Below are 54,598 nucleotides of genomic sequence, written 5' to 3'. Positions count from 1 at the left end.
CCGCCAGCAGGGATAGCACGACGGCCGCACAATAGGTTTCGAGCGAACGCTCGCCGCAACGAATTGCGCCCTTCAGGCCGCCCCTGCCAAATCTCTGCCAATTCGGCGGCACGTACCTCGCCACGACGACCGCGATCGCCAGGAAATGCAGGAGCCGCAGCGGGTCCAGATCCGTCTTGTCGATCGGATAGATCACCCGCGCAATGTAGCTCGGGATCGCGGCCGCCAATGGCTCGATCTCCCAGCTCAATGTGATCACGAGGCTAAGGCCGAGGTACGCTATCGCAGTTACAACGACGGGCCACGACACGATTTCCCGCCCGAACATCCGGTAGCCCCGAATCGCCCACCACGCCCCAAGAACGACGGGGAACTGCCAGGCAAGCGGGTTGAAGTACCACTGATTGACCGGCCACTCCGGCAAGTTCCAGTCGTACGATTGGACCAGCGCATAGATGAAGGCGGAGATCAGCAGGGACGCATTCGGAAACTTCAATATTCCCCAGAGAACAGGTGCAAACGATAGGTGAAACAGCACGAAGGTCGGCAGCACATCCGTATTCACGGGGCGATACATCAGGATGGCGGCATGGGCCAGCGCTGCACCCGGCTTTTGCAGCAGGATCTTCACGTTGGCTTGGTCCGCCATTTGGTCGCTACCCGAGCCATACACGACCACGGCAAGCGTTACGGTCAGGATGAGGAAGGCCGCGTAGATCTCCCAGCTTCGCAGCAGCGTATGCGCGAAGACTGAAGCCCACCCATCACGACGGCGGACATCGCTGTAGCTCAGCGCACAGGTCACGCCGGACACGAACATGAAGACTTCGGTCGCATCGCTGAAGCCATAGTGGCGCAGCGTCAACCAGCTGAAGACATTATTGGGAATGTGATCGAGAAAGATGCACCAGAGAGCAAGACCTCGACACACGTCGAGCCGGAGATCGCGGTCCAAGGGCACGCTGTCGTCTTTCCCCGGATGAACCGTCAGGAATGCGGGGTTCCGGTGAACATTCCGGCCGTTCAGGCGGCCGGTCGAACAATCAGAAAGCATGGACCGTTACCAACTGTCGGCGGCTTGCCCAACTCGGTTGAGCATATCAGCGCAATTACACGACCGTCCGGTTGATAAGGATCAACACACGTTGTTCCTTCCAGGAGCTAGTTGAGTCGTATCAGCTCATGTCGGAGGATCTACGCGTGCGCGTACGGGAAATCATGTCACGGAACGTCATCACAATCGATGCCGATGCATCGGTGATCGATGCCATCAAGACGATGCTATCCCATCACATCAGTGGCCTTCCTGTCGTCGATCGGGATGGAGCGCTTGTCGGAATCCTGTCGGACGGCGATTTCATCCGCCGCGTGGAAGTGGGAACGGAGAAGCGCCGCGGCCGCTGGCTTGCGATGCTCGCAGGCACGAGCCAGGTCGCACTCGACTTCACCCGTCAGTACGGCCGTAAGGTCAATCAGATCATGTCGCCCAACCCGATCACTATCGAGGAGGACACCCCGCTCGAGCAGGTCGTTCAACTCATGGAATCGCACGGCTTCACGCGATTTCCGGTCATGCGCGATGAAAAGCTGGTCGGGATGGTCACACGTACGGATTTCATGACCGCCATCGCAAACCTTCGCCTCGACCTATCCTCCTCTTCCGGCAACGATGACCAGATTTGCGCATCCGTCATTGCGGCACTGGCGCATGCGCCCTGGCGACCCGCTGCGCTGAACGTGAGTGTGCGTGACGGCGTCGTCAGCTTACGCGGCAACATCCGGAACGACAATGCGCGCAAGGCCACGACCGTTGCGGTGGAGAACGTTGCGGGCGTGAAGCGGGTTGACGACCAATTGGTGAAGATCACCTACCCGCCGCCGGAGGAGGACTATGGCGGTGGCGACTTTGTCTCGTTGGAGGAAGAGCCTTCGACCGAAGACGATCAGCCCTTGTAGGCTTGCGAGAGGCCCGACGATCGTGCCAATGGCGCTTGGGCGTCCCAGTTTAGGCGCCGGCTCAGTCTTCAGGCAGGATAGATCGCCTCCCGGTGAATTTCCTCGCCCGACTCGTCGATGACCACCACGTGACGATCGACGTCGCCAGAGGGATTCTCGCGGCGAATCCTGCCCGCCATTTGCTTGCCGTGCGTGATCGCGGCAGCGGCGTTCGCGAATTCAAGTCCGATGCGATCCCGGACCGGGACACCATCCTTCGTGTCGAAATAGTAAGTTCTCATCAGGATCTACAGGTCTCCGATCGAACAGCGCCCCCCAAAGAAGCTGCCAGCTTGCGCCAGTCGACAGCTTCAGTGGACTGCTGTGCGCAGTTGGGGGATCTGCACGGCCCAAGCAAAGCGGATTGCTGAGGCGTCGGACTTGATCTGCATCAATCCGGATTACGATCTTCGGTCGTGCCGCGCCCATGATCGTGACACGGACCTTACTCTGCGGCCTTTGGGCTTGGGTGTTGCTTGCGCCACTCGGCTAGCTTGGCTTCTTCCTCTGCCAGCAGCTTATGAAGCATTTCGATCTTCCGTGCGTCAGTCTCTGTGGCCAGCAGCTCCTTGTAGTGCGCGATGTTCGCCCTGAAAATGAAATCAGCCATGGCTCATTCCCCTTACATAGGAGCCAAGAAACGATTTTGTCGAACTGACGCGGGCATAACAACGTACGTTATTGTATATACCGTGGAACTACGGTGTTCCCTATCAAATTCGCTGTCGGCCAAGCGTCAGCAAATCCACCCTACCGAGACCGCCCTCCCAAACAGCTCAAGCCATTGCGGTCGGAAACAGGCCAGCAACAACAAGCCGCTCCGGGATCGTCAAGCCGCGAGCGGCGCCGTCAGACCTCGGCTTCGCCTCCATGGAATCGGGAGTTTCAATGCCTAACCAGTGGATTGCTGGCAATGGGTCTTAGCCGGGGCGGCTTGAGCCACGTCAACCCCGGACCGAAGCGGCCGCACTAGGTTTCGTTGCCAATCCTTCCAGCAGCGCGAGACTCTCATGCCGCCCAAGCCGTCTGCGTATGGCCCAGCCATTGAAGCGTTCTGGCGCGAGCCAACCAGTTCGCTCTTGCGTAGTCTCGACACTCAACGGTGCGGTTTGCGCCAACGGGAGGCCGAGAAGCGGCTCGCCCGGTTCGGCCCGAACCTCGCAGAGCCATCGCAAACGCGATCGATCCTGCAGAAGATCGTACATCGTCTGGTCAACCCGCTGATCGCCATCCTGATCGCGGCGGCGGCGGTGTCGGGGTTCAGCGGCGACCTCGCGAGCTTTGTGATCATTACGCTTGTGGTAGGCCTGTCGCTGACGCTGGACATCCTGCAGGAACATCGCGCGGAACTCGCCGCCGATGCCTTGCGGCGCTCGGTCGCGATTCAGGCAGATGTCATTCGCGATGGCGCAATCGTCGCGCTGCCGGTGAGCGAGCTCGTGCCTGGAGACGTCGTGGAGCTGCGGATCGGCGACCTCGTGCCGGCCGACGGGGTCGCGCTAACGGCCCGCGATTTTCAGCTAAACGAGGCCCTCATGACCGGGGAACCGTTTCCGGCCGCCAAGACGACCGAGCCATGCGCCACCAGTCTGCCCGCGGAAGCGAGCAATGCCCTGTTCGCCGGCACCAGCGTCGTCGGCGGCAGCGGGGTCATGCTTGTCGTCGAGACCGGGCGTCGTACGCGCTTCGGCATGATCAGCGCCGACCTGCTAGCGAACGATCCCCCAAGCGCCCTCGAGCAAGGCGTCCAGAAGCTTGGCCTACTCATTCTCAAGCTGACGCTTTTTTTGACGCTGTTCGTGCTACTCGCCCATCTCATGGCACATCGGCCAGCCATGGAATCGTTCCTTTTTGCCGTCGCGCTGGCTGTCGGCCTGACACCCGAGCTCTTGCCGATGGTGATGACGGTGACATTGGCGCGCGGAGCGCAGCGGATGGCGAAGCGCCAGGTGATCGTCAAGAGGCTGTCCGCAATCCACGATCTCGGTGCGATGGACACGCTCTGCGTCGACAAGACCGGTACGCTGACGGAAGCCAAGATCACGCTCGCGGCACATCTCGATCCTGCGGGACGCCCCAGCAATCGGGTGCTCGAGCTGGCCCGATTGAACAGCGCTTTCCAAACCGGCATCCACAGCCCGCTCGATGAGGCGTTACTTGCCGCAGACAGCCCGCCGGGAAGCAGCGCCTGGACCCGGCTCGCCGAGATTCCCTTTGACTACGAGCGGCGCTGCCTCTCGGTCCTTGCGGCGCGAGACAACGACCGATTTCTGATCGTCAAGGGCGCGCCGGAAGCGATCATGGCCCGCGCGGTCGCGGTCGAGGTCGATGGCTTGGCCCGACCGCTGGATGATAGCCACCGTGCTCAGCTCGTTCGTCTGGAGGATGACCATGCCCGGCAGGGCTTTCGGCTGCTCGGCGTCGCTATCCGAAACATGGCGCCGGACCGGGTCAATGTCACGACCGAGGATGAATCTGTCCTAACGGTGGTCGGTTTCTGCGCTTTCGCGGACCCTCCCAAGCGCGATGCGGCCGACTCGGTCCGGGATCTGAAGGCACGCGGCGTCGGCATCAAGGTGCTCTCCGGAGACCACGCTGCGGTGGTCGCGCATGTCGCGGATGCCGTCGGTCTCCCCTCCGGTCGCATCCTGACCGGCGGCGAGATTGCCGATTTGAGCGATCAGGCGCTCGCCGCGCAGATCGAGGATGTCGACCTGTTTGCCAGGATCGATCCCGAGCAGAAGAGACGGATTATCCGGGCCTTGCGTCAACGCGGTCACGTCGTCGGCTTCATGGGCGACGGCGTCAACGACGCTCCGGCGATTCACGCCGCCCATGTCGGAATTTCCGTCGCCGGCGCGACTGAAGTGGCACGCGCCGCCGCGGACATGATCCTGCTGGCCCCTGACCTCTCGGTGCTGGGTGCGGGCGTGATCGAGGGACGGCGAACGTTCGCAAACATCTCCAAATATGTCCGCATGGGAACCAGCTCGAATTTCGGCAACATGCTATCGATGGCACTGGCATCCATTGCCCTGCCGTTCCTGCCGCTGTTGCCGCTGCAGATCCTCCTGAACAACCTGCTCTACGATCTCTCCGAGATCGGCATTCCATTCGATGAAATCGACGAGGAGGATGCCGAGAGACCCCAATCATGGAATATGGCGGATATCGTGCGGTTCACCTTCGTCATGGGCTCGATTTCATCGCTGTTCGACGTTGCGACTTTCACCATTCTCCTGAAGGTCTTCCACACCGATGCGGCCGCATTCCAAACCGGCTGGTTCCTGGAATCCATTGCTACCCAGATCCTCGTGATTTTTCTGATCCGCACGCGGCGGCCGCCATGGCGCGCCAGCCGACCGCATCGCATCCTGGCGTTGGGCTCGCTGGGCGCGCTTGCTTCAGGCATTTTCCTGGCGCTGGGACCGGCTGGTTCCTTGTTCGGTTTCGCCGGCCTGCCGCCTATGCTGCTAGGTGCGATAACTTTGATAACGATCAGCTACCTCGCCATGGCCGAGGCCGGAAAGCATCTTGCTCTCCCAGTCGCTGCACGTGAGCGAAATCGCGATGCGCTACGGCCACAGCATCCTGCTAGCGATGCCGCAGTGAATGGATGACCCGCAGACGCCACACATTAGCGGGACCGCGTGACCGGAGTTGATCCGCATCAAGGCCTTTCTTCCCCCGAATGCGATCATTGTGCTGGCAGGATGCATGGCTTTGACCACAAATGGATCGATCACGGCAACGGAACGAGCAGAGACTTGACGACGCGAGCGATAGCGATGCTCGCGCCGTCGCAACCTCGGCGCCGACGCCAACACTCGATCAGCCGAAGCGACGCCGGCATCTTCGGAACGGTCCGACCGTCTCATGGTATGGCCGTCTGATGATCGTTGGCACATTGCTGGTTGCCGCCGGCTGGGAGATCTTCCGGCTGCTTCTAACCATCATCACTCTCGACTGAAGGTTCGTTGAACGGATTTCGGATTCAGCGTGACGTTGGGGGCGCGTCCTGCACCCAACTCGACCGAACGATACGCGTCGGGGTTCGATTTTCGGAAGTACACCGAGCCGTCTCCCGGAACGCTCACGCAATGGTGCTTCCTGGCAAATTGTGCGGCCTTGGCGGCAGCGACCTCGTTGATCCCAAACAACCGCTCATAATCATGATCGGAGATTCTTAAAACAGCGCCAGCGCCGAGACGATCGAGTCGCGATCGCAACTCGGCAAGGGTCAGGTCTTTATTCATACGCTATCTCTAGACCGAGCTGGACTTCTGCCGAGTGTTGATTCCCAGCAACGTGTAGAGCGGACAGTACGAGAAGAATGCTGTCGCGATCAGAACGAATCCGAGCGTCCCGGCGACCAGCCATCCTGCTCCAAGCGAGCCGTCCTTGAGCGTATATGCGATCACAGCCAGGCCGATGATGATCCGGGCGTACTGATCAATGAGTCCAACGTTGCGTGTCATGGCAATGTGCCTCCTTTGATGCAGCTTCATTTTGAACGCATTCCGGCTCACGGCCCTTGATCGTGATCAATTCACACGGTGCAGACCACCAACCAGCGCCGGACCGGGCGGACACAGCCGATCTAATGCGACATCAGCAGGCAGATTGGAGCGTGCTGCAGCAAGCCGCGCGTCATGCCGCCGAACATCCATTCACCGAGCCGGCTATGCCCATAGCCTCCGGTGACGATGAGGTCGGCGCCTTCGTGCCTTGCCAGCCTGACTAGGTACTCTGCATCCGGCTCGGCCGTGTGGACGCGAACGTCGAACTGGCAATTGACGCTGTGCCGTTCGAGATAGCTCGCGACATCTCGCAAGCGGCGGTTCGCTGCGTCCTGCTCGTCAGACGTGCAGATTTCGGCGACAGTCACCTTCGAAGCCCGGGCCAGGAAGGGCAATGCGTCGCGGACCGCCAGACGGGCCTCGCGGGTGTCCTTCCAGCCGACGACAATGCGATCGGCCGACAAGCCGGTCACGCCTTCCGGCACCGACAGGGTGGGACGTCCCATCCGCAGGATGGCCTCGGCCGAGTCGAGGTAATGGAAATTGTCCGATTGGGCTTTCCGGCGCTTGAAGACAACCAGATCTGCCATCCTGGCCTGCTCCGCCAGGAACGCAGTCGGGGATTCCAGCGCCCATCGCCATTCCACCTTATGGCGCTCCCGCCCGGCGATCTTCCTGAACCACTCGCCCTTCGCCGCGAGATCGGCCCGCATCCGCTTGATATCATCCTCGGTGGTCTGCTCGATGATCACGCCTTCGGCGACAAAGGGCGGATCGATGGCGGACGCTGAAACGCCGATCATCGATGCATGAAACTTGTCCGCAATACCTTCGGCGACACGAACCTGTCCCTCGTCCTGCTGCTGAGGGTCAACGTAAACCATGACATTGGCCAAATACATGTGCCTGCTCCACCAAAGTGAAATGATCGTCTATTGTTGAGCACGGCGGCGCTGCCAACGTTGAGCCAGGTCAAGCTTGCCTCGATCCCCTGAACTCTTCGTCGCTCGCCTGCCTAATCCGGATCCCGCCCGACGCTGCGAGCCGAGCGCGCGAGCGCCTCATATCCGGCCGCAATCTTCATGAAGTGATCGCGAGTCGCCTGGTCCTGATGTCGTGCAGCCTGGCGCTTCGTCCGTTCGGCGCGGGACGTCCAGTATGAAGCGTCGTCCTGAGGCTTTCCGGCACGCGGCTTCTTCTGCGCGACATCAACGGCATTCTTCGCCGCCTGACGTGGCGGCTGCGCTTCGGTCCCGTGTTGCTGCGACGGCCGCTGCTTGGCATATTCAGAGCACATCATACAAATCTCCCAGCCATCGAAGCACGACAGCTCCGGTCTCTTCCGGTCGTTCGCCAACCGCCTCGTGGCGCGCGGCGTCGATCGGATCAATCCATCGCCGGCTCGGCAACCACCGCGCGCTCCTGAAACTGGTCGTAAGCCCCGAGCGCTTCAGCGGCGTACATCAATGACGGTCCACCGCCCATGTAGACCGCCATCGCGAGCGCCTCCTCGACCTCCTTGCGGCCGACCCCAAGCTTGACCAGGGTCTCGGCGTGGAAGCCGATGCAGCCGTCGCAGTGAGCGGCAACGCCCAATGCAAGCGCAATCAATTCCTTGGTCCGGGCATCAAGCGCGCCATTTCTGGTTGCCGCCTGCGCCATCGCCGAGAACGCGCGCATAGTCTCCGGAATGCCCTTGCGCAGTTGGTCCAGATTGCTGGAAATGTGCTTGCAGACGTCGGCATAGTCCTTTTGCATGCGACCCTCGATCTTCGATATTGGAACGGTCCAGGGGAAGGGCGGCTCACCGACGGGGATGCACCGGCGAACGCCGTCCTTCATCCAACGCACCCCGGCAACACGATCTGGCCTCTCTGAAGGACGTGCGTGTTCGGCCTGCAAGGACCCGCACTTTGTAACGCAGCGATCCCGCGTGACATTGCGCCAGATCAAACCGCGCGCAGTTTGTCGCTTGCGTCAGATCAACACATCCCACGTGTCCAGCGCTAGGCTCGACATCAAGTTCCAGAACGATGGGAGATATTCGGATGTACGCGCACCAGATCATGGCCCGCAAGGTGCTTTCGACAACGCCGGACAGCACCATCCTCGACGCGGCAAACATCATGCTTCAGCACCGTGTCAGCGGGCTTCCCGTGGTCGATCGCGACGGCACGCTCGTCGGCATTATCACCGAAGGCGATTTCCTTCATCGCAGCGAGATCGGCACCGAAAGGAAACGCAACTGGTTGGCGACTTTCGTACTCGGACCGGGAAAATGGGCCGAGGACTACGTATTCGAGCATGGACGCAAGGTATCGGAGATCATGACACGCGCGCCGGTCACCGTGCCTGAAGATGCATCGCTGACAACGGTTGTCGAACTGATGGAGAAGAACAACGTCAAGCGGCTGCCGGTGGTTTGCGGCGGCAAGCTTGTCGGCATCATCACCCGCAGCAACTTGCTGCGAACGGTAGCGAGCCTTGCACGCGACGTACCCGCTCCGACGGAAAACGACGACCAGATCCGGCGGCGCATTCTGGACGAAATTGAGCGAAACGCCTGGTGTCCGTTAGGACTCACCGTCATCGTCAGAAACGGAATCGTCCACTTGAGCGGCGTGATTACCGAAAGCAGATTTCGCAAGGCTGCGATCGTCGCGGCCGAGAACGTTCCCGGAGTCGTCGAGGTGCACGATCACCTCTGCTGGGGTGATAGTTTATCGGGCTACTATCTGAAATCTCCTGAAGATCAGGAGCTCGAGGAGAAACAGGCTCACTAAAGGGGGCTCGGCGAGGAACATCTCATGTGCTTTGGGAACGCTGATGATGGCGGGCGCGGACAACTCTAAAAATCGCACGTCGCCTTGTTGATCCAGAGCAACAACGCTGCGATCGCGCTCAACTCCAGACCACCGCGCATTCGGAGCTTCTGCAATGACCAGTGAAACGGCAAAAGCGATTTTGATGATCTTCCTGTTCGGCTCGCTATCGATCGCGATCCAGCTGTCGGGACGCAGCGCGACGAAGCGACTGAGAGCATTGGCGCTGCAGGCACTACGCCGCGCGCACCCTCGATAGCATGATATTCCATACAGTGCATCAAATGCCTTGCTGATCCCGACGTCGCCTATCGGCAGCAGCCGACCATATTGGCCGACGTCGCAATCTCGCATTGTCGAAGTCACCGTGGCGGGCATCGGGGCGCTGTTCTGGTTCCGTGGCGAACGCCGTTGCAGCCGGTTGAGCCAGGTCAAAGCAGGGAGCCGGAAAGCCCCTATTTTGATTCGACAGGTTCATTGGAGGCATACATGCGCGCCCACCAGATCATGACCAGGAATGTCGTCACCGTTACGCCTCGGACCTCGATCGAGGATGCCGCCAACATCATGCTTCAAAACCATGTCAGCGGCCTGCCGGTCGTCGACAACGGCAAGTTGACGGGAATCGTCTCGGAAAGCGACTTTATGCGCCGCGGCGAAATCGGAACCGGGCGCAAGCGTTCGGCTTTTCTCCAGTTCCTGGTCGGACCTGGCCGCGCAGCCGCCGACTTCGTCCACGAGCGCGGTCGCAAGGTCGAGGACGTGATGACGCTGGATCCGGTCACGGTCGAAGAACAAACGCCGCTCGAGGAGTTGGTGCACTTGATGGAGAAAAGGGGCATCAAGCGCCTGCCCGTGGTGCGCGGCAAGGACCTTGTCGGCATCGTGACCCGGTCAAATCTGCTCCAGGCCGTGGCCAGTCTGGCGCACGAGATTCCGGATCCGACCGCAGACGACGATCATATCCGCGATCGTATCCTCCGGCAGGTCGACGCCGTGAGCTGGCGCCCTATCGGGTTCGAGGTGACCGTCCGCAACGGCGTTGTCCATCTGCATGGCATCGTCACCAGTGACCATGCGCGCGAAGCAACCATCGTGGCCGCGGAGAGCACCGCCGGCGTCAAGAAGGTGCATGATCACCTCTGCTTCGTGGATACCTATACCGGCTTCTACGTCGAATCTCCCGAGGACATGAAGGCGGCGAGCTGAAACGACCGGATCGGGCTCGCCTTCGCAGGCCGTCTACAAATCAAACACGTCGCCCAGACGCGGCAGCTCAACCCGCTGTCCCTCGAAATGCGCAGCGAGCGCCTGCATTGCGGGCTCTTCGCCATGAACCAGGAACGTTGCCTCGCATCCCTCGATCGCGCGTCGCCATGCGAGCAGCTCCTGCTGGTCCGCATGAGCTGAAAATCCGTTGATCGTGTAAATCGTGCTGCGAACCGCAATGTCTTCGCCGAACAGCCGCACGGACTTGGCCCCATCGATGATCTGCCGCGCGATCGTTCCCGAGGCGGCGTATCCGACGAATACGACCGCCGATTCCTTGCGCCAGATATTATGCCGAAGATGATGGCGAATTCTGCCGCCGGTGCACATCCCGGACCCGGCCATGATGACGGCACCGCCGGTTATCCTGTTGATGGCAACCGAATCGGCACTCTCGCGGACCAGACGCAGGTTTGCCGGACGCAGTGGATCCCGTCCTTCACGAAACATGGAAGCGGCCTCCGAGCTGAGACATTCGGAATGCCGCTTGAATATCTCGGTCGCCGAGATCGCCATCGGCGAGTCCAGGAAGATTTGCATGGCCGGCGGCAACCTGCTGCGCTCCCCCCCCTGGCGCAGCACATAGAGGATCTCCTGGGCGCGCTCGAGCGCGAAGGTCGGGATGATGACGTTACCGCCGCGCGCCAGCGTACTGCCGATCGCGCCGTAAAGCTCCTCGATGGAGTCTTTCAGCGATCGATGGCGTCTGTCGCCATACGTCGATTCCATGACGACAATGTCGGCGCGAGCGGGCGGACTCGGGAGACGCAGCAGCGGACGACCGGCGTTGCCGAGATCACCTGAGAACAGGACCGAACGCGTGCGGCCGTGCTCGGCGACCTCGATCAGGATGCTCGCAGAGCCCAGGATATGGCCGGCATCGAAGAAGGTTGCGCGAAGTCCCTCTGCGAGCTGTAACGGTTGCCCGTATTCAGCCGTCCTTCCAAACCGATCGAAGCAATCGAGCGCATCGAGGACGGTATAGAGCGGCGACGACGCTTCTTCTTTCCCCCGTCTGCGCCACTGGCGGGCCCTCCGCTGTGCGTCCTCCTCCTGAAGGTGCGCGGCATCGACCAGTACGAGGCGGGTCAGCTCACGACTGGCCGCAGTCGTGATCACCTCACCCCTGAACCCTCGCTTGGCGAGCAAGGGAATCCTGCCGCAGTGATCGAGATGGGCATGGGTCAGCAGAACATAGTCGATGGTCGCGGGATCGAACCCGAAGGCGGCGACGTTCTCTTCTACCAGGTCGCGGCTTCCCTGAAAAAGACCGCAATCGATCAGAATGCGTCGGTTCAGGCATTCGACCAGGTGACAGGACCCGGTCACCGCCCGGTCGGCGCCATGAAAGGATAACTTCACGATCCGACCTCTTGACTGATCGACTTGCCGCGTGAGGCGTCATCTCCAACCGGAAGAAGCGGCCGGCCGGCCGCCTCGTACCACCGCAGAATGCCTTGCCAGGCTTCCTCGGCGGACTCTGCAAACCAAAACAGGTTCCTGTCTTCCGGATCGATGACACCCTCCTCGACAAGGAAGTCCGGATCAAACGCGCGACGCCAATACGACTCGCCAACCAGCACGACCGGCACCGGCGCAATCTTTCGGGTTTGCGCCAACGACAGCACTTCGAACAACTCGTCCATCGTGCCAAAGCCACCCGGGAATGCCACCAGCGCCCGCGCGCGCATCAGGAGATGCAACTTTCGCATCGCAAAATAGTGAAACCTGAAGCAGAGCTCTGGCGTGACATATGGGTTAGGGTCCTGCTCCTTTGGAAGGCTGATGTTCAGCCCGATCGACTGGGACCCGACGTCGTGCGCACCCCTGTTGGCTGCTTCCATGATGCCTGGGCCGCCGCCGGTCATGATCATGAGGCGGCCGCCGATGGCCTTTTCGCTTGCGGCACCGACGATCTGTCCGAACTCGCGCGCGATTCTGTAGTATTTGCTGTTCGCCGCAATACGCCGTGCCGCCTTGAGACGGCGCTGCAAACCGTCGTCGTCGGGATTCAGTGCCAGCGCATCAGCTATCGAGGCGACGGCTTGGCGCGCCGCCGGCGCCTCGCAAATGCGAGTGCTGCCAAAGACGACAATCGTATGAGCGATCTGATGTTCTCGGAGCAAGGTTTCGGCCTTGAGGAAATCAAGTTGGAGGCGAATGCCGCGTGTGGCTTCGCTCTGCAGGAAATTTTCGTCCTGATCCGCCTCTTGATAGCTTGACGATTGCAGGATGTTGCTCAGAGCGCCGGGCGTGCGAGCGTCCCCCTCGACGCCCTCGGGCTGATCACTCGGGAGTGCCGCGGCCTTGTCGACACGTTGGGTCGGCTTCGGGATCGAGCTCGGATGGGTTGATCGCGGACCATCCTCAGTCATGCGCCGACCTGCCGTTCATCTTGGAGAGGCTGGGCCTCACTATGCTTCAGGGCCTCACGAACCTCGTCGTCTTCCAACGCATCCAGAAGCCAGCGGCGGTCGCTTGGCTTTTCGCAACCAACATCCGCCCCGTGCTTCGCGGGCTGTCCGACGGCAGGCAACTTCACTCGGTCATTCATGGCAAGGCCTCATCAGCATTCGAGGAGTATTGCCCAGCATCCAGGACTACCGGCACAGACGCCTTGAGCAGGGTCAATTCATAGGCGACGATTGATAGGCCTCTTTCGGCAGTCGCGACCATTCTCAACTCCGCCTTGAGCGAGTGGCGCAGAGGGCTTCGGGCGCGGCGCGCATTGAGCCAGATCAATGGTCATGCGCCATGGTGATCCTACCTTGTCTCGGATCATATTGAATCCGGCATTTTCGCACGATGCGTGGGCGGGAGATCATGCCATTTCAGCTCGCTGTGCCCACCCATGTCGAAACATTCCGGCAATCGCTTCGGCTTTTGCGAGCGCCCCGCTTTGGCACTTACTTTGCCGCCACGTTGCTGTCCAACATCGGAACGTGGTCGCAACAGATTGCCGAACCATGGTTGCTGCTCAGCCTGGGCGCCTCCTCATTCGTGATTGGACTGGACAGCTTCGTGCAGTCGGCGCCGGCCTTCTTGCTGATCGTGGCGGGTGGCATGCTCGCCGACAACGCCGACCGTCGCTGGGTCGTCGCAAAATTCCAGGCTATCCAGATGATGTGCCCGGTCGCGCTGGTGGTGCTCATGCTGACAGAGCTCGTCGAACCGTGGATGGTGATCGTCCTTTCGCTCATCGTTGGCGTCACTGACGCCTTGTCCATGCCCTCTTTCCAGACGATCGCGCCTTCACTCGTCAAACAGGACCAGATTGGCAGCGCCATTGCGTTGAACGCGACGCAGTTCAATCTTTCGCGGATAGCGGGCCCGGCGCTCGGTGGATTGTTGATCGCAAGCGTCGGCGCTATCAGCTGTTTCGTTGCGAACGCCGTGTCGTATTTGCCCTTCATCGCGGTCGCGATCTGGGTTCTGCCGGCCGGTTCGGCCAACCTCGGCCCCGACCGCTCACTGGACCGTCACCAGCTCCTTCTCGGTTTACGCAGGATCATCGCCTCGGATTACATGCGAGGCGCATTGACCACCGTTCTGATCACGAGCACCTTGTGCGGGCCGCTGATCGTCTTCTGCCCGGTCCTGGTGAAGGAGATCTTGCACGGCGATTCCAACCAGTTCAGCCTCGCCATTGGCGCATTCGGACTCGGAGGGCTGCTCGGAGCGGTCGTGATGCTCGGGGTCGAGCCCGGTCGCGACAAGCGTCAGCTGAGCATCGCCTTTGCCGCCGCCTACGGTGCGATGACTGCTATCGCAGCCGCGAACCCATGGACCTCCGTGCTTCCCCTTCTGCTGGTCGTGGCCGGCTTTTGCATGTCGATCAGCAATACGGCGGCCAATGCGCTCCTCAATGCCGCTGCGCCGGTCCGCCTGCGCGGCAGGACAATAAGCCTGTACATGCTGGCCATGCGCGGAGGTCTTTCGTTTGGCAGCCTCTTGACCGGGATATGCGTCGACTACGTCGGCGTGCGCTATGCGCTACTGGTCAATGGCGTCACGGCCCTGGCTGTCCAATTGATCTTTGGCAGGCGATGGCTCCGCGCAAATTCGCAGGCTGCCTTGCATCCATCGATGCGATCACCAGCGCCCCGGCGGTCCTAGCCGGCTCGACCGGGCTTCGTTCCCAACAAAGCCGCCAGCTTCGGCGAAGCTGGCAGATGGCGCCCGGATCGCCCCAAGCGATGAATTCAGGAATGGCAAAGCCAGTCGGTATCTGCCCGAATTCGAGTGGCTCGCCGCGAGAGTCCGTGACCGCACCACCCGCTGCGGTCACGATGGCGTGGCCGGCGGCGACATCCCATTCCCGAGTCGGCGCCAGCCTTGGATAGGCATCTATCCTTCCGTCGGCGACCCAGGCAAACTTGAGCGCCGACCCGAGCCGGCTCCGGACAATATCGCCTCGCGCGCGGATCAACAGCTCCGTGAGGGGACCCCTCAACGCGACTGCGGCGCGTGCGTGCGTCGAGTCGAGGCTGCTTCTCGCTGTTGTTGCGCTCGGCCGGAAGCGCGCTCGTATCGCTCGCACGCCCCACAATCGCCCGCGGCTTCTGCATCAATCGCCCTCGGATCGCGCGAGTATTCGCTCAAGCGCGATGATCAGCTGCACGCGGCCAACGATGCCAACGACCCGCGTATCTCGGAGAACCATGACCTGCGATATCTGATGATTGTCCATTGCGGCAACGATCTCATCCACGGTCGCGCGTTCGTCGACGCAAACGGGCTTGCGGCTCATCACAGCGTCGACGCTGAGGGCCCGGGTCCGCTCGCGGACCAGCCGGCCCTCCTCTCTGCTCAGCAGCCATTCGAGCCAAAAGCCCTCTGGCCAATGCACACCGAGTTCGCGACGGTGAAGGAAGTCGCCCTCGGAGATAACACCGACCAGCGCCCCTGAGCCATCGAGCACGGGCAGGCCGCGCTGGCCAGTTTCCAGCAATAGACGAACGGCGTCGAGCAATGGCGCGCCCGGTTTGATCGTCGCGAAGGACGTGCGCATGACATCCAAAGCCAACATGGCAAACTCCCAGAGCTTGGTGTACGCGATGATCTGCCAGCATCGATCAAAAATAGACGGCCAGGCTGATCTGGATCAATAAGCCGTGCAGCTTTTGTAGCCGCTGGTTTTCGCCGCAAGATCATTTCGGCGAACTGTCAGCTCATATGGGAATCGCCGTCGAGGATGGGGCCGCTACCCTGATTGCCCACGTCGAAAGCTACTCGGCAACGCCGCATCCATGTTAGCTCGCAATCGGGAGACAGCCGGCATACCAGGGAATATTTGACCCAGATCGAGCGATTGGACCAATATCTAGGGCAACCCCGCCTCGGGAGCACACGGATCGAGCCATGAGCGAAAACTCTCTATTAGCTTTCGTTCTCACGGTCACGCTCATCGAACTGACACCGGGACCTAACATGGGCTATCTCGCGGTGCTGGCCGCGTCGGCTGGTCGCAGGGCCGGTCTTGCCGCAACAGCCGGTGTCGCCTTCGGCTTGTTAGGAATTGGGATCGCATCGTCGCTCGGCCTTGCAGCTATCGTGGCTGCCTCCAACCCGCTTTACGAAGTCCTTCGCTGGGGAGGCGCGCTCTACCTGCTTTGGCTTGCCTGGCAAGGATGGCGCGATGCGCCGCAAGAGATCGCCAAACCTATCGAAGCGACGGCGAACACCAAATTCTTTCTCAGGGGCTTGATTACCAATCTACTCAATCCCAAGGCCGGTGTTTTCTATCTATCGATTTTTCCGACCTTCATCGATGAGGCACGGCCATTGCTTCCGCAGACTGCGATTTTGCTGACGGCGTACGTTACTATAGCGACCATAATTCATTCGGCTGTCGTCGTTTCAGCAAACGCCATCCGGCCAAGCATCGAAAAACGCGCAAACACAATGCTCATCAGGCGGATAATGTCGGCGTTGCTGGCCGCAGTCGCAATCTGGCTGTTCTATACGACGAGACGAACTTAGTCTTGAACTCGCTCTTGAGACACTGTCGGCCGCACAGTGCCTATCGTGTGGGCGACGCAAGCGCTTCCACAATGTGCTTTTCAATTTCCCCGACGGGAAGCTTGGTCAAATCCTTGGGAATCTCCGCAATGATGTGGCCCCTGACATCGGGAGCGAGTGTCGCTCGAAGCTGTGCCAGAGTACGCGGTGGAGCGACGATGACAAGCGCCGTCGCTCTTCCACTCCGGACAATGGCCTCTGCAGCCCGCGCAACCCGCCTTGTGAACCGATACTCCTCGAGCTCGTGCCAGTTCGTCGGTTCGACGGCTCCCCGCTGACCGGAGACGATCCCCTTTACGAAGTGTCCGGGGCGGTCCGTGCCTTGCAGATGCGTCGCCGGGTTCTGATCTTCGAAGACAGCCTCCGCCTTCAGGTTGGGGAACCGATCGTCGCCTTCGTTGCGGAGCAATAGCGCCTTGCGACCGTCTCCGACAAACACGAGCGCCTTCCTTGGAATTCCGGCCATCTCGACCTCCTCCGCTTCAACGAGTCCTCTCTACGGCCAGGGAACTCCAGACCGATTGATCGGGGTCAAATCACCCCTGCGCGAGATCCCGCAGAATGTGACAGGTTCCCGCCTACGGAGAGCACGATCATGCAAGCGCGCGACGTCATGGTGTCACCCGTCATCACGGTGGACTCCAACGCAACGGTGCAGCGGGTTGCTTCCCTGCTGCTCCAGCACCGCATCAGCGCCGTTCCTGTTGTGGGCAAGGACAGCGAACTCGTCGGAATCATCACGGAAAGCGATTTGATGCATCGGACCGAAGCCGGCACCGAGCGCCCGTATTCGTGGTGGCTGCGACTACTGGTCGGAGACGCGCAAATGGCGTCCGACTACGTGAAGTCCCATGCTGTCAAGATCGCGGACATCATGACCCGTAAGGTCGTGACCGCGGCGCCGGATACACCTCTACATGAAATTGCGATGCTGCTCGAGAACCATGGCATCAAGCGTGTCCCCATCGTCGATGAAGCCGGCCACCTCCTCGGCATCGTCAGCCGGGCCAACTTGCTCCAGGCCGTCGCGAGCGCCCGGCCGAAGTTGGAGATATCACCCACCGATTCCGCTATCAGGAAGAAATTACTCGGCGAGCTTCGCGAGCAACCATGGGCACACACCTTCAATCTGACCGCGACCGTACAGAACGGCGTCGTCGACCTGTGGGGATATGCGCCATCCGCCGCCGAGCGCACGGCGATCCGGATTGCCGCGGAGGCAATCCCCGGTGTCGGCGCAGTGAACGATCACCTGCTGGAAACGCCGATCATGGTCTACTAATCTCTCGGCGGCGATCGCAGCGCGGCCACCAATCAGTCAGCGGATCAAACGGCTTCAAATCGATCCACGATCGCACTGAACGCCTAGTTCATCCTAATGAAGAGGCGATCGATGGCATCCGAGGGAATCGCAAAGGCGCGCTCGGATTCGGTCTCGCCGGTGCTAGCGGCAACAATGCCGATCACTTCGCCCCGCAGATTGAACAGCGGCCCGCCTGCACTGCCGCGATCCAGCAAGGCGTCGGTCTGAATGAGATCCTGGCAAGGGATGCCGGGCCACGAACGATGCAGAGCGCTGACGATACCGAAGCTAATGCTTTGAGTGAGCCCCGAAGAGCCGCCGACCGCAAGGACGAAATCCCCGGGCTCTGCGTCGATCGATCGACCGATGCGAGCTGCGGTCAGGCCCGACGCCGAAATCCTCAGCATCGCCAGGTCATATCGCTCGTCGGCCACCACGAACCTGGCGTCAAGCTGGCGTCCGTCCGGCAATCGGACCGAAAGTGTCTTGGCGCCGCTGACCACATGATTGCTCGTCACGATCAATCCGGACTCCGCCTTGATGATGACGCCCGCACCATACACATCCTTCGTCGTGGGAGACGGACCATTGGGAAGCCCGGGCCCCGTGTCGATCGACCGGGAAACCGCCGCTGTCTCCGTAGTGGCTTTTATGCCGACGACACTTTGGATGATCTTCCCGACCAGAGGCGCAAGTGTTTGCACATCCCGGATTTCTCCTGCTCGCACCTGTCCGGGCCACAGTAGGAGCATCCACGTCATAATGACAATGGATGACGACAGGCGGCCGGCCAACTTCCTCGGCGGCCTGCGGCAGGGCCTTTTCGGATTCATCTCGTGCCCGCCCTGCACTATTCGGCTGCGGTGATTGGCAGCGCGCCAGGCCTCTCCGCCGCAATGAGTGCCTTCCACAATGCACCGATACTGTTCTGGGTGGCTGGCAGGATCGAGCAGTGCCCGGCGGCATCGAAATCACAGAACCGCGCGGCAGGATCGTCACACATCTCGGCGAACGCCCGATTGATGAGGTCGAGGCATTCGAGGAGCTCGGTGATGTTCTCCAAACCAGCACGACGCCGAAGCTCGAGGAGACGGAACGTCACGACCGGCGGCTCGCCGAAGGAGATCTCAGGATGGGCGAGCCCGAAGAACACTTCGACAGCAAATGGCACCTGTCTAATTCGATTGAGAAGGTTCGCTGCCTGGGCTTCCGTGCACGCAACCAAGCGAGGCGACGACGCTCCGGGTGCCGGCCTTGGACCGAGAGCCGCCGATATCTGCTGCTCAAGCCAGAGGCGAACGGGAGCCGGGGCGTTCTGGATTTGCTGGGCGTCAAGCATTATGCTGGTCATCGTTGATCCTCCACTGTCCATATGACCACTAACGACTTTGCTCGCAGCGGCCTTGATGGGGATCAATGTTGCGCGCGGCGCGCCTTCGCGCATACAGGGCTGCCGCTCATCTATTGCAGGAGATCGCGTCGCCGCGGCCGAGCAGTATCGGCAGCACGACGATCCCGAACGCCTTCACTGTCGCTACTTTTGCTGAATGCGGTTCAGATAATCGATAACGGCGAGGATTCGTGTTCGCACGACGACCTCCCGCAGATCCCGGGAAGGATCGAGCGCGTCGTAGGCCGGATCGACAATGTGAGGCAAGCTTTTAACGGGATTGTATCGTTCCCCCCAAATCGGCATCTCATGCGTGCCGTGCGCGGAAATTGTTCTCCGCCCATCTATGGCTTCATAAACGGCGGTTATAGGAAAGACCCCGTTGTTGTTCTTGGCCAAAGCCGTCAAATCGGCAGGCGGCACCTTCAGCTGCTCAGCGACAGGTCCCCTGCCCTTTCCATCCACACCATGGCAGCTTGCGCACGAGGCTTGAAATTCGACCTTGCCGACATCGGCATCTTCAGCGTGAGCTGCCGCGGCGAAAACGACGGTCAGACTGACAATCATCAGCGGCTTCAGGCAAAGGGTCATCATATCGCGTCCCCAGGCTTTCCGACAAATCTGTCTAGCGGTGATGGACTTGCTTCAGTTTGACGTAAATCAATGGAGAGGAAACTCGCGGCCTTGCCGCGCAGTCGACCTCGGTCATCATTTCCCGGACCGATTCGAAGACCACGGCTGGGCGGTTTACTCTCGGCTCGCACCGAGCTTTTCTTCCTGACTGTCATGGTCGTCAACCCCATGCGATTCACCGTTTCCACTTTCGACGCCCGCAGCGGCGAGCGCCTTAAAAAGGAGACGATCACCAAGTGCGCACGGCTAGAACGGCGATCGAGCGCGAGATGAACCGGATCGTTGACTCCATTGTCGTCGCAGGCACGCCGCCGGAACGCGACCATCCGCGAATTGGTCGCGTCCATCATCGTGCATGCCAGCCCAAGCCGGCCTGGCGGTGCGGGAACCAAAGCGAATGCCGAGGACAATCGGAGTGTACGGATCGACATAAAGGGCCGTCTTGCCGCGCTTTGCGACAATCCCGCCCTTTTCCCGAACATGGCTATGTCGGGGGGAACGTTGGTAGCGGGAGAGGGACTCGAACCCCCGACCCCAGGATTATGATTCCCGTGCTCTAACCAGCTGAGCTACCCCGCCATGGGCTCGCGATCGGCGGCATGCAAGCCGCGGGTGCGAACGCGCGGCATATAAAGAGTGGCACGCACGCCTGTCAAGCAAACCCGGACGAGACCGCAAACTATTGCAGACAGAGGCTATTTTGGCCTGACTGAGGGGTCGCCGCCGGGGCTGCCAGGTGGCGGAATCACCGGTGTGTTGCCGCCTTGCGGGGTCGGCGCACGCATTTCAGGGTCGACGCCGGCCGGCGGACACAGCACGCCGTCGGATTTGGCGAGCTTGTCGCCCAAAGCTTGCCCGGTGGTGGTTCCCTCCGGAACCGCAACACCCGGATGCGAAGGCTGCTGCGGCGCGCAATTCGCGGCGGCACGCGACGGTGCCGGCGGCGCAGTCTGTGCCGGCGGCGTAGCGGGCGTCGGCGGCGCCTGCGCCGCGGCAACGACGGGCGCCATGATCAGGGCCCAGGACAACGCGAGTGTTCGATTGATCCTCATGACGAGAAAACCGTGACCACGCGCCGATGTTCCCGATCAAAATCGCCGCAGTCTCACGATTTGCGGAAACGGATCAGCGAGAAATGCCCCATCGGCGGCATCGGCCGGCGTTCCGCAAGGCTGACGCCGCCATGCTTGGCGGCCCAATTGGTCAGCCGCTCCCAAGGAAATTCCGGACGCCAGCCGAGCCGCCGCGCCAGCGGCGCGAAGGCGAGCTCGAAAATGCGGCGCGGGCCGCTCTCGGCGCCGATGTGATTGACCAGGATTAGTTCGCCACCCGGCTTCAGCACGCGAATGAAATCATCCAGCGTGGCTTCGGGATCCGGCACTGCGGTGATGACGTATTGCGCGACCACCGCGTCGAAAAACGAATCCGGAAATGCGAGGTGCTTGGCGTCCATCACCGCCAGCGTCTCGACATTGCTGAGGCCCAGCACGCGCACGCGCTTGAGCGCCCGCCGCAGCATCGGCTCGGAAATATCGACGCCGCACAGCTTTGTGGTGCGCGCATATTCCGACAGCGACAGCCCGGTGCCGACGCCGACGTCGAGCACGCGTCCGCCGATCCGGTCGGCCTCCGCGATCGTCGACTGACGGCCCTGATCGAACACCTTGCCGAACACCAGATCGTAGATCGGTGCCCAGCGGCCATACGCCTTTTCGACCCCCTCGCGGTCGATGTCCCCAGCCATTCCCCTGCCCCGATGCTTCTTCTGTCTAGCCGCGAATCGCTTCCGCGAGCGGCGCCATCGCATCCTGCGTCGCGGCCCGCGCCACGCGGCTCGCGCTCGCACTTCTGATGAAGCCGCCGCCGAGCACGCGCGCCTGCCCGGAGGCCGCGTCGTAGAACACGCAGGCCTGGCCCGGCGACACGCCCTCCTCACCGGCGACGAGCTCGACCTCATAGCCGCCATCGGCGGCGCGCAACCATGCCGGCTGCGGCGCGCGCGTCGACCGCACGCGGACATAGATCTCGATGCCCTCGCCGATCACGCGATCCAGCGCGCCGTCGCCGATCCAGTTGACGTCGCGCAGCGCGATGCGATCCATCCGCAGCGCCTCGCGCGGCCCGACCACGACCCGGCGCGTCGCCGCGTCGAGCTTGACCACATAGAGCGGGTGGCCCGAGGCGATGCCGAGGCCCTTGCGCTGGCCGACGGTGAAATGAACGATGCCCTGATGCTGGCCGACGACGTTGCCGGCGAGATCGACGATGTCGCCCGGGGCGATCGCATTCGGCTTGAGCCGTCCGATGATGTCGGTGTAGCGGCCGGTCGGCACGAAGCAGATGTCCTGGCTGTCCTGCTTGTCGGCGACCTCGAGATCGAAGCGCCGCGCCAGCTCGCGGGTCTGCGGCTTGGTCATGTCGCCGAGCGGGAAGCGCAGGAAGTCGAGCTGCTCGCGCGTGGTCGCGAACAGGAAATAGCTCTGGTCACGATCGGCATCCGCCGCGCAAGTCAGCGAGCGCGATCCGTCGGCAAGCCGGCGCGAGGCGACATAGTGTCCGGTGGCCAGCGCCTGCGCACCGAGCTCGCGGGCGGTCGAGAGCAGATCGCGAAACTTGACCGAACGGTTGCACTCGATGCACGGCACCGGCGTCTCGCCGAGCGCGTAGCTGTCGGCGAAATTGTCGATCACCGATTGCTTGAAGCGGCTTTCGTAATCGAGCACGTAATGCGGAATGCCGATCCGCTCGGCGACATTGCGCGCATCGTGAATGTCGCGCCCGGCGCAGCAGGCACCCTTGCGATGGGTCGCCGCGCCATGATCGTAGAGCTGCAGCGTGATCCCGACCACGTCATAACCCTGCGACTTCAACAGCGCAGCCGTCACCGACGAGTCGACGCCGCCCGACATGGCAACGACGATCCGTGTGTCTTCAGGGCGGCCTTCAATATCCAGACTGTTGAGCATCTCTAAGCGGTCATTGGTCACTGTCGCGGCGAGCTTATGCGCTCCGCGACGAAATTGGAAAAAGCCTTTGTCCAGAGAGCCTTAGAACGCGTCCAAGGCCGGTTCGGTCGGTTCGGGACGCGTCGGAGGCCACCTTTAATATAGGCCGTATTCCGGCGAGGCAATCCGGCGGAATCCGTGTCTTGCCGTGCGCGAACGGCAAATCTTGCCGCCGGGCAAAAAGGAGGCCTGTCTGGAACCTGTTCCAGGCCGCACGCGCAACATTTAACTGATTGAAATTGCTCGTACTTTTTTAGACTCGGTGATTGGCCCACTCCTTGCTGACAAAACGCCGGAAGTCTCATTTGCGAGGGTTGGCAGTGGTCAGCGTGACGTCGGAAGCATTGGCAAGCCGGTCCTTTCAGGGCGCGGCGCCGCGGTCGGCGCGGACCGATCCCGCCTCGCAGGCGGGGAACGACGGCTTTGCCGCGCTGGTCGACAGCAATTCTGCGTCCACGAGCGACAACAACAGGTACGACACCCAACCGTCGCCCGTGCGCCGGTCCGACGATTCGACCTCGACGACCGATGCACGCTCCCGCGACAACAGCACGGCCTCCGACCGGACGTCGCGGGATTCCGGCAGCTCGCGCGATGACAACAAGGTCGATAGCGGCAGCGACGCGCCGCGCAAGACCAAGTCGAAATCGAAATCGGACGACGCGAAGTCGAGCACCGATGCGCAATCCACCGGCGACAAGGCCACGGCGCAAGCCGTGCCGCAGCCGGACCCAGCCAATGCGGCGGCGGCCAGCGCCGTGGTTGCCGTTCCCGTCGCCGCCACACCGGCGACTGACCCGACAGCGGCGACCGCGCCATCCGGCCAGCCGGCCGCACCGCTCGCGATCGCGGCTGCGGCCATCGCGGCAAGCTCCGCCATCGCCGCCACCGGTGCGCCGGCCGGCAGCGGTGCGCCCGCCGGCGCCGACACTGCAACCGCGGCGACCGCCACGGCGAATGCCGACAAGGTCGCGAAGGCGGCTGGCGTCAAGACCGAGGGACAGGTCATCACGACAGATGCGGCAACGGTTTCCGGCGCAGCGACGGCGACCGGCGACCCGACACTCGCCGCCACGGTTGCCGCCGGAACGCCCGCCACGAAGACAACGACGCAAGCCAAGGCACAGGTGGCCGCAAAGGACGCGACCGCGACAACGCCAACCAGCCAGGACGGCGCGGCGCAGGGCAACGCCAACACCGCGCAGGCTGCTCCGACCAACATCGTTCCCGCAGCCACGCAGCCCGCGGCTGTATCCGGCAAGGCGAAGGCCACCGCGGACGGCGCAGCCGATACCATCAAGGCCGATGCAAGCGGCGACGGCAACGCCGCGCCGACGGCCGGCGGCCACGCGGCTGCCCAGACCCAGCTCACGACGCCCGATCCCAGCGCGCAGGCGGCGAATGCACTCCAGGCGCAACTGCCGGCCAGCCAGACGACGCCGTCTGCGACCGCGCAATTGACCGTGACCAACGCCGCGCAAACCGCCACCGTGCCGCTCAGCGGGCTTGCGATGCAGATCGCGGCCTCCGCCAAGAGCGGCAAGAGCCGCTTCGAGATCCGGCTCGACCCCGCCGAGCTCGGCCGCATCGATGTCCGCATCGACGTCGATCGCAACGGCCAGGTGACCTCGCATCTCACCGTCGAACGCCCGGAGACGCTGTCGATGCTGCGCCAGGACGCCAACCAGCTGCAGCGCGCGCTCGACAATGCCGGCCTGTCGACCGGCAATGGCGGATTGCAGTTCAGTCTGCGCGACCAGTCGCAGTCGGGCCAGAACAACAACGGCCAGTCCAATCCGAACGCCCATCGATTGATCGTCACTGAGGAGGACAGCGTCCCCGCCGCAGCGGCGGGCCGCTCCTATGGCCGCGCACCCGGCGCCCTCGGCGGCGTCGATATCAGAGTGTAAGGAGTTCACCATGGCAGTCGATGCAACCATGCCGACGCCGGTCGTCTCAGCACCGGGCACCAGCAACGGAACGAGCTCCGGAAGCAGCAGCACCGGCAGTGGCCTGACGACCTCGTCGCAGGGCATCGCCGACAATTTCCAGACCTTCCTGACGCTGCTGACCACGCAGTTGCAGCACCAGAACCCGCTCGACCCGCTCGACACCAACCAGTTCACCCAGCAGCTCGTGCAGTTCGCCGGCGTCGAGCAACAGCTGAAATCCAACGATCAGCTCAAGCAGCTGATCGCGATCGAGAAGAGCGCGCAATCGACCCAGGCGCTGGTCTATGTCGGCAACACGGTCGCCGTCGACGGCAGCAAGACGCAGCTCAACAAATCCGCGACCTGGAATCTGGTGTCGCCGCAAGCCACCAGCGCCACCATCACGATTACCAGCGCGACTGGCCAGACCGCCTATTCCGGCAATTTCAACCTGAAGCAGGGCAACGCCAGCTTCGTCTGGGATGGCAAGGGCACGGACGGCACGCAATGGCCGGCCGGCACCTACACGCTGACCGCGACCGGCAAGGATTCCAAGGGCAACGACCTTGCCATCTCGACCGAGATTCAGGGCGTCGTCGACTCCGTCGACCTGACCGCCTCCCCGCCGCTGCTCTCGATCGGCGGCCAGACCTATACCACCGACAAGATCAAGCGCGTGGTGCGCGGCGCGACGAGCAGCAGCTAAGCCAAGGCTTCGCTGCATCCCGCCAATCCAGCGCTCAGCCTCGCGGGAATTGCGCGGGCGCTTTTGCACGTCACGAGTTGCCGCATACACCCGTCGTCCCTGCATTTCGGAAGCAGGGGCCGATAACGCCGCTTCACCGTCGTCGTCCCGGCGAAGGCCGACAGTACTTCTGATAAAGCGAACTGTTTTTGCGACGGGGGCTTGCGCCGTCGGGCAAATCAGTGCCAGGGCTCCATGCCTCCCAAGTGGCCTCGACAGACATAAACAGCAATAAATTGCGACACGTCAGCTTCCTGTAAGCAAGCGGACGTTATCTTCATATTCCGCGTTTGAACGCCGATTCCGCCCTGAAACTCCGCAGCTGCCCAGGCTGCGCGCCTTGACCGCCGGCAAGAGCTAGCCTGTGACCCCGACACGCCCGACACCGCCAGAACGCACCCAGACCACTCCAAGCCGTGCCGGGGCACCCCACCCGCAGCTTGCCGAGACAATGACCGAGAACGCGCGCCTCAGGACCATCGCCATCACCGTCATGCTCGAGATCGCAGTGCTTCGGGAGCGGCTGCCGCCGACTGCCGGCGAGTAGGAGCGCGGCCGGAGTGGAATGACAAAGCGAGGCTGTCTCGCTGCACTCACCCCCTCGAACGCCAGTCATGCCTGACAGGTCTGGCCTGCGCCGGCCGCGCAACCGGCGCGGCCTGCTCGATGTCCTCGCCGCATCAATAGATGCGAACGTGATTGGCCTCGAATGTCACCGGAAAGTTGTTGCGATTCTGCAAGGTCAGGATCAGCACGACGCCGACACCGCCGCGGTGATCCCAGTACACGGCCCGGTCGGTTTCGTGCAGGGGCTCCATCGAGGTCTGGTTCTTCTCGAAATGCGGCGCGATCGATACGTCGAAAAACTCGTTCGGCGCTTTCGAGTCCTTGCCCCACCAGAACGTGAACGGCTGGCTCGAATTGGCGGCGATCGTATAGGTGCCTTGCTTGTGGTCGATATTGGCCATGATGTCGGGGTCCTTCGTTTTCCATTCGTCGCTCCGATGCGACGCCCCGAGAATGATGCGTTGCGCGCGCACACGCCGTGAGCTAGCTCACTCTTCTTTGCAACCGATGCAACCGCGCCAGCGGCGTGCGCGGGCTGTTGCAAGGGACGTCTTGCAAGGAGCGGCCTGCCTGAGCGACACTCTCGGTTCCAGATAGCGCCGGCCTCGATACTCCCGCGCAATGAGTTGATCGAATGAAGCCAACTCCGAGCGATCGACGACCCATCCATCACTCGCCGGTGTTCTGGATCGGCATCGCCTTGTGCCTGGCGGCGATCGCGATCTACCTCTGGTCCGACGACCTGTCCTGGCGGCCGACACCGAGCCCGCGATGAAGGCGGCGCGCATTGCACACGCGGCAGTCTGGGCACTGTGGCTCAGCTGGCCGCCTTTCGGGCAAGCCGAACGCCGCGCGGAGAATCGCCGAAACGAATTCGGAACAAGCGATTGAAATGCGAAACATCAGAGAAGCCAACCTCCAGCGCGATGTCGGAGATTCGCTGACGGCCGGCGGGGGACCCGGTCAGCAGTTCGAACGCCCGCTGGAGACGCAATTCGTTCAGGCGCTCCGTGAACGACGTTCCCGACGACGCCATCAGGCGTTGCAGATAGCGAGGCGAGATGCCCTGGCAACGTGCGGCCGTTTGAACGCTGAGCCCAGGCTCCTGAAAGTGTGCGGTGATGTAGCCGAGTGCTGCACTGTGCCGCGCAGCCACGACGGCGCTCGCGCTGCTCTCGCCCAAGGCAGGACACTCGTCGATCGCAAGTGCGACGAGATCATGGATGTGGGTCACGACCGTATGACGAAGTTTCGGGGCCGTCAGTGCTCTCGCCTTGAGCACCGACTTCAGATATGTCGCGAATAGCCGGAATGCTTCCGATCGGCGCCCAATCGGCCGCATGGCCAGGCTCTCGACATTCGTTACGCGCTGTTCGAGCTCCGCGCGCGGCACCGCCAGACCGAATTGCAATCCATCGACGTAGATAACGCTGGCGGGCTCGGAATGCAGAATTGCGATTGCATCGCCCGCGCGAAGCTCAACTTGCCGGCAGCGCTGCGATAGCTGACTTCTGCCGGGAGAGCAGAAGATGATGCCGACGGAATCATCGCCATCGGCGAGGCTCGCTTGCGAACGCTCAAAGCGCATCGACGTGCCCTTCAGCGCGAGCATGCGCAGACCTTGAATCGCCTGTAGCGACGCATCGGCCTGGATCGGAGCGTTCGACAGCGGCTCGATGTCGGCGTGCACGACGCATCGCCCAAAGTGCTCGCGCCATAGAGGGAGACGAATACGCTCCGGAAGGTCGCGCGTCGAAAATCGATGCGATGCAAAATTGGCTGCATCCGTAGGCATGGGACCTCCAGCCTTCACAGAGCGTCAGGATGAAATGCTGCGGCACACCATTTTCAATGTCTGCATTTTGCAATTCACGCACCGGCCTTCTCAGGGTCCGTGCGCGCAAGTCCAAGAAGCCATGCTATCGATCTGCTAGTCTGATTTGCCTGTGATCGATGCAGATGTGAACTGGTTCACATGTCGGTCAGAATATTACGTTTATACTGATCGCGAAAGTCGCGGCCTTTATTTCTCCCTTAGGAGGAGACGGTCGTGATGGCTCTATCTGTAATTGCCGCCAACGGATTCATTGGACATCCCTGGCGGCACGCAAGCGCAGATCAGCTTGATGCCCTGTTCGCACTTGATCCGGTTTACGGAGCCGCGGGCAGGTTGTTTTGAAAGATTGCAGATACCGATTTTATTTCGCTGCTCTAGCCAAATCGCTAAGCAGAATTTGTGGGACATAAAATGCCGGCGGCACTGTTGGCCTTTGGCCGCCGGTTGAAATGGTCGAAATCTGTCACGTGGGAAGTCAACCTCAGTGATCAAGAAGGCGTTCGATCATGTCCATCATATTCGACATGCTTTATCACGAGTACTGTCGTGCCCGCCTCGCCGAAATGCGAAAGCAGCTTTTGATACCGCTCGTCGGCGAAGTCCTGCAGGCACCGCCGGAAGACGGCGAGCGTTCCGGGCCCCTTGATTGCGGCTGGCCGGCGAAAGCGCCGCCAACCCTCGGGTAGCTGGAGCGTCCAATCCCATGGCTCGGCCGGAGGCTGGTCCGGCACGCGCACGCCTTGGAGCATCCAACGTTCGTTGGATTTGCGCCCGACGAGGCCGCGCGCACGCCGGACAGATCGACAGATGCATGATCGAACCCACACCTCGAAGCGATTGATCGGCGAAGCTCCGCCAGAATTCAGATCGACCGGTCGCGACCCGCGCATCGACGTCTGTCGCGGGATCGCGTTGTGGTGGATCTTTCTCGACCACGTTCCAAATAACGTCGGAAGCTGGCTGACGCTGCGCAACTACGGCTTCTGCGACGCCGCCGAAATATTCATGTTCATTTCGGGCGTGACTTGCGCGCTGGCCTACGGCAGAGCCCGCCAACGTGACGGCTGGAGAGGCGTGATCGGCCGTTCGCTGCGGCGGGGATGGGATATCTATGCCGCCTTTCTCTTGCTCGCGCTCGCTTGCGCCGTGCTCGTCTATGTCGCGGGCAGCGATCATCTTGCCGATGACAGCAATACGCGCGTTTTTTTCGAACGTCCGGGCGCGGCGCTTGCGCACGCCGCAATCCTGCAATTCCGCCCTGTCAATACCGATGTCTTGCCGGTCTTTGTGATCTGCCACGTGCTGTTCGCACCGTTGCTGTGGCTGCTGCTGCGCGCACCAAACGTTACGCTTGGCCTTTCGCTGTTGCTTTATGCTCTGGTGCACTTTTTCGGCTGGCGCGTTCCCGCCTGGCCCGACGGCGTCTGGTTCTTCAACCCGCTGGCATGGCAGTTTCTGGTCGTGCTGGGCGCATGGTACGTCATCGAGGGGAAGACAATCCGGGATTGGATAACGTCGCGCCCTGCGCTGGTCCTTTCCACCCTCTTTCTCGCGCTGAGCCTGTTCCTTGCGCTCGGCCAGCAGATCAAGCCGCTGGTGCCGCAGGCTTTGACGGATTTGCTGTTTCCACTGGACAAATCGAATCTGAGCCCGTTGCGGCTACTGCATTTCCTGGCTCTCGCGATCGTGGCGTCATGGCTTGTTCCCGAGGGTTGGCGAGGACTATCGACGCCGATGCTGCGTGGCGCGCGGTGGTGTGGCGAGAATTCGCTACCGATCTATTGCCTCGGCGTCCTCCTGGCGCTGGTCAGCCAGTTTGATCTGTTCAACATCTCGAACTGGCCTGCGATGCAGATCGCGCTCAGTCTCGGCGGCGTCTTGATGATGACCGCCGTCGCGGCGCTCCTGAACGCGCTCAGCACCAAGCGCAAGCCTGCGGTGGGCGCAGTTGATCGGAAAATGCCCGCAGCCGTTACAAATCCGAAAGTTGAGGATCGCGCACGCAGGACCGTTCTTGATGCACAGCTGAGAGCCGTCACCGCTCCGTCGACGTACTGCCCTTGATGAAATTTGGATCGTGCCGGACATCGGCTGTTTTGCCGCGTTCGGGCGCACACGCATTCGCGACGCAACCATTCCGACCTCTCCCCACACGCGGGGAGAGGCGAAAACGGAGTTCGCTGCCGAAGCACGCTTGCCGCCGATGCTCACTCCGACCGGCCCGCTGCCTTGAGGATCAGCCGCGCAATCGGTTCAGGCTGCGAGATCAACGCGAGATGGCTGGCCTTCACCTCGATCGTGGTGGCGCCCATGCGCTTGGCCATGAAGCGTTCGAGATCCGGATTGATGGTGCGGTCCTCGGTCGAGACCGCGTAGTAGCTCGGCTTGCTGCGCCAGGCCGCGTGGCTGGTCTTGCCCGACAGCAATTGCTTGTGGAACGGCTGCTGCACGGCATAGAGCACCTTCGCCTTGGCTTCCGGCAGGTCACCGGCGAAATCGCGCAGGAACGCCTCCTCGCTCAGCCGGCCCTCGTCGCCATCGAACACAATGCCGGCGCTCGCGGGCGGCGTCGGATAGGTTTTTGCCAGCGCGGTGTAGTCCTCATCCGCGTCGGGTGCGCGCGCGGCGACATAGACCAGCGCCGAGACATTCGGATGCACGCCGGCCTCGGTGACGATCATGCCGGAGAAGGAATGGCCGACCAGAACGGTCGGGCCATCCTGACGATCGAGCACCCGCTGCGCCGAGGCGACCGCTTCCGGCAGCGTGGTCAGCGGATTTTGCACGGATGTCACATTGAGCCCGGCGGCCTGCAGGCGCGGAATGACCTCGGACCAGCACGAGCCGTCGGCGAACAGGCCGTGCACCAAGACGACGTTGCGTGCCTTCACCGGCGGCGTTGTTGCGGCGATGCCGCGCGAGGACACCAGCGAAGCTGCCGCTCCGGCAAGCAAGGCGGTCGAGAAGGTGCGTCTGTTCATCATCATGACAAGGGCTCGGATGGAGTGATCGGCGAAACGCGCCCACCTGCGGTGAGCGGACAATCTCTTCTACGCACGCAAAAGCGATTGGTTACGCGCGACGTCGCTGGGGACTTGCGATCGAGATCAAGGATAGTTGAACGAGCGGGATGCTCGACGATCGTTCACGTGACGTCGTTCGCAGCCGTCATTGCGCCAGCAATTTCAAATCGATCATCTCGCCCGGGGCTTACCCCTCTCCCCGGCCTCCTCCGCAAGGGGGAGGGAGCCCTGCCGATGTGCTCACCTCACGCTGCGCATCTGCTGCACGTAAGACGCAAAGGGCGCGTGAGGGACGCACCGGCGGCTGGGTTCCCTCCCCCCTTGCGGGGGAGGGTTAGGGAGAGGGGTGCAGCTTGCTCCGCTGCCTGACGAAACGGGCGAGCAACCGGCAGCGCACGGCTCCCAAGCCCCCGATCCGCCGCCCTGTTCCCGGCCGTTCCAACGAGATTCGTATTGAACGCTTGGGCTTAGGCAAATTTTAAACCGGTGGGCGTAGGTTACCTCCTGCGAGTTCAGTGGTTGAGAGTTTGTGAGTACGCCATGACAGAACCCCATCGCCCGAGGGTGAAATACGTCATCGGGCCTGACGGCAGCCCGTTAACGATTGCGGACCTGCCGGCCCCCGGTACCAAGCGGTGGGTCATCCGCCGCAAGGCCGAAGTCGTCGCTGCGGTCCGCGGCGGCCTGCTCTCCCTTGAGGAGGCTTGCAGCCGCTACACGTTGACCGTCGATGAGTTCCTTTCCTGGCAGTTCTCGATCGACCAGCATGGTCTGGCCGGACTGCGCACGACACGCATCCAGCAGTACCGGCAGTAAGTTTCGCCCAAACAGTGGTATTTGACGAAAACCGGCCTCGCATTGCGAAGCCGGTTTTTTTCATGTCCGCGTTTTTGCCGCGGTTCTTAACCTTCGTTAACCATATGGAAACCATACCCTAGGCAATATTTGCCCAGTCGGACCCGCGTGGGCCGAATCCCTGGGGGCCGTTGGTGCAAAGTCTGGTTGCTTTCTTCAGAGGTCTAGGTGCGGCCCGCCTCGCGGCCATGGTTGCGGTCACCGCGGCCCTGATCGGTTTCTTCGCGTTCGTCATCATGCGCGTCACCACGCCCCAGATGACCACCCTCTTCACCGACCTGTCGACCGAGGATTCCTCGGCCATTATCAAGGAGCTGGAGCGCCAGGCGATCCCGTTCGAGCTGCGCAGTGACGGCGCCGCGATCATGGTGCCGAAAGACAAGGTGACGCGGCTCCGGATGAAGCTCGCCGAGGGCGGCATGCCCAAGGGCGGCGGCGTAGGCTACGAGATCTTTGACAAGTCGGACGCGCTCGGCACCACGAGCTTCGTCCAGAACATCAATCATTTGAGGGCGCTAGAGGGCGAGCTCGCCCGCACCATCCGCGCCATCGACCGCGTCCAGGCCGCGCGCGTCCACCTCGTGCTGCCGGAAAAGCCGCTGTTCTCACGCGAGACGCCGGAACCATCCGCCTCGATCGTGCTCAGGGTGCGCGGCGCGCTGGAGCCGCAGCAGATCCGCGCGATCCGCCATGTCGTCGCCTCCGCCGTCAACGGGTTGAAGCCGCAGCGGGTCTCGATCGTCGACGAGGCCGGCCAGTTGCTCGCCGATGGCGCCCAATCCGATGCCGATGCCGCGGTCGGCGACGAGCGCCGCGCCGCCTTCGAGAAGCGGATGCGCAAGCAGGTCGAGGACATCGTCTCCTCGGTGGTCGGCGCCGGGCGCGCCCGCGTCCAGCTCTCTGCCGACTTCGACTACAACAAGATCACCCAGACCTCGGACAAGTTCGACCCCGAAGGCCGCGTGCTGCGCTCGACCCAGACCCGCGAGGAATCGAGCCTCACCGCCGACAATTCCGGCCAGGTCACCGTCAACAACGAATTGCCGGGCAACCAGAACCAGGACAACGCTGCCCGCGCCCGCGACCAGAGCAAGAAGAGCGAGGAAACCAACAACTACGAGATTTCCCGCACCACCAAGACCGAGGTGACCGAGGCCGGCCGCGTCAACCGCATCTCGGTCGCGGTGCTGGTCGACGGCGCCTACGCCAAGAACGAAAAAGGCGAGATGGTCTACCAGGACCGCACCAAGGAGCAGCTCGACCGCATCGCCGCCCTGGTCCGCTCCGCGATCGGCTTCGACCAGAAGCGCGGCGACCAGGTCGAGGTCGTCAACCTGCGCTTCGCCGAGCCGCCGACCGCGCAGCCGATCGCGCAGCCGATCGCGCAGCCGACCGGCCTGCTCGGCATGCTGCAATTCACCAAGGATGACGTGATGTACGTCATCGAGCTCGGGGTCATGATGATGCTCGGCCTGGTCGTGCTGTTCATGGTGGTCCGCCCGCTGGTCAAGCGCATCGTGGCGGCCGACGTCATTCCGGCGCTGGGTGGCGGCGCCGGCGTGCCCGCGCTGGCCGAAGCCCATGCCGAGAGCGCCGGTGCGCCGGGCCAGGCGCTGATCCCGAGCGGCAGCGGCGCGGCGCAATTGATCGACGTCGCCCAGATCCAGGGTCAGGTCCACGCCCAGGCCGTGCACCGGGTCGGCGAACTCGCCGAACGCAATCCGAACGAAACCGTCTCCATCGTTCGTCAATGGCTGAGCGAGCCGGTGGAGAACTGACATGGCCGCCGTACCCCAGACCACCAACGCCAACGACATCGCCACCGTCCTCTCGACGCTGGCGAACCGGCAGAGCGCCCGGCCCAAGGGCAAGCCGCTGCCCGGCCCGAAGCGCGCCGCGATCCTGATGCTCGCGCTCGGCGAGCAATATGGCGGCAAGATCTGGTCGATGCTCGACGACGAGGAGGTCCGCGAGCTGTCGGTCCACATGTCGACGCTCGGCACCGTCGAGGCCGACGTGGTCGAGGACCTGATGCTGGAATTCGTCTCGCGGATGTCGGCCTCCGGCGCGCTGATGGGCAATTTCGACGCCACCGAACGGCTGCTGCAGCAATATCTGCCGGCCGAGCGCGTCACCGGCATCATGGACGAGATCCGCGGCCCCGCCGGCCGCAACATGTGGGAGAAGCTCTCCAACGTGCAGGAAGAGGTGCTCGCCAACTACCTCAAGAACGAATACCCGCAGACCATCGCCGTGGTGCTGTCGAAACTGAAGCCGGAGCACGCCGCGCGCGTGCTGGCGATCCTGCCCGAGGACATCGCGCTCGACGTGGTCGGCCGCATGCTGCGGATGGAGGCGGTGCAGAAGGAAGTCATCGAGCGCGTCGAGCAGACGCTGCGCACCGAGTTCATGTCGAACCTGTCGCAGACCCGCCGCCGCGACGCCCATGAGGTGATGGCCGAGATCTTCAACAACTTCGACCGCCAGACCGAGACCCGCTTCATCACCTCGCTGGAAGAGGAAAACCGCGAATCCGCCGAACGCATCAAGGCGCTGATGTTCACCTTCGACGACCTGATCAAGCTCGACTCCGCCTCGGCCCAGACGCTGATGCGCAACATCGACAAGGACAAGCTCGGCGTCGCGCTGAAGAGCGCCAACGAGGAGGTGCGCAGCTTCTTCCTCGGCAATATGTCCTCGCGCGCCGGCAAGATGCTGATGGACGACATGGCCGCGATGGGCCCGGTGCGCCTGCGCGACGTCGACGAGGCGCAGGCGCTGCTGGTCAACCTCGCCAAGGACCTCGCCGCCCGCGGCGAGATCACCCTGACCAAGAACCGCGCCGACGACGAGCTGGTGTACTGATGGCCGCACCCGCAAAATTCCTGTTCGACACGGACTTTTCGGCGCCGGACCGTTCGCGCGAGCGCGCCCCGACCCCGGCGGAGGTCGCGCAGAAGGTCGCCGACGCCGAGGCGCGGGCCTATCGCGCCGGCTATGAGGCCGCGCTGCGCGAGGCCAAGGTCGAGAGCGACCGCCGCGCGGCGCAGGCGCTGGAAGAGATCGGCACCGCGATCAAGGGCATCGCCGCGCGCTTTGCCGGCATCGAAACGCGGATGGAGACCGAGGCCGTCGATGTCGCGGTCGCGGTCGCCCGCAAGCTCTGCTCCGAACTGGTCGCACGCGAGCCGCTCGGCGAGATCACGGCGCTGGTCTCCGACTGCTTCTCGCATCTGGTGGCGACGCCGCATCTCGTGGTCCGCATCAATGACGCGCTCTACGAGGCGGCGCATGACAATATCGAGCGAGTGGCGGCGCATTCCGGCTTCCAAGGCCGGCTGGTCATCCTCGCTGAGCCCACGATTGCGACCGGCGACTGCCGGATCGAATGGGCCGACGGCGGCGTGGTGCTGGAGCGCGCCGCGATCGAAGGCAAGATCAACGAACTCGTCGGGCGCTATCTGGCGTCCCGCAGCCAGGCCGGCTGAAGGATTGAGGGCTGAACCATGAGCGACACCGACACCCAAGTCCCGCTTCCCGATCTCAACGCCTCCGACGCGCCCGGGATCGACGACATCGGCTACAACGAGGACGAAAATGCCGCGCGCATCGCCGCCGACCTCGAGGCCGTGTTCGACGTGCCGGTGCAGGTCTCGGCGGTGCTCGGCCGCTCCAAGATGGATGTCGGCGACCTGCTGAAGCTCGGGCCGGGCACCGTGCTCGAACTCGACCGCCGCGTCGGCGAGGCGATCGACATCTACGTCAACAACCGCCTGGTGGCGCGTGGTGAAGTGGTGCTGGTGGAAGACAAGCTCGGCGTGACCATGACCGAAATCATCAAGGCAGAACGCTCGTAACAACTTCACGGTAGCGCGCGGAACCTGCGCGACCAGACGAACAGGAGATCATCATGCGGCTTCTCATCGTTGGCACCCTGAAGGGCCAGCTCACGACCGCGACCAAGATCGCAATGGACAACGGCGCCTCGGTGACCCACGCCGAGGCCGCCGAGCAGGCGATGAACGTGCTGCGCAGCGGCAAGGGCGCCGACCTCCTGCTGGTCGATGTCGGCCTCGACATCCGCGACCTCGTGATGCGGCTCGAGGCCGAACATATCCACGTGCCGATCGTCGCCTGCGGCATCTCCAACGATGCCCGCGCCGCGGTCGCCGCGATCCACGCCGGCGCCAAGGAATACATCCCGCTGCCGCCCGACCCCGAGCTGATCGCAGCGGTGCTCGCCGCGGTCGCCAACGACGCGCGCGATCTCATCTATCGCGACGAGGCGATGGGCCGGGTGATCAAGCTCGCACAGCAGATCGCGGGCTCCGACGCCTCCGTGATGATCACCGGTGAATCCGGCACCGGCAAGGAAGTGCTGGCGCGCTACGTCCATTCCCGCTCGGCCCGCGCCAAGCGGCCGTTCATCTCGATCAACTGCGCGGCGATCCCGGAACACCTGCTGGAATCCGAGCTGTTCGGCCATGAGAAGGGCGCTTTCACCGGCGCGGTGGCGCGCCGCATCGGCAAGTTCGAGGAAGCGACCGGCGGCACGCTGCTGCTCGACGAAATCTCCGAGATGGATGTCCGCCTGCAGTCCAAGCTGCTGCGCGCGATCCAGGAGCGCGTAATCGACCGCGTCGGCGGCACCAAGCCGGTTCCGGTCGACATCCGCATCATCGCGACCTCGAACCGCAATCTGTCGGAGGCGGTGCGCGAGGGCTCTTTCCGCGAGGACCTGCTGTTCCGCCTCAACGTCGTCAACCTGAAGATCCCGCCGCTGCGCGATCGTCCGGCCGACATCCTCGAATTGGCGCAGCATTTCGCCAAGAAATATGCCGAGGCCAACGGCGTGGCGGTCCGCCCGATCTCGACTGAGGCCCGCCACGTCCTGACCGCGAACCGCTGGCAGGGCAACGTCCGCGAGCTCGAGAACACCATCCATCGCTCGGTCCTGATGGCGCAGGGCGACGAGATCGGCGCGGACGCGATCCTGACCCCCGACGGCGACCGTCTCGACCTCGCCAAGACCGCGCCCGCGGTCGCGCACGCCACGCTGGCCGCCGAGCAGGTCACCCGCGCGCTGGTCGGCCGCACGGTTGCCGACGTCGAACGCGACCTGATCCTGGAAACGCTGAAGCACTGCCTCGGCAACCGCACCCATGCCGCCAACATCCTCGGCATCTCGATCCGCACGCTGCGCAACAAGCTGAACGAATATGCCGACGGCGGCATCCCCATCACCCCCGCCGGCAATGGCGCGCCCGATTATCAGCGCATGGCGAGCGCCGGCTGAGAAAAGGAAAGCGGCGGCCTAAACCCGCCGCGACTGCCATGCCTCACGAATAGTTGGGCGCATCGGGCTTGCGAAAGATCCGGATCGGATCGCCGGGTGTGATGTCACGGCCGGTGAAGGTCACATACGCATAGAGCGCAAGATAAGCGACGGCGATTGCGCCGACGAGATAGAACAGCCAAGCTCCCACGCGCTTCATCGAACCGTCACGTCTGCGAAACATCCGCGGCTTTTAGTGCGCTTGCGGGCAAAGCGCCACGGCTAACCTGCCGCGCCGGCCCCTTTGCCGTTCCCTCGCCATTCATCCCTCGAGTCTTGCGGGCAGTTGCCGTATTCAATCTCCTATTGCACTTTTATATTTAGACAACTGGAGAGTGATATGGCCCTTTACGCGCAGACCAGCGGCACGTTGTCCACCAACTCCGGGACTTTCACGGCGATGCAAGGCCTCAGCCTGACGATCCCGGAGGGCGTCGGCACCACCGCGATCATCACCCTCAACGTTCCGAATCCCTACGCCACCGGCAACGATATCCCGGGCGGCATGTTCGGCGTCACCGTCAATGGCAAGGTCTCGCCGGTCGTCGCGAGCTTCACCTATAACGAGACCCCGTCGAGCTTTGGCCGTATCCCGACCACGCTCGTTGTGGGCATTCCGCTGGGCAATGCGGCTCAGACCATCCAGGCCGTATGGGCTGGCGTCCGCGGCAGCACCGTGATCGTCGACAGCCCGGCGTCGCTGAGCGCAGTCTTCTAAGGGCTGCTTCGGACCAGCAATTGCGCGCTAGCGCACGCCCCGGGGATGAACGTGACGTGACGGCAGGCTGACCTCGGCCAGTCTGGCGGCGTCTTCGTCGCGGTCGATCGCGACATATTCGCCGTGCCAATACGCCAGCGCGGCAGTGCGTTCCGATGCGATCACGTCGAGCACGCGACCGATGACGATCGCGTGCGAATGCCGCTCGATGACCTCCTCGACCTCACAGTCGATCGCAGCCAGTGCCCCGACCAGCAACGGCGCGCCCGTGGCGCGCGTCGTCCATTCGGCTCCAGTGAACCGGTCGGCGCCCTTCAAGCCACCCTTGCCGGTAAAGCGCTCGGCGATGTCGAGCTGATCCGCGGTCAGGATGTTGACGCCGAACACGCCATGGCGCGCGATCAGCGGCCATGACGAGGCGGCGCGGTTGATGCTGACGATCAGCGACGGCGGCTCGACCGACAGCGACGACACCGACGTCACCGTCATTCCCGAAATTTCCTTACCCCGGCCGGCGGTGATGACGCTGACGCCGCCGGTGAGATGGCGCATCGCGCCACGGAATTCATCGGCCGCCACCGCGGGCTCGATCGAAACATTGCGGACGACGGAATTCATGGCGACCTCACAGATCGGATGTGTCTTCGCTGCCCTCGAGCAGGTGCTTCAGGATCTCGCCTTCGAGCGCGGCGAGCTCGGCCGAACCGCGCCGGCGCGGCCGCGGCAGGTCGATCGTGACATCCTCGGCGATCCGGCCGTCCTCGATGACCAGCACGCGGTCGGCGAGCGCGACCGCCTCGGCGACATCGTGCGTCACCAGGATCGCGGTAAAGCCCTGGTCACGCCAGACCCGCTCCAGCAATTGCTGCATCGAGATCCGGGTCAGCGCATCGAGCGCGCCGAGCGGCTCGTCGAACGCCAGCACGCGCGGCTGGCTGACCAGCGCCCGCGCCAGGGCCACACGCTGCTTCTGACCGCCTGACAGCACCGAGGGCCACTGCCCGCGCTTTTCGCCGAGGCCGACCTCGACCAGCGCCCGCTCGGCACGGGCCTGCGCGTCGGCAGATGAGCGCTCGCGCCCAAGCCCCACCTCGACATTGGACAGCACCCGCGCCCAGGGCAGCAGGCGCGGCTCCTGGAACATGACGCGGACGTCTTGCGCCCGGGGTTCTTCACCGAAGGCGATGCTGCCTGCCGTCGGCGCGTCGAGGCCGGCGATCAGGCGCAGCAATGTGCTCTTGCCACAGCCGCTGCGGCCGACGATCGCGACGAACTGGCCCGCGGGAATGTGCAGGTCGATGCCGCGCAACACCTCATTGTCGCCGAACGCCTTGCGAAGGCCGCGGATGGTCAGCGCCAGGCCGCGGGCCGCACTTTCCGTCACTCGCCGCAGATGCCGCGGCTTCACGACGATGTCGGCATGGTCGACCGGCTCGGCGTCAACCGGCTGGAAACGAAGCGCTTCTTGCATTCTCATTCTCACTTCTTCTGGAACGCGGGGTGCCACGACAAGGTCAGGCGCTCCAGCGCCCGCGAGGCGCTGTCGGCGAGTTTGCCGAGCAAGGCGTAGATCAGGATCGAGAGCACGACGACGTCGATCAGCATGAACTCGCGCGCCTGCATCGCCATGTAGCCGAGGCCCGACGACGCCGCGATGGTCTCCGCGACGATCAAGGTCAGCCACATGATGCCGAGCGCAAAGCGCAGGCCGACGAAGATCGAGGGCAGTGCGCCGGGGAAGATCACCCGCCGGAACAGCTCGCCGTCGGTCATGCCGTAGATCCGGCCCATCTCGATCAGCTGCGGATCGACGGTACGGATACCGTGCAGCGTGTTGAGATAGATCGGGAAGAACACGCCGAGCGCCACGAGAAAGAGCTTTGCCGATTCGTCGATGCCGAACCACAGGATGACCAGCGGGATCAGCGCCAGATGCGGGATGTTGCGCACCATCTGCAGCGTGGTGTCGGTGAGTTTCGCCGACAGCTGCGACAGGCCGTTGGCGAGCCCGAACGCAAAGCCGATTCCGCCGCCGATCACAAACCCGATCGAGGCGCGCCAGAAGCTGACCCAGATGTTGCGGATCAGTTCGCCTGATAGCAGCAACTTCCAGCCAGCGAGCGCCACGTCGGTCGGCGCCGGCAACACCCGCGACGGCACGTAGCCGGTGACGCAGGCAAGCTGCCAGACCAGGACAATGACCAGTGGAACGATCCAGGGGATCAGCCCGTCGATTTTGGGGAGTTTGGGGGCGCCGACGCGCGGTAGCGAATCGATCAAGCTCATGATTGCGATGCCTGCTTTTGCGGACGGTAGTCGTTGCCGATGGTCTCGCCGAACGGCCCGGTGTTGACGCGGATCGGCGTCACGTTGCCGGGTTGCGCCAACGACAGCAGCGGGAACACCAGCTCGGCGAACCGATAGGCTTCCTCGAGATGCGGGTAACCCGACATGATGAAGGTATCGACGCCGACGTCCTGATACTCCTTGATCCGCGCGGCGACGGTCTCGGGATCGCCGACCAGCGCGGTGCCGGCCCCGCCGCGCACCAGGCCGACGCCGGCCCACAGATTCGGGCTGATCTCGAGCTTGTCGCGACGGCCGCCGTGCAGCTGCGCCATGCGCTGCTGGCCGACCGAATCCATCCGCGAAAAGATCTTCTGTGCGGCCGCGATGGTGTCGTCGGTGACGTACTGGATCAGCTCGTCGGCCGCCCTCCACGCCTCGGCGTTGGTCTCGCGCACGATCACGTGCAGGCGGATGCCGAAAGAGAGCTTGCGGCCGCGCTGCACGGCGACGGCTTTCACCCTCGCGATCTTCTCGGCGACCTGGGCCGGCGGCTCGCCCCAGGTCAGGTACTTGTCGACGGTATCGACTGCGACGTCGATGCCGGCATCCGACGAGCCGCCGAAATACAGCGGCGGCCGCGGCGTTTGCACCGGATTGAACAGCAGGCGGCCGTCCTCGATCCTGATGTGCTTGCCTTCGACATTGACCGTCTTGCCGGCGAGCAGATCGCTGTAGACGTTCAGGAATTCACGCGTCACCGCGTAGCGCTCGTCGTGATCGAGGAAGATGCCGTCGCCCTTGTTCTCGATCGGATCGCCGCCGGTGACGACATTGATCAGCAGGCGGCCGTTCGACAGCCGGTCCAAGGTCGCGGTCATGCGCGCGGCGACGCTTGGCGATTGCAGGCCGGGCCTGACCGCCACAAGATAGCGCAGGCGCTCGGTCCAGGGCGCGATGCCCGAGGCCACCACCCAGGAATCCTCGCAGCTCCGGCCCGTCGGCAGCAGCACGCCGTAGTAGCCGAGCTGGTCGGCGGCCTGCGCAATCTGGCGCAGATAATTGAAGTTCACCTCGCGGCCGCCGATCGACGTGCCTAGATAGCGGCTGTCGCCATGGGTCGGCAGGAACCAGAGGATGTTGGCGTTGGTTGGGGTGCTCACGTGCCCGGCCTCCATGCGACGTCGGAAATCTTGATTGGTTTGGGGATCAGGCCGAGCGCGAAGAACGTGTCGGCGACCTGTTGCTGATCCGCGATCACGGTATCGGTGACCGGCTTGATGCCGTAGGCCTGCCGCTTCAGCGCGACCTCGACCACCGGCACCGACAGGCCGATGCTCGGCGCCAGCTGTTCGGCGACGGCGTGAATGTCACCCTTGGCCCAGTCATCGACCTCGCTCAGCTGCGCCAGCACGAGCTCGACGATCTTCGGATCGGTCTGCAGGAACTTCTTCGAGGCGAAGTAGAACTGATAGTTGGCGACGATGCCGGTGCCGTCGGCGACGGTGCGCGCGCCGGTCGCGGCCTCCGCCGCGGCCTGGAACGGATCCCAGATCACCCAGGCATCGACCGCGCCGCGCTCGAACGCCGCGCGTGCATCGGCCGGCGCCAGGAACACCGGCTCGATCTCGGGATATTTGACGCCAGCTTTCTCCAGCGCCTTCACCAGCAGATAGTGGACGTTGGAGCCCTTGTTCAGCGCGACCTTCTTGCCCCTGAGATCGGCGACCGATTTGATCGGGCTGTCCTTCGGCACCAGGATCGCCTCGCCCTTTGGCGCCGGCGGCTCGTAGGCGACATACTGGAGCGGCGCCCCGGCGGCCTGCGCGAAGATCGGCGGCGCCTCGCCGGTGTTGCCGAAATCGATCACGCCGACATTGAGCGCTTCAAGCAGCGGCGGCCCGGACGGAAACTCGGTCCAGGCGACCTTGTAGCCGACCGATTTCAGCTTCTCCTCGAGCGAGCCCTTGCTTTTCAACAGCACCAGCTTGCCGTATTTCTGGAAGCCGATGCGGACGACCTTCTCCTGACCGTAGGAGGCGCCGACGCTAGCAGCCACGATGCTGACCGACAGCACCGCGCGGGCGACCCAGCGTCGAAACAAACGCGTCATAGGAATATCCTTTGCATTGAATTCACCAAGGAACTGAGCAAGACGCCGATCAGGTCTGGGTATTGCGCCAGACGATGTCGCGGATCGCGATCTGCCTTGGGATCAGGCCGAGCTTGAAGAAGCGATCGGCGACGCCCTGCTGGGTCGCAATGATGTCGTCGGTCACGGGGCCGACCGAGAAGCCGGCCCGCTTTGCCGCGATGGTCTGGATATCGAGCGGGACGCCGGTGACGGCGGCCAGCGATTTCGCGACCTCATCGGGATGCGCCTCGGCCCATTTCGCCGTTGATGTCGTGACATCGACGATCTGCTGCAGCAGGGCGCCGTGCTTGTTCGCGAAATCGCGGTTGGCGATGTAGAACGCGTTGGTCTTGGTGATATCGCTGCTCTTGACCAGAATGCGGCCGTTCTGCCTGGTCTCGGCGATCGCAAAATACGGATCCCAGATCGCCCAGGCGTCGATGCCGCCATTGGCAAAGGCAGGACCTGCGTCCGGCGGCGTCAGATAGACCGGCGTGATGTCGTCATAGGTCAGCCCGGCCTTCTCCAGCGTCTGGATCACGACGTTGTGCGCACTGGATCCCTTGGTGAAGCCGACACGCTTGCCCTTGAGATCGGCGATGGCGGTGATTGCCGAATTCTGCGGCACCAGGATCCCCGACCCGTTGATGATGGGCTGCGCGGCGGCATAGACGATGGCCGCGCCCGCGGCCTGGGCGAAGATCGGCGGGGAATCGCCGACCGCGCCGTAATCGACGCTGCCGACATTCATCGCCTCCATCATCGGCGGGCCCGAGGAGAACTCGACCCATTTCACGCTGACGCCCTGCGGCTTGAAATGATTTTCCAAGGCCTCACGCTGGCGCGTGATAACGAGCACGCCGTTCTTCTGGTAGCCGATACGAACTTCCTTCGCGTCCGCCTGGGCCTGCGCGCGCCCTGACAGCGCAGCAGCAGCTGCTGTGGCAAGCGACAGCTGGAGGAACTCACGACGCTTCATTCCGAGACTCTCCTGACGATCAAGCGCGCTTCTCAACACGCGATCATGCAATGTCAGGATGATGGGGCGCGCGAATGAAGCTGTCGAGCACCGCACAAAAATAGCGATGCCGGCACTTCGGTGCAGGCATCGCACGTGCCGTTTCGTTCAAGGCGCGGGTCGCGCGTAGCGAATTATTTTCTTCACGCGATCGCGAGGTCGCTGCAGGGGATGAAAGCGCGATGAGATTAGAGAAAGTAACGTCGGTGGTTCACCTCTCCCTTGGGAGAGGTCGGCGCGCAGCGCCGGGTGAGGGGTCACAGTCTCTCGCGGGAGCTGCGGCCCCTCACCCGATTTGCTGCGCAAATCCACCTCTCCCCGTCGGGGAGAGGTGGATCGAACACGCGGCCACACCGATTGAAGCTACTGCTCTCGATCAGCCCGCGGCTGCGGTCTTCGGGCCGACACTGACCGCGAGTTTACCATAGCGGTCCGAGAACGCCTGAGTGTCGATCTCCTCGAGCTGGATCGAGCCGTCAAGCACGCCCTTCTTCCAGGCATCGTGCTCGGGATCGTGCTGGAACTCGGGCATTACCTCTTTCCCAAAAAGCTCGAGCGACTCGCAGATGTGCTCATGGGTGTTCTTGCCGGCCTGGTTGAGCAGGATCACCTGGTCGATATGCGACGCGCGGAAGCGCCGCAGCTTCTTAGCGATCGTTTCCGGCGAACCGATCAGGCCGCCGCGCAGCGCGGCCTCCTGCGCCTCGGGATTCTCGCGCTTCCACTTGTTGTACTCGTCCCACATGTTGACCGTACCGGGTGCCGGCCGCTGCCGGTTCTGCGCCTGGCCGTAATAGCGCAGCGCGAACTGGAAGAAGGTCGCGCCGTCGGCGCGCTTGCGCGCCTCTTCGTCGGTCTCGGCGCACATGAAGAACGAGACCAGCGCCATGTTGGGATTGATCTCGTAGTCGGCGAGCTTCTTCAGCCGCTTGGTGATCGCGTTGTAATAGGCGTGCACCCAGGCATGCGCCGCCTCGGCGCTGACGAACTGGAAGCCGAGCGCACCAAACCCGTTCTGCCCGGCGCGCTCGATCGTCGGCAGTTGCGAGCAGGCCATCCAGAGCGGCGGATGCGGCTTCTGCACCGGCTTCGGCACGACATTGCGCAGCGGGATGTCGAAATACTTGCCGTGATGTTCGGTGCCGACCTTGGTGAACATCGGGAAGATCGCACTCACCGCCTCCTCGAACACCTCGCGCTTGGTCTCCATGTCGCGGCCGAACGGCGTCAGCTCGGTGATCGAGGCGCTTTCACCCATGCCGAACTCACAGCGGCCGTTAGAGAGCAGATCGAGCACCGCCACCCGCTCGGCGACGCGCGCGGGATGATTGGTGGTGAGCTGGAAGATGCCGTGGCCGAGCCGGATGTTCCTGGTGCGCTGGCTCGCGGCGGCGAGGAAAGATTCCGGCGCCGGCGAGTGCGAATATTCCTCGAGGAAGTGATGCTCGACGACCCAGGCGTAGTCGTAGCCAAGCCGGTCGGCGGTCTCCAATTGCGTCAGTGCGTTCTGGTAGAGCCTGAGCTCGTCGCCATCGTTCCAGGGGCGCGGCAGTTGCAGCTCGTAGAAGATGCCGAATTTCATGGCGTCACTCCCAAGGTCGCGTGCTTGACCATTTGTTGTGGTCCCCGACCATTTGTTGTTTTACGGCAGTCTAGTGCCGTAACACCCCAAGTCTAGCCTCGGGAACGAAACCCCAATTCCGCGTAGCGGAAGCCGGCTTGATCGGAACGCACGAATGGTTAGCTTGTAACGAGCTGAGTCGCGGCGCTATTGATCGCGCGCTCACCCTTCCGAAAGCTCATGACCACCTTTACGCCGCACCAGGACTCCGCGCTGAAAGCCGTTGCCGATTGGCTGAAAGCCAAGCCCGGCCAGAACGGGACGCCGCCGGTATTCCGCCTGTTCGGCTATGCTGGAACCGGCAAGACCACGCTCGCCCGCCACATCGCCGAAGGCGTCGACGGCGAGGTGAAGTTCGCGGCCTTCACCGGCAAGGCGGCGCTCGTGATGCGCAACAAGGGTTGCGACAGCGCCTCCACGATCCATTCCCTGATCTACCGCGCCCGCGAGTCCGGCGTCGAGCAGCCGAGTTTTGAGCTGTGGGACGACGCTCCGGCATCAAAAGCCAAGCTGATCGTGATCGACGAATGTTCGATGGTCGACGCCGAGCTCGGCCGCGACCTGATGTCGTTCGATTGCCCGCTGCTGGTGCTCGGCGATCCCGCGCAATTGCCGCCGATCCAGGGCGGCGGCTTCTTCACCGACGCCGAACCGGACGCGATGCTGACCGAGGTGCACCGCCAGGCGCAGGACGATCCGATCGTGCGGATGTCGATGGATATCCGCGAGGGCCGCGAGCTCGAGATCGGCCGCCACGGCGAGAGCGAGGTGGTGTCGCGCAAGGAGCTCGATCCGGACCGCGTGATGAGCGCCGACCAGGTGCTGGTCGGCCGCAACAACACCCGCCGCGCCTACAACATGCGGGTGCGGCAGCGGCAGAACATCGAGGATCCCCTCCCCGTCGCCGGCGACAAGCTGGTCTGCCTGCGCAACAACCGCAAGAAGGGCCTGTTCAACGGCGGGCTGTGGCGGGTCAAGGCGCGCGCGCAGTCGAAGTCGAAGATCATCACCATGCGCGTGATGCCGGACGAGGATTTCGGCTACAAGGTCACCAAGGTCTCGGTGCGCGGCGAATGCTTCGACGGCGGCGTCGAGGGCGTGCCGTGGGAGCAGCGCAAGCCCTATGACGAGTTCGACTACGGCTATGTGCTGACCGTGCACAAGTCGCAGGGCTCGCAATGGGACGACGTCGTGCTGTTCGACGAGAGCTTTGCGTTCCAGGACTCGCGCGCGCGGTGGCTGTACACCGGCATCACGCGGGCGGCGAAGCGACTGAGCATCGTGGTGTGAAAGTCCCGCGCACTCTACACTTCCTAGACCCGTCATCCTGAGGTGCGAGCGGAGCGAGCCTGAGGTGCGAGCGGAGCGAGCCTCGAAGGATGAATCGGCCACAGCCGGGCCGTGCATCCTTCGAGACGCCGCTCCGCGGCTCCTCAGGATGACGGGTGCATGGCACCTCCACGGCACCTACACGTCTGAATAACCAGCATTTCCCTCACGAAACCGTGTGGCCGGCGCCGTAACAAAACGCCCCCTCGCCCGTATTTTGAAGCGTCGGAGCAGCCCGGCCCGATTTGCCAATGCCGGCTCCCGCTCTAGACTGGCCCCCAATTGCGATCCCACGAGGAACCCATGCCCAAAAGCTCCCTCAGCCGCCTCTCGCTTTACGCCGCCGCGATCGGCGCGCTGGCCGTCACAGCTTTTGCCGTTGCGCCCTCGCTTGCCGCCGAGGACGCCGTGGTCATCCCGCCGCCGGCCGCGAGCGCGCCGGAAACCGGCATCAAGACCGCGGTGCTTGCCGGCGGCTGCTTCTGGGGCGTGCAGGGCGTGTTCCAGCACACCGCCGGCATCGTCAGCGCGGTGTCCGGCTACTCCGGCGGCAGCAAGGCGAATGCTGATTACGAGAAGGTCTCGACCGGCACCACCGGCCACGCCGAATCCGTCGAAATCAAGTACGATCCGCAGAAGATCTCCTACGGCAAGATCCTGCAGATCTTCTTCTCCGTCGTGCACGACCCGACCCAGTTGAACCGCCAGGGGCCCGACTCCGGCACGCAGTATCGCTCGGCGATCTTCACGACCAGCGACGAGCAGAAGAAGGTGGCGGACGCCTATATCGCCCAGCTCAACGCCGCCAAGGTCTACAAGAAGCCGATCGTCACCAAGGTCGGCGCGCTGGAGGCGTTCTATCCGGCGGAGGGCTACCACCAGGACTATCTGACGCTGCACCCGAACCAACCCTATATTGCGTATAACGACATCCCGAAGGTCGAAAACCTGAAGAAGATCTTCGCGGAGAACTACATCGAGAAGCCGACGCTGGTGAGCAGCACCAAGGTCACCAACTGAGGCGACGCTTCCCGTCATTGCGAGCGAAGCGAAGCAATCCATATCGCGGCAAGCGGAAAGATGGCTTGCTTCGTCGCTCCGCTCCTCGCAATGACGATCAAACCAAGGAGGTTGAATGTCCGATACCAAAACCGACGGCAAGGTCCGCAAGAGCGAGGCCGAATGGCGCAAGGAATTGACGCCGATGCAGTACGCCGTGCTGCGGGAGAAGGCGACCGAGCGGCCCTTCACCGGCGAATATGAGCATGATCCGCGCAAGGGCACCTATGTCTGCGCCGGCTGCGGGCAGCCGCTGTTCGAGTCCGACCAGAAGTTCGATTCCGGCTGCGGCTGGCCGAGCTTCTCCAAGCCCGCGGTCGAGAGCCATGTCGACGAGGAGCACGATGTGAGCCACGGCATGATCCGCACCGAGGTGCTGTGCTCGAAATGCGACGGCCATCTCGGCCATGTCTTCAACGACGGCCCCGGCCCCACCGGCCTGCGCTACTGCATCAACTCGGCGGCGCTGAAGCTGAACGAGAAGAAGTAACAGCTGCCGCTCTGCGATGGATTGCCAGGTCAAGCCCGGCAATGACGATGGCGGGTCCGGCAAATATCCCGGCCTCACGTCGAACAATTTCTCCGCCCCGCGCGACCAAGAACCGGTCGCGCGGGGTTTTGTTTTGGCGCGGCCGTCCTTCCGCGCGCGTAAACATAAGGAAATTTTGATGTCGCCAATTCCAGCAAAGCTTTTGTTTGGTCTCGGTCTTGCCAGCTTCGTCATCGGGAGCGCCGTGAGCATGCCGGCCTTCGCCGCCGACAAGATCTCGCTGTTCAAGGTCATCACCTCCAAGGACGAAATCGCCATCGGCCTGACGGATGCCGATCTCGCGCAAGTCGAGGGCCAGAATGCCGGCGGCATCGCCAAGATGCTGGTCGCCAAGGGCTCGATCAGCGTCTGGCAATACGCCGTGCACAAATCCGCTTCCGGCGAGCTCGAACAGGCGCCGCTGCACAAGATCGGCCTGATCGCCAGCGACTCGCTGCGGGTCGAGCCCTATCCGACGCCCCTGAAGGTGCTCCCGATCGACGAAAGCAAGAAATAGCCGCCCCGGCGCCCAACAACATCCTCGTGATCGGCCGGCGGCCTTAACGACTCGCGCCCCGGAATGTGCTTTGCTCCGAATTCGCGGGGCCGTAGGCGTCTCGCCGTGCGGCTGCCGCCTGTTCTGAGGAGGGCGCCATGTCGCTTGGACTGATCCTCATCATCCTCCTGCTGATTATCCTGCTGGGCGGCTATAGCGGCCGCATCCGCGGCTATGGCTATGGTCTCGGCCACTCCGGAATGGGCCTTTTCGGGGTGATTTTGATCGTGGTCGTGATCCTGGCCTTGCTCGACAAGATTTAATGGCTGTAAGCTATTGAAATTGATTAAGTTATTTTGATCGACCGCGTGCCATGCGCGGATTCAGCATGTGCCCTGCCGGGGGCGCTTCTGGGGTCGCATTTTTGTCAAAGAGGCCTATATTAGGGATCGAAATGACATGTACGGCGCGCCGCCGATTATAGGCCGCCGTCCCCCAAAATCCCTTTCGCCGCTCTATGCCAAGAACACAAGAGGTCGTCGACCATGCGTCCCCTGCGTCCGTTCAACTATAACACGTCCGCCGAACTGTTCCCCGCCGCGATCCGCAAGAAGAAGCGGGCCGGCTTCGCCTATCGCCGTTTCGGCACTGCCGCCGAAGCCGTGCGCTTTGCGATGGAAGAGCTGCCGGCGGACTCGCTGAACGGCGCCTATCTCCAGGTCGAGGAAGCCCGTTTCGACCAGAACGGCATCCGTTCGCTGTATGAGAGCGAAGGCTTCCCGCTGCCGCGCCGTCCGCGCCCCGAGCCGGCCCAGACCGACGCCGACGCTGCATAGACCTTCTACTCGTCGCTAACGAAAAGCCCTCGGACCGATCCGGGGGCTTTTGTTTTTGAGGTTAGAGTCTCGGCTGCTTGTCGAGCCAGCGCCGCAGCATCCGCACATTGCGGATATTGGCGCGGAACATGACGTCGAAGGCATCGCCCGCCACCGGCACCATGCCAACCACGCCGTCGACCGCGACATTGGCAAGCATCCGCGCGGTGATGTGCCAGGGCGCACCCAGCAAGCGGGCCTCGCGCACCAGCCACAGCGAGATCGCGGTGGTGATGAGATCGCCGATCACCGGGATCAGGCCGATCAACCCGTCGATGCCGTAGCGGACATTGGTGCCCGGCACGACGAAGGCGACGTCGAGCAGCTTTGCGATCATCTCCAGCCGTGCGAGCCGCTCCTCGCGCGTCAGGTTGCCGAACGGGTTGGCGGTCGAGTTGCGGAAGTCGAAGCTGAAGCTTTCCTGAAAGCCTTGGAACTGCGGATGCAGCGGGCCATCGCCGAGCTCGCGCCCGTCCTGATCGATGACCTTGCCGCGCGCCTGCGCCCCGCCGAACGGCGGCCGCGATCGCGTGGCGTGGGGAGAGAAAATGTCGTCCTCGGGCATGGCCATCAGATGGTAACGCCGGCAGGTGGTTCAAGTTGCGTCACATTACCACTGTGTCACGTTCAAGGCCGTTCAAGCGTCGTCACGTGCCGCGCGCCGCCGACGGCGTCAAGCCGAAGCGACGGCAGACGGGAATGTCCGCCGTTTTGGCTGCAACGCTCAGCGAGAGGTTTTCGCGCGAAGCGTGAATTGGCGAGATGCTCTGTTCGCCTCGCCTAATAGACGCCCTTGTTCATCGTTCTGAGCCGCTGGGCCAGCGTCCTCATCACCTTCAGGGCAAAATGCGGCGTCTGGCTGACGAGGAAGAGAAACTGCTTTTCCGAGACCGGGACGAGCTCGACATCCGTGAGCGCCGTGGCGGTCGCGCTTCTTGGCTCGTTGTCGATCAATGCCATTTCGCCAAAGATCGTGTCAGGCGCCAGGTCCGCCATGGTCTTGTTACCGACCTGAATGCGCACATAGCCGCTCTTGATCACGAACAGCTCGTTGGCCTGCTCACCTTCGCGAAAGATGAGGCCGCCGGCCCGGACCAGGCGCGTTTCGATATCGTTGCCCGTCAGAAGGCTGAAGCTTGCATCTGCCACTCGAAATTCCTTTCCCCGAATCCGGATGCAGATCTCCTACATCCGGTTGTCTTGCTGCTCCGGCTAAAACAAATGCGCGAAAACAAAGTAGAGCAGGCCCGAGATCAGCATCGCCACCGGCAAGGTCAGAACCCAGGCCATGGCGATGTTGCGGATTGTCGACCATTGCAGGCCGGATCCGTTTGCGGTCATGGTGCCGGCGATGCCGGACGACAACACATGCGTTGTCGACACCGGCAAGCCGTACCCGTCTGCCGCGGCGATGGTCGCCGCTGCCGTGATCTCGGCGCAGGCACCCTGCGCATAGGTCAGATGGGTCTTGCCGATCTTTTCACCCACCGTCACGACAATCCGCTTCCAGCCGACCATCGTGCCGAGACCGAGCGCGATGGCGACCGCAATCTTGACCCAGGACGGGATGAATTTGGTCGCGGCATCCAGCGAGCCCTTGTAGCGATTGAGCGTCGCGACATCGGCATCGTTCAGCCCGCTGTCGCTGCTCTTCATGAGCGAGCGCAACGCCTCCGACACCAGATACATGTCGTTGCGCGTGTTGCCGACGGTCTCGGCCGGGAATTTTGCCAGCGAACCGTACTGAACGACCTGATCGCGGATTTCGCCGACGAGAACGACGAGTGACGGATAGGTATCGTCGGTGAGTTGCCGAAGGGCGATGTAGTTCGTCACCGCCGGACGCGGATTGCCCGTCACCTTGCGATCGGCTCCCCTATCCTCGATCACCTTGCTCGCCGCCGCCGAATTCGCGGTGAATGCCGCGATCTGGCTCGCAGGCATCGCGCGGTTGAGTGCGTAAGCGGTTGGGACCACGCCGATCAGGATGAGCATGATGAGACCCATGCCCTTTTGACCGTCGTTCGATCCGTGGAAAAAGCTGACCAGGGTGCAGGTCAGGATCAGGATGCCGCGGATCCACCATGGCGGCGGCTGATCGCCTTTCGGCTCGCCGAACAGCGCCGGCGTTGCGCGCAACAGCGCGGTTTTCAGCCCGTAGAGCAGGATGGCAGCGAGCGCAAATCCGAACAGCGGCGACAACAGCAGCGCCTTGCCGGTGTTGACGGCCTGCGACCAATCCACGCCGGAGGTCCCCTCCCGTCCGTGCATCAGGGCATTCGCGATGCCGACGCCCATGATCGATCCGATCAGGGTGTGCGAGCTCGAGGCAGGCAAACCAAAATACCAGGTACCCACGTTCCAGATGATGGCGGCGATCAGGAGCGCAAACACCATGGCGAACCCGGCGCTGCTGCCAACCTGAAGGATCAACTCGACCGGCAACAGCGAGACGATGCCGAAAGCAACGGCGCCACTGGAGAGCAGCACACCGATCAGATTGAAGAGGCCCGACCAGACAACGGCAATGTGGGCCGGCATCGAACGGGTGTAGATCACGGTGGCGACGGCGTTCGCCGTGTCGTGAAAGCCGTTGACGAATTCGAAGCCGAGCGAGATCAACAGCGCCACGAACAGCAGCAGGAACGCGAGATAGGATGTCTTGCCGGGGCCCGTCGCGCCAACATCCGCGTAGATGCTGTAGGCCACGAACAGCAGCGCGGCGCCGACCACGCCGAGATAGATGATGCCGGTGAGGGGATGAAAGCCTTTCTCGAGATCGGGCCCGCCGCTACGCGCAGGCTCGATCGAACCAGGTAACGCTGCATCGCTCATGGATCGCCCTCCCTCACGGCCGCGGGAGGACAAAAGCGGCCATGTGACATTTGGACTACGTTGACATGACGTCCATATGACAGTTCCATGAAAGACGATGTGCCCGGCCTGCGGCCGGCGTCTAATCTATTGATAAATTTAGCGTAACGGCGCCATCTGTCGCTCGCGGTGCGTTAAGCTTGGCTTCCTGTCAGATTGCAAGACGCTCATTTCGTCGCAAACGCCACTTCACCAAGCGTAGCGCACCACGCCCTTGCCGGCATAGCTCGAGGTAACGTTGGAGAATTCGCCTTCGAACGTCGCGGCCGCCGACCAGCCATTTCGCCACTTCATGTCGACCGATGCCGTCGTCAAGGCGGAGTCGCTTGCCTGCGCCGCGCCGTTGACGACAAAACTGGCGCCCGGCAGCGCCTGGAAGGTGGCCGCAGCCAGGCGGTTCGGATTGCAGTCGTGCGCCCAGGCGAAGCGCGTGCGCAGCGTCAGGATGCCGTCCTGCATCAGGAAGGACTTGTCGGTGCGGACGCCGAGCTCACTGCGCGGATCCGTCACGCTCCGGCCGGCATACCGAAGTGCAAAGCTCGGCAAGCCCGAGGTCGCCTGCTCAGCGTAGGCAGGCAGTTCGAAGCTCGTGAATTCGCCTGCGGCGTAAGGGGTGATCCCCACGCCGCCGGTCCACGGCGCGACGAAACGATAGCCGCCCTCAAGCCTGCCGGAATAGGCATTGGCATTGAACTCAGCGCGAAGCTGGTCGATGCCGGCGGCCGTGACCGTGCGGTTGGTGGTGATGTCTTGCCAGCCATAGGCGAGCGCGGCGGTCACGTAGGCCGGGCCATCGGTATGGCGGATGTAAGCACCGGCCTGGAATAGATCGGAGCGGCCACCGCCGAGTGTGTTGACGCTGAAGCTGGTGCCGCCGCCAGCGAGCGCGAAGCCCGCAAGTGTGTTCGGCGAGAACAGATAGTCTGCTCCGACTGCCGTGCCAGCAATGCGGCTCGTGGTGTCATTTGAACCAATGGCCGCATTGCCGCTTGTCGATTGCGAGCCACCATATCCCGCCACCCACACGTTCCAGCGCGGCACAAGCGCCGCCGGCGGCGCTTTGGTGAACATCGCAAACGCGTCATCGCGATGGCGTGCCGCATAAGCGCTCGTCTGGTCGCCCTCCTCCGCGTAACCGGTCGCCGCCGATGCTCCGCCAAAGCCATTACCCCTACCCATGAACGGATCGGCAAGCAGGCCCATGAACTGGTGCATCGCATTGAATGTGGCCTGCTGCGAGCCCGTAGCGCTCTCGCCGGAAGCCTGCGTCAGGCCGCCGGCGGAGAGTGAGCCGTAGAGCAGCGGAATGCTGCCGTTGCTATTGAAGAAACCAGTCAGTGCGTTGCCAACCGCCTGCTGGTTGCCACTTGGAAGCGCATAGTTCAGGAACAAGTTGAGATAGGCGTCGTTGGCGTCATAGCTCAGTGCGGTTTGAAAATTCGCCGGCAGGTTGGTGTTGACGAGCGAACCGAACGTCCCGGACACACCGCCTGTTGCGGTCAGGATGGTGTATTGCTTGTTAACATAGCTGCCTAGGGCATAGAACGCGTTCACGGTAGCGCCGTCGAGCGTGGCCGTGCCGCTGACGGTGGCGAAGGATGCAATCGATGGATTGACCCGCACCTGATAGATCGCACCCTGCTGGAAGGCGAGATTGCCCGACACCGTCATCGACGTGCCTGGCGAGCCGTTGCCCGGCGCGAATATGGCGCCGGAATTGACTTGTGTCGCTCCGACCGTGCCCACGCCCACGAGCGTGCCACCCGCCACGGTGAGATTGGTAGCCGCCGACAGGTCGCCGCTGACGTTGAGCGTACCTCCCTTCACCGTCCACGGATTGGTTTGTCCGTATGTCCCGGTGACCGTCCAGGTCGCATTGTCGACCACGTTGAAGGTCGAAAAGCCCCGGTATTGCTGGGCCGCGCCGATCGAGCTCAGGTCGAAAACCGCAGTGCCGTGGCCCCCGAGCTGGAAAGTGTCGCTGCCGGACGCGGACACCAGACCTTGGATAGATGAGCCCGGTGCAAGCGTCAGCGTGTTATTTCCACCGCCGAATTGAATCGCGGTAGAGCCCCCAAAGATGGAGCCAGCATTAAAGATTGATGTTCCACTGCCCGTCGTCGAGATTGCAAAGGTCCCCGCAATGGAGCCGACGTTAAAGACGGACAGTCCGTCGCCGCTAGCCAAAATTCCGTAAGCCAAACCGAAGATGCTGCCGCTCGCAGCGTTGGTTACAACCGAGCCTCCAAATATCTCCAAAGCCGCATAGTTGTTGCTACTGATGATGCCATAATTGGAAACGACGACACCAGATCCGCCGGAAACTCCGACGATGTCACCAGTGATGCGTCCGCCAGCGTTGTTCACCACAGAGCCATTCGCAACAGCAACGGCCACTATAAAGAGTC

General features: G+C 62.9%; 61 protein-coding genes and 1 tRNA gene (2 of these 62 only partly in view). 26 read left to right on the top strand and 36 right to left on the bottom strand.

From position 1 onward, the window contains the following. Nucleotides 1–1,054 carry the 5' portion of an OpgC domain-containing protein gene (locus tag HU230_RS00895; protein ID WP_176533377.1) on the bottom strand. The gene continues 140 nt to the left of window position 1, outside the view, so the window shows 1,054 of its 1,194 coding nt (coding positions 1–1,054); the start codon lies at nucleotides 1,052–1,054; its stop codon lies off the left edge, out of view. 164 nt (nucleotides 1,055–1,218) lie between these two features. On the opposite strand from HU230_RS00895, the gene HU230_RS00890 reads away from it, so the two are divergent. Further along, nucleotides 1,219–1,956 carry a CBS domain-containing protein gene (locus HU230_RS00890; RefSeq protein WP_176533378.1) on the top strand — a complete coding sequence of 246 codons (738 nt, stop codon included), beginning with the start codon at nucleotides 1,219–1,221 and terminating at the stop codon, nucleotides 1,954–1,956. Nucleotides 1,957–2,024: 68 nt separating this feature from the next. Here the strand turns inward: HU230_RS00890 and HU230_RS00885 are convergent, their stop codons facing one another. Next, a complete protein-coding gene (locus tag HU230_RS00885) occupies nucleotides 2,025–2,237 on the bottom strand; it encodes a DUF6894 family protein (RefSeq protein WP_176533379.1) in 213 nt (70 codons plus the stop codon). 203 nt (nucleotides 2,238–2,440) lie between these two features. Continuing rightward, nucleotides 2,441–2,605 (bottom strand): hypothetical protein, encoded by a 165-nt coding sequence (locus HU230_RS00880; RefSeq protein WP_176533380.1) that lies wholly within the window; start codon nucleotides 2,603–2,605, stop codon nucleotides 2,441–2,443. A gap of 400 nt (nucleotides 2,606–3,005) precedes the next feature. Here HU230_RS00880 and mgtA point away from each other — a divergent pair, with 400 nt between their 5' ends. Further along, entirely contained in the window at nucleotides 3,006–5,615 is a 2,610-nt protein-coding gene (gene mgtA, locus HU230_RS00875; protein ID WP_176533381.1) for a magnesium-translocating P-type ATPase, read from the top strand. Between the two features lie 336 nt (nucleotides 5,616–5,951). Here the strand turns inward: mgtA and HU230_RS00870 are convergent, their stop codons facing one another. The 5 genes from HU230_RS00870 to HU230_RS00850 all read right to left on the bottom strand — a co-directional run bounded on the left by HU230_RS00870 (nucleotide 5,952) and on the right by HU230_RS00850 (nucleotide 8,273). Further along, on the bottom strand, nucleotides 5,952–6,251 hold the full coding sequence (locus HU230_RS00870; RefSeq protein WP_176533382.1) for a hypothetical protein: 300 nt from the start codon (nucleotides 6,249–6,251) through the stop codon (nucleotides 5,952–5,954). A 9-nt stretch (nucleotides 6,252–6,260) separates the two neighbouring features. After that, complete coding sequence (locus tag HU230_RS00865; protein ID WP_207835296.1) at nucleotides 6,261–6,473, bottom strand: YgaP family membrane protein; 213 nt, start codon at nucleotides 6,471–6,473, stop codon at nucleotides 6,261–6,263. A 122-nt stretch (nucleotides 6,474–6,595) separates the two neighbouring features. Continuing rightward, nucleotides 6,596–7,417 carry a universal stress protein gene (locus HU230_RS00860; protein ID WP_176533384.1) on the bottom strand — a complete coding sequence of 274 codons (822 nt, stop codon included), beginning with the start codon at nucleotides 7,415–7,417 and terminating at the stop codon, nucleotides 6,596–6,598. Nucleotides 7,418–7,530: 113 nt separating this feature from the next. Continuing rightward, nucleotides 7,531–7,872 carry a hypothetical protein gene (locus HU230_RS00855; RefSeq protein ID WP_176533385.1) on the bottom strand — a complete coding sequence of 114 codons (342 nt, stop codon included), beginning with the start codon at nucleotides 7,870–7,872 and terminating at the stop codon, nucleotides 7,531–7,533. A gap of 29 nt (nucleotides 7,873–7,901) precedes the next feature. Then, entirely contained in the window at nucleotides 7,902–8,273 is a 372-nt protein-coding gene (locus HU230_RS00850; RefSeq protein WP_176533386.1) for a carboxymuconolactone decarboxylase family protein, read from the bottom strand. A gap of 290 nt (nucleotides 8,274–8,563) precedes the next feature. Between HU230_RS00850 and HU230_RS00845 the strand changes: the two genes are divergently transcribed. Further along, nucleotides 8,564–9,298 carry a CBS domain-containing protein gene (locus HU230_RS00845; protein WP_176533387.1) on the top strand — a complete coding sequence of 245 codons (735 nt, stop codon included), beginning with the start codon at nucleotides 8,564–8,566 and terminating at the stop codon, nucleotides 9,296–9,298. Here the strand turns inward: HU230_RS00845 and HU230_RS00840 are convergent. Continuing rightward, a complete protein-coding gene (locus HU230_RS00840; protein WP_176533388.1) occupies nucleotides 9,236–9,772 on the bottom strand; it encodes a hypothetical protein in 537 nt (178 codons plus the stop codon). The two genes, HU230_RS00845 and HU230_RS00840, sit on opposite strands and share 63 nt — an antisense overlap. Before the next feature lie 54 nt (nucleotides 9,773–9,826). Between HU230_RS00840 and HU230_RS00835 the strand changes: the two genes are divergently transcribed. Beyond that, nucleotides 9,827–10,546, top strand: a complete 720-nt coding sequence (locus HU230_RS00835) for a CBS domain-containing protein (protein ID WP_176533389.1) — start codon at nucleotides 9,827–9,829, stop codon at nucleotides 10,544–10,546. 33 nt (nucleotides 10,547–10,579) lie between these two features. Here HU230_RS00835 and HU230_RS00830 read toward each other — a convergent pair whose 3' ends face one another. Next, a complete protein-coding gene (locus HU230_RS00830) occupies nucleotides 10,580–11,968 on the bottom strand; it encodes an MBL fold metallo-hydrolase RNA specificity domain-containing protein (RefSeq protein ID WP_176533390.1) in 1,389 nt (462 codons plus the stop codon). Then, nucleotides 11,965–12,981 (bottom strand): LOG family protein, encoded by a 1,017-nt coding sequence (locus HU230_RS00825; RefSeq protein WP_176533391.1) that lies wholly within the window; start codon nucleotides 12,979–12,981, stop codon nucleotides 11,965–11,967. Before HU230_RS00825 ends, HU230_RS00830 begins: the two co-directional genes overlap by 4 nt. A 448-nt stretch (nucleotides 12,982–13,429) precedes the next feature. Here HU230_RS00825 and HU230_RS00820 point away from each other — a divergent pair, with 448 nt between their 5' ends. Next, nucleotides 13,430–14,722, top strand: coding sequence for an MFS transporter (locus HU230_RS00820; protein ID WP_176533392.1), 1,293 nt, complete (start codon nucleotides 13,430–13,432; stop codon nucleotides 14,720–14,722). Here HU230_RS00820 and HU230_RS44010 read toward each other — a convergent pair. Both HU230_RS44010 and HU230_RS00810 read right to left on the bottom strand, forming a co-directional pair. Beyond that, nucleotides 14,616–15,146, bottom strand: a complete 531-nt coding sequence (locus HU230_RS44010) for a 3'(2'),5'-bisphosphate nucleotidase CysQ family protein (protein ID WP_420840828.1) — start codon at nucleotides 15,144–15,146, stop codon at nucleotides 14,616–14,618. The genes HU230_RS00820 and HU230_RS44010 overlap by 107 nt on opposite strands. 27 nt (nucleotides 15,147–15,173) lie before the next feature. Then, nucleotides 15,174–15,635, bottom strand: a complete 462-nt coding sequence (locus tag HU230_RS00810) for a CBS domain-containing protein (protein WP_176533394.1) — start codon at nucleotides 15,633–15,635, stop codon at nucleotides 15,174–15,176. 332 nt (nucleotides 15,636–15,967) lie between these two features. Here HU230_RS00810 and HU230_RS00805 point away from each other — a divergent pair, with 332 nt between their 5' ends. After that, on the top strand, nucleotides 15,968–16,588 hold the full coding sequence (locus tag HU230_RS00805; protein WP_176533395.1) for a LysE family translocator: 621 nt from the start codon (nucleotides 15,968–15,970) through the stop codon (nucleotides 16,586–16,588). Nucleotides 16,589–16,628: 40 nt separating this feature from the next. Here the strand turns inward: HU230_RS00805 and HU230_RS00800 are convergent, their stop codons facing one another. Beyond that, the gene (locus HU230_RS00800) at nucleotides 16,629–17,093 is read right to left on the bottom strand and encodes a host attachment protein (protein WP_176533396.1); all 465 of its coding nucleotides are present in this window, start codon (nucleotides 17,091–17,093) and stop codon (nucleotides 16,629–16,631) included. A gap of 129 nt (nucleotides 17,094–17,222) precedes the next feature. Between HU230_RS00800 and HU230_RS00795 the strand changes: the two genes are divergently transcribed. Continuing rightward, on the top strand, nucleotides 17,223–17,909 hold the full coding sequence (locus tag HU230_RS00795; protein WP_224942796.1) for a CBS domain-containing protein: 687 nt from the start codon (nucleotides 17,223–17,225) through the stop codon (nucleotides 17,907–17,909). Between the two features lie 83 nt (nucleotides 17,910–17,992). Here HU230_RS00795 and HU230_RS00790 read toward each other — a convergent pair whose 3' ends face one another. After that, nucleotides 17,993–18,634 carry a S1C family serine protease gene (locus HU230_RS00790; protein ID WP_224942793.1) on the bottom strand — a complete coding sequence of 214 codons (642 nt, stop codon included), beginning with the start codon at nucleotides 18,632–18,634 and terminating at the stop codon, nucleotides 17,993–17,995. A gap of 248 nt (nucleotides 18,635–18,882) precedes the next feature. On the opposite strand from HU230_RS00790, the gene HU230_RS00785 reads away from it, so the two are divergent. Further along, nucleotides 18,883–19,287, top strand: coding sequence for a hypothetical protein (locus tag HU230_RS00785; protein ID WP_176533397.1), 405 nt, complete (start codon nucleotides 18,883–18,885; stop codon nucleotides 19,285–19,287). A 177-nt stretch (nucleotides 19,288–19,464) separates the two neighbouring features. On the opposite strand, the gene HU230_RS00780 is transcribed toward HU230_RS00785, so the two are convergent. The 6 genes from HU230_RS00780 to mnmA all read right to left on the bottom strand — a co-directional run bounded on the left by HU230_RS00780 (nucleotide 19,465) and on the right by mnmA (nucleotide 22,919). Continuing rightward, nucleotides 19,465–19,911 carry a c-type cytochrome gene (locus HU230_RS00780; RefSeq protein WP_224924260.1) on the bottom strand — a complete coding sequence of 149 codons (447 nt, stop codon included), beginning with the start codon at nucleotides 19,909–19,911 and terminating at the stop codon, nucleotides 19,465–19,467. Next, entirely contained in the window at nucleotides 19,911–20,303 is a 393-nt protein-coding gene (locus tag HU230_RS00775; RefSeq protein ID WP_176533399.1) for a hypothetical protein, read from the bottom strand. Before HU230_RS00775 ends, HU230_RS00780 begins: the two co-directional genes overlap by 1 nt. Before the next feature lie 152 nt (nucleotides 20,304–20,455). Beyond that, nucleotides 20,456–20,532: transfer RNA gene (locus HU230_RS00770), tRNA-Met, on the bottom strand. Nucleotides 20,533–20,648: 116 nt separating this feature from the next. Beyond that, nucleotides 20,649–21,005, bottom strand: a complete 357-nt coding sequence (locus HU230_RS00765; protein ID WP_176533400.1) for a hypothetical protein — start codon at nucleotides 21,003–21,005, stop codon at nucleotides 20,649–20,651. 53 nt (nucleotides 21,006–21,058) lie between these two features. Continuing rightward, nucleotides 21,059–21,697, bottom strand: coding sequence for a methyltransferase domain-containing protein (locus tag HU230_RS00760; RefSeq protein WP_176533401.1), 639 nt, complete (start codon nucleotides 21,695–21,697; stop codon nucleotides 21,059–21,061). A gap of 25 nt (nucleotides 21,698–21,722) precedes the next feature. Beyond that, nucleotides 21,723–22,919, bottom strand: coding sequence for a tRNA 2-thiouridine(34) synthase MnmA (gene mnmA, locus HU230_RS00755; protein ID WP_176533402.1), 1,197 nt, complete (start codon nucleotides 22,917–22,919; stop codon nucleotides 21,723–21,725). Between the two features lie 359 nt (nucleotides 22,920–23,278). Here mnmA and HU230_RS00750 point away from each other — a divergent pair, with 359 nt between their 5' ends. Together HU230_RS00750 and HU230_RS00745 are read left to right on the top strand one after the other, a co-directional pair. Next, on the top strand, nucleotides 23,279–24,868 hold the full coding sequence (locus HU230_RS00750) for a flagellar hook-length control protein FliK (protein ID WP_176533403.1): 1,590 nt from the start codon (nucleotides 23,279–23,281) through the stop codon (nucleotides 24,866–24,868). A gap of 10 nt (nucleotides 24,869–24,878) precedes the next feature. Next, nucleotides 24,879–25,595, top strand: a complete 717-nt coding sequence (locus HU230_RS00745; RefSeq protein ID WP_176533404.1) for a flagellar hook assembly protein FlgD — start codon at nucleotides 24,879–24,881, stop codon at nucleotides 25,593–25,595. Between the two features lie 719 nt (nucleotides 25,596–26,314). On the opposite strand, the gene HU230_RS00740 is transcribed toward HU230_RS00745, so the two are convergent. Beyond that, nucleotides 26,315–26,602 carry a hypothetical protein gene (locus HU230_RS00740; protein ID WP_176533406.1) on the bottom strand — a complete coding sequence of 96 codons (288 nt, stop codon included), beginning with the start codon at nucleotides 26,600–26,602 and terminating at the stop codon, nucleotides 26,315–26,317. Between the two features lie 233 nt (nucleotides 26,603–26,835). Between HU230_RS00740 and HU230_RS00735 the strand changes: the two genes are divergently transcribed. Beyond that, the gene (locus tag HU230_RS00735; protein WP_176533407.1) at nucleotides 26,836–26,976 is read left to right on the top strand and encodes a hypothetical protein; all 141 of its coding nucleotides are present in this window, start codon (nucleotides 26,836–26,838) and stop codon (nucleotides 26,974–26,976) included. A gap of 42 nt (nucleotides 26,977–27,018) precedes the next feature. On the opposite strand, the gene HU230_RS00730 is transcribed toward HU230_RS00735, so the two are convergent. After that, a complete protein-coding gene (locus HU230_RS00730; RefSeq protein WP_176533408.1) occupies nucleotides 27,019–27,996 on the bottom strand; it encodes a helix-turn-helix domain-containing protein in 978 nt (325 codons plus the stop codon). 548 nt (nucleotides 27,997–28,544) lie between these two features. Between HU230_RS00730 and HU230_RS00725 the strand changes: the two genes are divergently transcribed. Both HU230_RS00725 and HU230_RS00720 read left to right on the top strand, forming a co-directional pair. After that, on the top strand, nucleotides 28,545–28,724 hold the full coding sequence (locus HU230_RS00725; protein ID WP_176533409.1) for a hypothetical protein: 180 nt from the start codon (nucleotides 28,545–28,547) through the stop codon (nucleotides 28,722–28,724). A 121-nt stretch (nucleotides 28,725–28,845) separates the two neighbouring features. Then, nucleotides 28,846–30,102, top strand: coding sequence for an OpgC domain-containing protein (locus HU230_RS00720; RefSeq protein WP_176533410.1), 1,257 nt, complete (start codon nucleotides 28,846–28,848; stop codon nucleotides 30,100–30,102). Between the two features lie 143 nt (nucleotides 30,103–30,245). Here the strand turns inward: HU230_RS00720 and HU230_RS00715 are convergent, their stop codons facing one another. After that, nucleotides 30,246–31,025, bottom strand: a complete 780-nt coding sequence (locus HU230_RS00715; protein WP_176533411.1) for an alpha/beta fold hydrolase — start codon at nucleotides 31,023–31,025, stop codon at nucleotides 30,246–30,248. Between the two features lie 576 nt (nucleotides 31,026–31,601). On the opposite strand from HU230_RS00715, the gene sciP reads away from it, so the two are divergent. From sciP to flbD, 6 genes are all read left to right on the top strand, one after another. Continuing rightward, entirely contained in the window at nucleotides 31,602–31,877 is a 276-nt protein-coding gene (sciP, locus tag HU230_RS00710) for a CtrA inhibitor SciP (protein WP_002714638.1), read from the top strand. 227 nt (nucleotides 31,878–32,104) lie between these two features. Continuing rightward, on the top strand, nucleotides 32,105–33,694 hold the full coding sequence (fliF, locus tag HU230_RS00705) for a flagellar basal-body MS-ring/collar protein FliF (protein ID WP_420840924.1): 1,590 nt from the start codon (nucleotides 32,105–32,107) through the stop codon (nucleotides 33,692–33,694). A gap of 1 nt (nucleotide 33,695) precedes the next feature. Further along, the gene (fliG, locus tag HU230_RS00700) at nucleotides 33,696–34,781 is read left to right on the top strand and encodes a flagellar motor switch protein FliG (RefSeq protein WP_021077001.1); all 1,086 of its coding nucleotides are present in this window, start codon (nucleotides 33,696–33,698) and stop codon (nucleotides 34,779–34,781) included. Then, a complete protein-coding gene (locus tag HU230_RS00695) occupies nucleotides 34,781–35,404 on the top strand; it encodes a FliH/SctL family protein (protein ID WP_176533413.1) in 624 nt (207 codons plus the stop codon). The genes fliG and HU230_RS00695 overlap by 1 nt, the downstream gene beginning before the upstream one ends. An 18-nt stretch (nucleotides 35,405–35,422) precedes the next feature. Beyond that, nucleotides 35,423–35,773, top strand: a complete 351-nt coding sequence (gene fliN / locus HU230_RS00690) for a flagellar motor switch protein FliN (RefSeq protein ID WP_176533414.1) — start codon at nucleotides 35,423–35,425, stop codon at nucleotides 35,771–35,773. A 53-nt stretch (nucleotides 35,774–35,826) separates the two neighbouring features. Beyond that, nucleotides 35,827–37,212, top strand: a complete 1,386-nt coding sequence (flbD, locus tag HU230_RS00685; RefSeq protein WP_176533415.1) for a sigma-54-dependent transcriptional regulator FlbD — start codon at nucleotides 35,827–35,829, stop codon at nucleotides 37,210–37,212. 43 nt (nucleotides 37,213–37,255) lie between these two features. Here the strand turns inward: flbD and HU230_RS00680 are convergent, their stop codons facing one another. Beyond that, nucleotides 37,256–37,411, bottom strand: a complete 156-nt coding sequence (locus tag HU230_RS00680) for a hypothetical protein (RefSeq protein WP_171947754.1) — start codon at nucleotides 37,409–37,411, stop codon at nucleotides 37,256–37,258. Nucleotides 37,412–37,591: 180 nt separating this feature from the next. On the opposite strand from HU230_RS00680, the gene HU230_RS00675 reads away from it, so the two are divergent. Beyond that, nucleotides 37,592–37,969 carry a hypothetical protein gene (locus HU230_RS00675; protein ID WP_176533416.1) on the top strand — a complete coding sequence of 126 codons (378 nt, stop codon included), beginning with the start codon at nucleotides 37,592–37,594 and terminating at the stop codon, nucleotides 37,967–37,969. A 27-nt stretch (nucleotides 37,970–37,996) separates the two neighbouring features. On the opposite strand, the gene HU230_RS00670 is transcribed toward HU230_RS00675, so the two are convergent. The 7 genes from HU230_RS00670 to HU230_RS00640 form a co-directional block, all read right to left on the bottom strand. Beyond that, nucleotides 37,997–38,587, bottom strand: coding sequence for a flavin reductase family protein (locus HU230_RS00670; protein WP_176533417.1), 591 nt, complete (start codon nucleotides 38,585–38,587; stop codon nucleotides 37,997–37,999). A gap of 7 nt (nucleotides 38,588–38,594) precedes the next feature. Beyond that, nucleotides 38,595–39,440, bottom strand: coding sequence for an ATP-binding cassette domain-containing protein (locus HU230_RS00665; RefSeq protein WP_176533418.1), 846 nt, complete (start codon nucleotides 39,438–39,440; stop codon nucleotides 38,595–38,597). Between the two features lie 8 nt (nucleotides 39,441–39,448). Then, the gene (locus HU230_RS00660) at nucleotides 39,449–40,255 is read right to left on the bottom strand and encodes an ABC transporter permease subunit (protein ID WP_050631820.1); all 807 of its coding nucleotides are present in this window, start codon (nucleotides 40,253–40,255) and stop codon (nucleotides 39,449–39,451) included. Then, nucleotides 40,252–41,433: an FMNH2-dependent alkanesulfonate monooxygenase gene (gene ssuD / locus HU230_RS00655; protein WP_176533419.1), complete on the bottom strand. Its 1,182-nt coding sequence runs from the start codon at nucleotides 41,431–41,433 to the stop codon at nucleotides 40,252–40,254. Before ssuD ends, HU230_RS00660 begins: the two co-directional genes overlap by 4 nt. Then, nucleotides 41,415–42,368: a sulfonate ABC transporter substrate-binding protein gene (locus tag HU230_RS00650; RefSeq protein ID WP_176533420.1), complete on the bottom strand. Its 954-nt coding sequence runs from the start codon at nucleotides 42,366–42,368 to the stop codon at nucleotides 41,415–41,417. Before HU230_RS00650 ends, ssuD begins: the two co-directional genes overlap by 19 nt. Nucleotides 42,369–42,417: 49 nt before the next feature. Next, on the bottom strand, nucleotides 42,418–43,368 hold the full coding sequence (locus HU230_RS00645; protein WP_176533421.1) for a sulfonate ABC transporter substrate-binding protein: 951 nt from the start codon (nucleotides 43,366–43,368) through the stop codon (nucleotides 42,418–42,420). A gap of 415 nt (nucleotides 43,369–43,783) precedes the next feature. After that, entirely contained in the window at nucleotides 43,784–44,989 is a 1,206-nt protein-coding gene (locus HU230_RS00640; protein ID WP_176533422.1) for an LLM class flavin-dependent oxidoreductase, read from the bottom strand. A gap of 219 nt (nucleotides 44,990–45,208) precedes the next feature. Here HU230_RS00640 and HU230_RS00635 point away from each other — a divergent pair, with 219 nt between their 5' ends. The 6 genes from HU230_RS00635 (at nucleotide 45,209) to HU230_RS00610 (ending at nucleotide 49,277) form a co-directional block, all read left to right on the top strand. Then, nucleotides 45,209–46,318: an ATP-dependent DNA helicase gene (locus HU230_RS00635; protein ID WP_176533423.1), complete on the top strand. Its 1,110-nt coding sequence runs from the start codon at nucleotides 45,209–45,211 to the stop codon at nucleotides 46,316–46,318. Between the two features lie 342 nt (nucleotides 46,319–46,660). Next, nucleotides 46,661–47,377, top strand: a complete 717-nt coding sequence (gene msrA / locus HU230_RS00630; RefSeq protein WP_176533424.1) for a peptide-methionine (S)-S-oxide reductase MsrA — start codon at nucleotides 46,661–46,663, stop codon at nucleotides 47,375–47,377. Between the two features lie 115 nt (nucleotides 47,378–47,492). Next, on the top strand, nucleotides 47,493–47,906 hold the full coding sequence (gene msrB / locus HU230_RS00625) for a peptide-methionine (R)-S-oxide reductase MsrB (RefSeq protein ID WP_176533425.1): 414 nt from the start codon (nucleotides 47,493–47,495) through the stop codon (nucleotides 47,904–47,906). Between the two features lie 178 nt (nucleotides 47,907–48,084). Then, nucleotides 48,085–48,462, top strand: coding sequence for a hypothetical protein (locus HU230_RS00620; protein WP_224942787.1), 378 nt, complete (start codon nucleotides 48,085–48,087; stop codon nucleotides 48,460–48,462). Between the two features lie 137 nt (nucleotides 48,463–48,599). Beyond that, complete coding sequence (locus tag HU230_RS00615; protein ID WP_176533426.1) at nucleotides 48,600–48,764, top strand: DUF3309 family protein; 165 nt, start codon at nucleotides 48,600–48,602, stop codon at nucleotides 48,762–48,764. A gap of 222 nt (nucleotides 48,765–48,986) precedes the next feature. After that, nucleotides 48,987–49,277 (top strand): hypothetical protein, encoded by a 291-nt coding sequence (locus tag HU230_RS00610; RefSeq protein WP_092117298.1) that lies wholly within the window; start codon nucleotides 48,987–48,989, stop codon nucleotides 49,275–49,277. 61 nt (nucleotides 49,278–49,338) lie between these two features. Here the strand turns inward: HU230_RS00610 and HU230_RS00605 are convergent, their stop codons facing one another. The 4 genes from HU230_RS00605 to HU230_RS00590 all read right to left on the bottom strand — a co-directional run. Next, nucleotides 49,339–49,887 (bottom strand): DUF4112 domain-containing protein, encoded by a 549-nt coding sequence (locus tag HU230_RS00605; protein WP_176533427.1) that lies wholly within the window; start codon nucleotides 49,885–49,887, stop codon nucleotides 49,339–49,341. A 209-nt stretch (nucleotides 49,888–50,096) separates the two neighbouring features. Further along, on the bottom strand, nucleotides 50,097–50,465 hold the full coding sequence (locus HU230_RS00600; protein WP_176533428.1) for a Crp/Fnr family transcriptional regulator: 369 nt from the start codon (nucleotides 50,463–50,465) through the stop codon (nucleotides 50,097–50,099). 63 nt (nucleotides 50,466–50,528) lie between these two features. After that, a complete protein-coding gene (locus HU230_RS00595; protein ID WP_176533429.1) occupies nucleotides 50,529–52,151 on the bottom strand; it encodes an inorganic phosphate transporter in 1,623 nt (540 codons plus the stop codon). Nucleotides 52,152–52,379: 228 nt separating this feature from the next. Further along, nucleotides 52,380–54,598 carry the 3' portion of an autotransporter outer membrane beta-barrel domain-containing protein gene (locus HU230_RS00590; protein ID WP_176533430.1) on the bottom strand. 478 nt of this gene lie beyond the right edge of the window, so the window shows 2,219 of its 2,697 coding nt (coding positions 479–2,697); the start codon falls outside the window, past its right edge; it ends in the stop codon at nucleotides 52,380–52,382.

Origin of the sequence: Bradyrhizobium quebecense (assembly GCF_013373795.3) — a bacterium.
Lineage (GTDB): Bacteria > Pseudomonadota > Alphaproteobacteria > Rhizobiales > Xanthobacteraceae > Bradyrhizobium > Bradyrhizobium quebecense.
This window is presented reverse-complemented; position numbering and strand designations above follow the sequence as displayed.

Coding starts and splice junctions, on each gene's coding strand:
- HU230_RS00890 (WP_176533378.1), top strand. CDS start 1,219: ATGTCACGGAACGTCATCACAATCGATGCCGATGCATCGGTGATCGAT.
- HU230_RS00885 (WP_176533379.1), bottom strand. CDS start 2,237: ATGAGAACTTACTATTTCGACACGAAGGATGGTGTCCCGGTCCGGGAT.
- HU230_RS00880 (WP_176533380.1), bottom strand. CDS start 2,605: ATGGCTGATTTCATTTTCAGGGCGAACATCGCGCACTACAAGGAGCTG.
- mgtA (WP_176533381.1), top strand. CDS start 3,006: ATGCCGCCCAAGCCGTCTGCGTATGGCCCAGCCATTGAAGCGTTCTGG.
- HU230_RS00870 (WP_176533382.1), bottom strand. CDS start 6,251: ATGAATAAAGACCTGACCCTTGCCGAGTTGCGATCGCGACTCGATCGT.
- HU230_RS00865 (WP_207835296.1), bottom strand. CDS start 6,473: ATGACACGCAACGTTGGACTCATTGATCAGTACGCCCGGATCATCATC.
- HU230_RS00860 (WP_176533384.1), bottom strand. CDS start 7,417: ATGTATTTGGCCAATGTCATGGTTTACGTTGACCCTCAGCAGCAGGAC.
- HU230_RS00850 (WP_176533386.1), bottom strand. CDS start 8,273: ATGCAAAAGGACTATGCCGACGTCTGCAAGCACATTTCCAGCAATCTG.
- HU230_RS00845 (WP_176533387.1), top strand. CDS start 8,564: ATGTACGCGCACCAGATCATGGCCCGCAAGGTGCTTTCGACAACGCCG.
- HU230_RS00835 (WP_176533389.1), top strand. CDS start 9,827: ATGCGCGCCCACCAGATCATGACCAGGAATGTCGTCACCGTTACGCCT.
- HU230_RS00825 (WP_176533391.1), bottom strand. CDS start 12,981: ATGACTGAGGATGGTCCGCGATCAACCCATCCGAGCTCGATCCCGAAG.
- HU230_RS00820 (WP_176533392.1), top strand. CDS start 13,430: ATGCCATTTCAGCTCGCTGTGCCCACCCATGTCGAAACATTCCGGCAA.
- HU230_RS00810 (WP_176533394.1), bottom strand. CDS start 15,635: ATGTTGGCTTTGGATGTCATGCGCACGTCCTTCGCGACGATCAAACCG.
- HU230_RS00805 (WP_176533395.1), top strand. CDS start 15,968: ATGAGCGAAAACTCTCTATTAGCTTTCGTTCTCACGGTCACGCTCATC.
- HU230_RS00800 (WP_176533396.1), bottom strand. CDS start 17,093: ATGGCCGGAATTCCAAGGAAGGCGCTCGTGTTTGTCGGAGACGGTCGC.
- HU230_RS00795 (WP_224942796.1), top strand. CDS start 17,223: ATGCAAGCGCGCGACGTCATGGTGTCACCCGTCATCACGGTGGACTCC.
- HU230_RS00780 (WP_224924260.1), bottom strand. CDS start 19,911: ATGACCCTTTGCCTGAAGCCGCTGATGATTGTCAGTCTGACCGTCGTT.
- HU230_RS00775 (WP_176533399.1), bottom strand. CDS start 20,303: ATGATGGACGCGACCAATTCGCGGATGGTCGCGTTCCGGCGGCGTGCC.
- HU230_RS00765 (WP_176533400.1), bottom strand. CDS start 21,005: ATGAGGATCAATCGAACACTCGCGTTGTCCTGGGCCCTGATCATGGCG.
- HU230_RS00760 (WP_176533401.1), bottom strand. CDS start 21,697: ATGGCTGGGGACATCGACCGCGAGGGGGTCGAAAAGGCGTATGGCCGC.
- mnmA (WP_176533402.1), bottom strand. CDS start 22,919: ATGCTCAACAGTCTGGATATTGAAGGCCGCCCTGAAGACACACGGATC.
- HU230_RS00745 (WP_176533404.1), top strand. CDS start 24,879: ATGGCAGTCGATGCAACCATGCCGACGCCGGTCGTCTCAGCACCGGGC.
- HU230_RS00740 (WP_176533406.1), bottom strand. CDS start 26,602: ATGGCCAATATCGACCACAAGCAAGGCACCTATACGATCGCCGCCAAT.
- HU230_RS00735 (WP_176533407.1), top strand. CDS start 26,836: ATGAAGCCAACTCCGAGCGATCGACGACCCATCCATCACTCGCCGGTG.
- HU230_RS00730 (WP_176533408.1), bottom strand. CDS start 27,996: ATGCCTACGGATGCAGCCAATTTTGCATCGCATCGATTTTCGACGCGC.
- HU230_RS00725 (WP_176533409.1), top strand. CDS start 28,545: ATGTCCATCATATTCGACATGCTTTATCACGAGTACTGTCGTGCCCGC.
- HU230_RS00720 (WP_176533410.1), top strand. CDS start 28,846: ATGCATGATCGAACCCACACCTCGAAGCGATTGATCGGCGAAGCTCCG.
- HU230_RS00715 (WP_176533411.1), bottom strand. CDS start 31,025: ATGATGATGAACAGACGCACCTTCTCGACCGCCTTGCTTGCCGGAGCG.
- sciP (WP_002714638.1), top strand. CDS start 31,602: ATGACAGAACCCCATCGCCCGAGGGTGAAATACGTCATCGGGCCTGAC.
- fliF (WP_420840924.1), top strand. CDS start 32,105: ATGGTTGCGGTCACCGCGGCCCTGATCGGTTTCTTCGCGTTCGTCATC.
- fliG (WP_021077001.1), top strand. CDS start 33,696: ATGGCCGCCGTACCCCAGACCACCAACGCCAACGACATCGCCACCGTC.
- HU230_RS00695 (WP_176533413.1), top strand. CDS start 34,781: ATGGCCGCACCCGCAAAATTCCTGTTCGACACGGACTTTTCGGCGCCG.
- fliN (WP_176533414.1), top strand. CDS start 35,423: ATGAGCGACACCGACACCCAAGTCCCGCTTCCCGATCTCAACGCCTCC.
- flbD (WP_176533415.1), top strand. CDS start 35,827: ATGCGGCTTCTCATCGTTGGCACCCTGAAGGGCCAGCTCACGACCGCG.
- HU230_RS00680 (WP_171947754.1), bottom strand. CDS start 37,411: ATGAAGCGCGTGGGAGCTTGGCTGTTCTATCTCGTCGGCGCAATCGCC.
- HU230_RS00675 (WP_176533416.1), top strand. CDS start 37,592: ATGGCCCTTTACGCGCAGACCAGCGGCACGTTGTCCACCAACTCCGGG.
- HU230_RS00670 (WP_176533417.1), bottom strand. CDS start 38,587: ATGAATTCCGTCGTCCGCAATGTTTCGATCGAGCCCGCGGTGGCGGCC.
- HU230_RS00665 (WP_176533418.1), bottom strand. CDS start 39,440: ATGCAAGAAGCGCTTCGTTTCCAGCCGGTTGACGCCGAGCCGGTCGAC.
- HU230_RS00660 (WP_050631820.1), bottom strand. CDS start 40,255: ATGAGCTTGATCGATTCGCTACCGCGCGTCGGCGCCCCCAAACTCCCC.
- ssuD (WP_176533419.1), bottom strand. CDS start 41,433: ATGGAGGCCGGGCACGTGAGCACCCCAACCAACGCCAACATCCTCTGG.
- HU230_RS00650 (WP_176533420.1), bottom strand. CDS start 42,368: ATGACGCGTTTGTTTCGACGCTGGGTCGCCCGCGCGGTGCTGTCGGTC.
- HU230_RS00645 (WP_176533421.1), bottom strand. CDS start 43,368: ATGAAGCGTCGTGAGTTCCTCCAGCTGTCGCTTGCCACAGCAGCTGCT.
- HU230_RS00640 (WP_176533422.1), bottom strand. CDS start 44,989: ATGAAATTCGGCATCTTCTACGAGCTGCAACTGCCGCGCCCCTGGAAC.
- HU230_RS00635 (WP_176533423.1), top strand. CDS start 45,209: ATGACCACCTTTACGCCGCACCAGGACTCCGCGCTGAAAGCCGTTGCC.
- msrA (WP_176533424.1), top strand. CDS start 46,661: ATGCCCAAAAGCTCCCTCAGCCGCCTCTCGCTTTACGCCGCCGCGATC.
- msrB (WP_176533425.1), top strand. CDS start 47,493: ATGTCCGATACCAAAACCGACGGCAAGGTCCGCAAGAGCGAGGCCGAA.
- HU230_RS00620 (WP_224942787.1), top strand. CDS start 48,085: ATGTCGCCAATTCCAGCAAAGCTTTTGTTTGGTCTCGGTCTTGCCAGC.
- HU230_RS00615 (WP_176533426.1), top strand. CDS start 48,600: ATGTCGCTTGGACTGATCCTCATCATCCTCCTGCTGATTATCCTGCTG.
- HU230_RS00610 (WP_092117298.1), top strand. CDS start 48,987: ATGCGTCCCCTGCGTCCGTTCAACTATAACACGTCCGCCGAACTGTTC.
- HU230_RS00605 (WP_176533427.1), bottom strand. CDS start 49,887: ATGGCCATGCCCGAGGACGACATTTTCTCTCCCCACGCCACGCGATCG.
- HU230_RS00595 (WP_176533429.1), bottom strand. CDS start 52,151: ATGAGCGATGCAGCGTTACCTGGTTCGATCGAGCCTGCGCGTAGCGGC.